This window comes from Polaromonas sp. P1_F2, from assembly GCF_056405735.1.
On the sequence record NZ_JBFUBN010000011.1, the window covers coordinates 111,065 to 164,359 of the forward strand.

General features: G+C 65.1%; 63 protein-coding genes (2 of these 63 only partly in view). 21 read left to right on the top strand and 42 right to left on the bottom strand.

From position 1 onward, the window contains the following. The 16 genes from AC1D0O_RS19970 to AC1D0O_RS20045 form a co-directional block, all read right to left on the bottom strand. Positions 1–108, bottom strand: partial view of a sensor histidine kinase gene (locus AC1D0O_RS19970; RefSeq protein ID WP_477655231.1) — the 5' end (the start) only. It extends 1,656 nt beyond the left edge of the window; the window shows 108 of its 1,764 coding nt (coding positions 1–108); its start codon is at positions 106–108; the stop codon falls past the left edge of the window. Positions 109–155: 47 nt separating this feature from the next. Beyond that, entirely contained in the window at positions 156–1,253 is a 1,098-nt protein-coding gene (locus AC1D0O_RS19975) for a M14 family metallopeptidase (protein WP_477655232.1), read from the bottom strand. Between the two features lie 23 nt (positions 1,254–1,276). Further along, positions 1,277–2,485 carry a M20 aminoacylase family protein gene (locus tag AC1D0O_RS19980; protein WP_477655233.1) on the bottom strand — a complete coding sequence of 403 codons (1,209 nt, stop codon included), beginning with the start codon at positions 2,483–2,485 and terminating at the stop codon, positions 1,277–1,279. Between the two features lie 79 nt (positions 2,486–2,564). Further along, positions 2,565–3,605, bottom strand: a complete 1,041-nt coding sequence (locus AC1D0O_RS19985) for an ABC transporter ATP-binding protein (RefSeq protein WP_477655234.1) — start codon at positions 3,603–3,605, stop codon at positions 2,565–2,567. Then, positions 3,602–4,579 (bottom strand): ABC transporter ATP-binding protein, encoded by a 978-nt coding sequence (locus AC1D0O_RS19990; RefSeq protein WP_477655235.1) that lies wholly within the window; start codon positions 4,577–4,579, stop codon positions 3,602–3,604. Before AC1D0O_RS19990 ends, AC1D0O_RS19985 begins: the two co-directional genes overlap by 4 nt. Before the next feature lie 14 nt (positions 4,580–4,593). Further along, complete coding sequence (locus tag AC1D0O_RS19995; protein ID WP_477655236.1) at positions 4,594–5,511, bottom strand: ABC transporter permease; 918 nt, start codon at positions 5,509–5,511, stop codon at positions 4,594–4,596. 154 nt (positions 5,512–5,665) lie between these two features. After that, positions 5,666–7,249 (bottom strand): ABC transporter substrate-binding protein, encoded by a 1,584-nt coding sequence (locus AC1D0O_RS20000; protein ID WP_477655237.1) that lies wholly within the window; start codon positions 7,247–7,249, stop codon positions 5,666–5,668. Positions 7,250–7,329: 80 nt separating this feature from the next. Next, on the bottom strand, positions 7,330–8,310 hold the full coding sequence (locus AC1D0O_RS20005) for an ABC transporter permease (RefSeq protein WP_477655238.1): 981 nt from the start codon (positions 8,308–8,310) through the stop codon (positions 7,330–7,332). 164 nt (positions 8,311–8,474) lie between these two features. Continuing rightward, positions 8,475–9,875 (bottom strand): TAXI family TRAP transporter solute-binding subunit, encoded by a 1,401-nt coding sequence (locus AC1D0O_RS20010; protein WP_477655239.1) that lies wholly within the window; start codon positions 9,873–9,875, stop codon positions 8,475–8,477. 44 nt (positions 9,876–9,919) lie between these two features. Continuing rightward, a complete protein-coding gene (locus AC1D0O_RS20015) occupies positions 9,920–10,222 on the bottom strand; it encodes a copper-binding protein (RefSeq protein WP_477655240.1) in 303 nt (100 codons plus the stop codon). Positions 10,223–10,234: 12 nt separating this feature from the next. Further along, positions 10,235–10,717 carry a DUF411 domain-containing protein gene (locus tag AC1D0O_RS20020; protein ID WP_477655241.1) on the bottom strand — a complete coding sequence of 161 codons (483 nt, stop codon included), beginning with the start codon at positions 10,715–10,717 and terminating at the stop codon, positions 10,235–10,237. Between the two features lie 41 nt (positions 10,718–10,758). Further along, positions 10,759–11,259 (bottom strand): cupredoxin domain-containing protein, encoded by a 501-nt coding sequence (locus AC1D0O_RS20025; RefSeq protein ID WP_477655242.1) that lies wholly within the window; start codon positions 11,257–11,259, stop codon positions 10,759–10,761. A gap of 50 nt (positions 11,260–11,309) precedes the next feature. Beyond that, positions 11,310–12,701: a multicopper oxidase family protein gene (locus AC1D0O_RS20030; RefSeq protein ID WP_477655243.1), complete on the bottom strand. Its 1,392-nt coding sequence runs from the start codon at positions 12,699–12,701 to the stop codon at positions 11,310–11,312. Between the two features lie 35 nt (positions 12,702–12,736). Beyond that, a complete protein-coding gene (locus tag AC1D0O_RS20035; RefSeq protein ID WP_477655244.1) occupies positions 12,737–13,903 on the bottom strand; it encodes a TolC family protein in 1,167 nt (388 codons plus the stop codon). A gap of 8 nt (positions 13,904–13,911) precedes the next feature. Further along, positions 13,912–14,241 carry a hypothetical protein gene (locus tag AC1D0O_RS20040; RefSeq protein WP_477655245.1) on the bottom strand — a complete coding sequence of 110 codons (330 nt, stop codon included), beginning with the start codon at positions 14,239–14,241 and terminating at the stop codon, positions 13,912–13,914. Positions 14,242–14,354: 113 nt separating this feature from the next. Then, the gene (locus AC1D0O_RS20045; RefSeq protein ID WP_477655246.1) at positions 14,355–14,765 is read right to left on the bottom strand and encodes a hypothetical protein; all 411 of its coding nucleotides are present in this window, start codon (positions 14,763–14,765) and stop codon (positions 14,355–14,357) included. 152 nt (positions 14,766–14,917) lie between these two features. Between AC1D0O_RS20045 and AC1D0O_RS20050 the strand changes: the two genes are divergently transcribed. Further along, the gene (locus tag AC1D0O_RS20050) at positions 14,918–15,439 is read left to right on the top strand and encodes a hypothetical protein (protein WP_477655247.1); all 522 of its coding nucleotides are present in this window, start codon (positions 14,918–14,920) and stop codon (positions 15,437–15,439) included. A gap of 200 nt (positions 15,440–15,639) precedes the next feature. Then, a complete protein-coding gene (locus AC1D0O_RS20055; RefSeq protein WP_477655248.1) occupies positions 15,640–16,698 on the top strand; it encodes a DMT family transporter in 1,059 nt (352 codons plus the stop codon). A gap of 27 nt (positions 16,699–16,725) precedes the next feature. Here AC1D0O_RS20055 and AC1D0O_RS20060 read toward each other — a convergent pair whose 3' ends face one another. From AC1D0O_RS20060 to AC1D0O_RS20095, 8 genes are all read right to left on the bottom strand, one after another. Then, positions 16,726–17,004 (bottom strand): hypothetical protein, encoded by a 279-nt coding sequence (locus AC1D0O_RS20060; RefSeq protein WP_477655249.1) that lies wholly within the window; start codon positions 17,002–17,004, stop codon positions 16,726–16,728. A gap of 17 nt (positions 17,005–17,021) precedes the next feature. After that, positions 17,022–18,188 carry an MFS transporter gene (locus tag AC1D0O_RS20065; protein WP_477655250.1) on the bottom strand — a complete coding sequence of 389 codons (1,167 nt, stop codon included), beginning with the start codon at positions 18,186–18,188 and terminating at the stop codon, positions 17,022–17,024. A gap of 247 nt (positions 18,189–18,435) precedes the next feature. Next, complete coding sequence (locus AC1D0O_RS20070) at positions 18,436–19,218, bottom strand: amino acid ABC transporter ATP-binding protein (RefSeq protein WP_477655251.1); 783 nt, start codon at positions 19,216–19,218, stop codon at positions 18,436–18,438. After that, positions 19,208–19,888, bottom strand: coding sequence for an amino acid ABC transporter permease (locus AC1D0O_RS20075; RefSeq protein WP_477655252.1), 681 nt, complete (start codon positions 19,886–19,888; stop codon positions 19,208–19,210). The genes AC1D0O_RS20070 and AC1D0O_RS20075 overlap by 11 nt, the downstream gene beginning before the upstream one ends. 21 nt (positions 19,889–19,909) lie before the next feature. Next, positions 19,910–20,572: an amino acid ABC transporter permease gene (locus AC1D0O_RS20080; RefSeq protein ID WP_477655253.1), complete on the bottom strand. Its 663-nt coding sequence runs from the start codon at positions 20,570–20,572 to the stop codon at positions 19,910–19,912. A 135-nt stretch (positions 20,573–20,707) separates the two neighbouring features. Continuing rightward, positions 20,708–21,499, bottom strand: a complete 792-nt coding sequence (locus AC1D0O_RS20085) for a transporter substrate-binding domain-containing protein (protein WP_477655254.1) — start codon at positions 21,497–21,499, stop codon at positions 20,708–20,710. After that, entirely contained in the window at positions 21,496–22,281 is a 786-nt protein-coding gene (locus AC1D0O_RS20090; protein WP_477655255.1) for a GntR family transcriptional regulator, read from the bottom strand. Before AC1D0O_RS20090 ends, AC1D0O_RS20085 begins: the two co-directional genes overlap by 4 nt. A gap of 152 nt (positions 22,282–22,433) precedes the next feature. Continuing rightward, entirely contained in the window at positions 22,434–23,414 is a 981-nt protein-coding gene (locus AC1D0O_RS20095) for a Bug family tripartite tricarboxylate transporter substrate binding protein (protein WP_477655256.1), read from the bottom strand. A gap of 229 nt (positions 23,415–23,643) precedes the next feature. Here AC1D0O_RS20095 and AC1D0O_RS20100 point away from each other — a divergent pair, with 229 nt between their 5' ends. Together AC1D0O_RS20100 and AC1D0O_RS20105 are read left to right on the top strand one after the other, a co-directional pair. Continuing rightward, the gene (locus AC1D0O_RS20100; RefSeq protein WP_477655257.1) at positions 23,644–25,386 is read left to right on the top strand and encodes a long-chain fatty acid--CoA ligase; all 1,743 of its coding nucleotides are present in this window, start codon (positions 23,644–23,646) and stop codon (positions 25,384–25,386) included. 66 nt (positions 25,387–25,452) lie between these two features. Next, positions 25,453–26,379 carry an ion transporter gene (locus tag AC1D0O_RS20105; RefSeq protein WP_477655258.1) on the top strand — a complete coding sequence of 309 codons (927 nt, stop codon included), beginning with the start codon at positions 25,453–25,455 and terminating at the stop codon, positions 26,377–26,379. Positions 26,380–26,384: 5 nt separating this feature from the next. On the opposite strand, the gene AC1D0O_RS20110 is transcribed toward AC1D0O_RS20105, so the two are convergent. Beyond that, positions 26,385–26,942 carry a YaeQ family protein gene (locus AC1D0O_RS20110; RefSeq protein ID WP_411884314.1) on the bottom strand — a complete coding sequence of 186 codons (558 nt, stop codon included), beginning with the start codon at positions 26,940–26,942 and terminating at the stop codon, positions 26,385–26,387. Positions 26,943–27,070: 128 nt separating this feature from the next. On the opposite strand from AC1D0O_RS20110, the gene AC1D0O_RS20115 reads away from it, so the two are divergent. Together AC1D0O_RS20115 and AC1D0O_RS20120 are read left to right on the top strand one after the other, a co-directional pair. Next, a complete protein-coding gene (locus tag AC1D0O_RS20115; protein ID WP_477655289.1) occupies positions 27,071–28,069 on the top strand; it encodes an LLM class flavin-dependent oxidoreductase in 999 nt (332 codons plus the stop codon). A 46-nt stretch (positions 28,070–28,115) separates the two neighbouring features. Next, on the top strand, positions 28,116–29,159 hold the full coding sequence (locus tag AC1D0O_RS20120) for a methionine synthase (RefSeq protein ID WP_477655259.1): 1,044 nt from the start codon (positions 28,116–28,118) through the stop codon (positions 29,157–29,159). Positions 29,160–29,162: 3 nt separating this feature from the next. Here AC1D0O_RS20120 and AC1D0O_RS20125 read toward each other — a convergent pair whose 3' ends face one another. Then, on the bottom strand, positions 29,163–29,810 hold the full coding sequence (locus tag AC1D0O_RS20125; protein ID WP_477655260.1) for a TetR/AcrR family transcriptional regulator: 648 nt from the start codon (positions 29,808–29,810) through the stop codon (positions 29,163–29,165). Between the two features lie 47 nt (positions 29,811–29,857). On the opposite strand from AC1D0O_RS20125, the gene AC1D0O_RS20130 reads away from it, so the two are divergent. From AC1D0O_RS20130 to ppk2, 10 genes are all read left to right on the top strand, one after another. Next, on the top strand, positions 29,858–30,961 hold the full coding sequence (locus AC1D0O_RS20130; RefSeq protein ID WP_477655261.1) for a DUF2855 family protein: 1,104 nt from the start codon (positions 29,858–29,860) through the stop codon (positions 30,959–30,961). A 28-nt stretch (positions 30,962–30,989) separates the two neighbouring features. Then, positions 30,990–31,544 carry a cupin domain-containing protein gene (locus tag AC1D0O_RS20135; protein ID WP_477655262.1) on the top strand — a complete coding sequence of 185 codons (555 nt, stop codon included), beginning with the start codon at positions 30,990–30,992 and terminating at the stop codon, positions 31,542–31,544. Positions 31,545–31,710: 166 nt separating this feature from the next. Further along, positions 31,711–32,367, top strand: a complete 657-nt coding sequence (locus AC1D0O_RS20140; RefSeq protein ID WP_477655263.1) for a glycine zipper 2TM domain-containing protein — start codon at positions 31,711–31,713, stop codon at positions 32,365–32,367. A gap of 219 nt (positions 32,368–32,586) precedes the next feature. Beyond that, positions 32,587–33,012, top strand: coding sequence for a hypothetical protein (locus tag AC1D0O_RS20145; protein ID WP_477655264.1), 426 nt, complete (start codon positions 32,587–32,589; stop codon positions 33,010–33,012). Between the two features lie 187 nt (positions 33,013–33,199). Next, positions 33,200–33,481 (top strand): DUF427 domain-containing protein, encoded by a 282-nt coding sequence (locus tag AC1D0O_RS20150; RefSeq protein WP_477655265.1) that lies wholly within the window; start codon positions 33,200–33,202, stop codon positions 33,479–33,481. 156 nt (positions 33,482–33,637) lie between these two features. Then, entirely contained in the window at positions 33,638–34,354 is a 717-nt protein-coding gene (locus AC1D0O_RS20155) for a class II aldolase/adducin family protein (protein ID WP_477655266.1), read from the top strand. Positions 34,355–34,399: 45 nt separating this feature from the next. Beyond that, positions 34,400–35,374 (top strand): Bug family tripartite tricarboxylate transporter substrate binding protein, encoded by a 975-nt coding sequence (locus AC1D0O_RS20160; RefSeq protein WP_477655267.1) that lies wholly within the window; start codon positions 34,400–34,402, stop codon positions 35,372–35,374. A 176-nt stretch (positions 35,375–35,550) separates the two neighbouring features. Then, a complete protein-coding gene (locus tag AC1D0O_RS20165; protein WP_477655268.1) occupies positions 35,551–35,988 on the top strand; it encodes a universal stress protein in 438 nt (145 codons plus the stop codon). 58 nt (positions 35,989–36,046) lie between these two features. Continuing rightward, entirely contained in the window at positions 36,047–36,286 is a 240-nt protein-coding gene (locus tag AC1D0O_RS20170) for an HP1242/YdcH family protein (RefSeq protein ID WP_436153754.1), read from the top strand. Positions 36,287–36,396: 110 nt separating this feature from the next. Further along, positions 36,397–37,299 (top strand): polyphosphate kinase 2, encoded by a 903-nt coding sequence (ppk2, locus tag AC1D0O_RS20175; RefSeq protein ID WP_477655290.1) that lies wholly within the window; start codon positions 36,397–36,399, stop codon positions 37,297–37,299. On the opposite strand, the gene AC1D0O_RS20180 is transcribed toward ppk2, so the two are convergent. Together AC1D0O_RS20180 and AC1D0O_RS20185 are read right to left on the bottom strand one after the other, a co-directional pair. Next, on the bottom strand, positions 37,296–38,057 hold the full coding sequence (locus AC1D0O_RS20180; protein WP_477655269.1) for an SDR family NAD(P)-dependent oxidoreductase: 762 nt from the start codon (positions 38,055–38,057) through the stop codon (positions 37,296–37,298). The two genes, ppk2 and AC1D0O_RS20180, sit on opposite strands and share 4 nt — an antisense overlap. Positions 38,058–38,108: 51 nt before the next feature. Beyond that, positions 38,109–38,807 carry a pseudouridine synthase gene (locus tag AC1D0O_RS20185; protein WP_477655270.1) on the bottom strand — a complete coding sequence of 233 codons (699 nt, stop codon included), beginning with the start codon at positions 38,805–38,807 and terminating at the stop codon, positions 38,109–38,111. 41 nt (positions 38,808–38,848) lie between these two features. Between AC1D0O_RS20185 and atpE the strand changes: the two genes are divergently transcribed. After that, a complete protein-coding gene (gene atpE / locus AC1D0O_RS20190; RefSeq protein ID WP_436153757.1) occupies positions 38,849–39,085 on the top strand; it encodes a F0F1 ATP synthase subunit C in 237 nt (78 codons plus the stop codon). Between the two features lie 19 nt (positions 39,086–39,104). Here the strand turns inward: atpE and AC1D0O_RS20195 are convergent, their stop codons facing one another. Genes AC1D0O_RS20195 through AC1D0O_RS20205 form a run of 3 tightly spaced genes read right to left on the bottom strand, consistent with a single transcriptional unit; the run spans position 39,105 to position 40,943 of the window. Next, positions 39,105–39,431: a VF530 family protein gene (locus AC1D0O_RS20195; RefSeq protein ID WP_477655291.1), complete on the bottom strand. Its 327-nt coding sequence runs from the start codon at positions 39,429–39,431 to the stop codon at positions 39,105–39,107. 6 nt (positions 39,432–39,437) lie between these two features. After that, the gene (locus AC1D0O_RS20200; RefSeq protein ID WP_164483755.1) at positions 39,438–39,581 is read right to left on the bottom strand and encodes a hypothetical protein; all 144 of its coding nucleotides are present in this window, start codon (positions 39,579–39,581) and stop codon (positions 39,438–39,440) included. A gap of 39 nt (positions 39,582–39,620) precedes the next feature. Beyond that, complete coding sequence (locus tag AC1D0O_RS20205; protein ID WP_477655271.1) at positions 39,621–40,943, bottom strand: NAD(P)/FAD-dependent oxidoreductase; 1,323 nt, start codon at positions 40,941–40,943, stop codon at positions 39,621–39,623. A gap of 128 nt (positions 40,944–41,071) precedes the next feature. Between AC1D0O_RS20205 and AC1D0O_RS20210 the strand changes: the two genes are divergently transcribed. Continuing rightward, complete coding sequence (locus tag AC1D0O_RS20210; RefSeq protein WP_477655272.1) at positions 41,072–42,304, top strand: MFS transporter; 1,233 nt, start codon at positions 41,072–41,074, stop codon at positions 42,302–42,304. Between the two features lie 159 nt (positions 42,305–42,463). On the opposite strand, the gene AC1D0O_RS20215 is transcribed toward AC1D0O_RS20210, so the two are convergent. The 5 genes from AC1D0O_RS20215 to AC1D0O_RS20235 form a co-directional block, all read right to left on the bottom strand. Beyond that, positions 42,464–42,898 carry a hypothetical protein gene (locus AC1D0O_RS20215; protein WP_477655273.1) on the bottom strand — a complete coding sequence of 145 codons (435 nt, stop codon included), beginning with the start codon at positions 42,896–42,898 and terminating at the stop codon, positions 42,464–42,466. Further along, positions 42,895–43,479, bottom strand: coding sequence for a DUF4166 domain-containing protein (locus tag AC1D0O_RS20220; protein ID WP_477655274.1), 585 nt, complete (start codon positions 43,477–43,479; stop codon positions 42,895–42,897). The genes AC1D0O_RS20215 and AC1D0O_RS20220 overlap by 4 nt, the downstream gene beginning before the upstream one ends. A gap of 87 nt (positions 43,480–43,566) precedes the next feature. Continuing rightward, positions 43,567–44,259 (bottom strand): hypothetical protein, encoded by a 693-nt coding sequence (locus tag AC1D0O_RS20225; protein ID WP_477655275.1) that lies wholly within the window; start codon positions 44,257–44,259, stop codon positions 43,567–43,569. A gap of 145 nt (positions 44,260–44,404) precedes the next feature. Beyond that, a complete protein-coding gene (locus AC1D0O_RS20230) occupies positions 44,405–45,691 on the bottom strand; it encodes a c-type cytochrome (protein ID WP_477655276.1) in 1,287 nt (428 codons plus the stop codon). Further along, positions 45,688–46,479, bottom strand: a complete 792-nt coding sequence (locus tag AC1D0O_RS20235) for a c-type cytochrome (protein ID WP_477655277.1) — start codon at positions 46,477–46,479, stop codon at positions 45,688–45,690. The genes AC1D0O_RS20230 and AC1D0O_RS20235 overlap by 4 nt, the downstream gene beginning before the upstream one ends. A gap of 107 nt (positions 46,480–46,586) precedes the next feature. Here AC1D0O_RS20235 and AC1D0O_RS20240 point away from each other — a divergent pair, with 107 nt between their 5' ends. Beyond that, positions 46,587–48,035: an aminotransferase-like domain-containing protein gene (locus tag AC1D0O_RS20240; protein WP_477655278.1), complete on the top strand. Its 1,449-nt coding sequence runs from the start codon at positions 46,587–46,589 to the stop codon at positions 48,033–48,035. 28 nt (positions 48,036–48,063) lie between these two features. Here AC1D0O_RS20240 and AC1D0O_RS20245 read toward each other — a convergent pair whose 3' ends face one another. The 4 genes from AC1D0O_RS20245 to AC1D0O_RS20260 all read right to left on the bottom strand — a co-directional run bounded on the left by AC1D0O_RS20245 (position 48,064) and on the right by AC1D0O_RS20260 (position 51,441). Next, a complete protein-coding gene (locus tag AC1D0O_RS20245; RefSeq protein WP_477655279.1) occupies positions 48,064–48,474 on the bottom strand; it encodes a hypothetical protein in 411 nt (136 codons plus the stop codon). Between the two features lie 136 nt (positions 48,475–48,610). Further along, complete coding sequence (locus AC1D0O_RS20250) at positions 48,611–49,372, bottom strand: alpha/beta fold hydrolase (RefSeq protein WP_477655280.1); 762 nt, start codon at positions 49,370–49,372, stop codon at positions 48,611–48,613. A 1-nt stretch (position 49,373) separates the two neighbouring features. Then, a complete protein-coding gene (locus AC1D0O_RS20255; RefSeq protein ID WP_477655281.1) occupies positions 49,374–50,471 on the bottom strand; it encodes a M14 family zinc carboxypeptidase in 1,098 nt (365 codons plus the stop codon). A gap of 85 nt (positions 50,472–50,556) precedes the next feature. Beyond that, positions 50,557–51,441 (bottom strand): LysR family transcriptional regulator, encoded by an 885-nt coding sequence (locus AC1D0O_RS20260; RefSeq protein WP_477655282.1) that lies wholly within the window; start codon positions 51,439–51,441, stop codon positions 50,557–50,559. A gap of 73 nt (positions 51,442–51,514) precedes the next feature. Between AC1D0O_RS20260 and AC1D0O_RS20265 the strand changes: the two genes are divergently transcribed. Next, the gene (locus AC1D0O_RS20265) at positions 51,515–52,168 is read left to right on the top strand and encodes an N-acetyltransferase family protein (RefSeq protein ID WP_477655283.1); all 654 of its coding nucleotides are present in this window, start codon (positions 51,515–51,517) and stop codon (positions 52,166–52,168) included. Here AC1D0O_RS20265 and AC1D0O_RS20270 read toward each other — a convergent pair. Both AC1D0O_RS20270 and AC1D0O_RS20275 read right to left on the bottom strand, forming a co-directional pair. Next, the gene (locus AC1D0O_RS20270; protein WP_477655284.1) at positions 52,108–52,419 is read right to left on the bottom strand and encodes a 2Fe-2S iron-sulfur cluster-binding protein; all 312 of its coding nucleotides are present in this window, start codon (positions 52,417–52,419) and stop codon (positions 52,108–52,110) included. The genes AC1D0O_RS20265 and AC1D0O_RS20270 overlap by 61 nt on opposite strands. A 25-nt stretch (positions 52,420–52,444) precedes the next feature. After that, positions 52,445–53,041 carry an LURP-one-related family protein gene (locus tag AC1D0O_RS20275; protein ID WP_477655285.1) on the bottom strand — a complete coding sequence of 199 codons (597 nt, stop codon included), beginning with the start codon at positions 53,039–53,041 and terminating at the stop codon, positions 52,445–52,447. A 185-nt stretch (positions 53,042–53,226) separates the two neighbouring features. On the opposite strand from AC1D0O_RS20275, the gene AC1D0O_RS20280 reads away from it, so the two are divergent. Further along, positions 53,227–53,295, top strand: partial view of an N-acetyltransferase family protein gene (locus AC1D0O_RS20280; RefSeq protein ID WP_477655286.1) — the 5' end (the start) only. 453 nt of this gene lie beyond the right edge of the window; the window shows 69 of its 522 coding nt (coding positions 1–69); its start codon is at positions 53,227–53,229; its stop codon lies off the right edge, out of view.

The following is a 53,295-nucleotide window of genomic DNA, read 5'->3' on the forward strand; positions in this document are numbered from 1 at the left end:
CTCCTGCTTCTGCTTTTCAAGCTGCAGTTCGCGGTAGTCGGCCTGCAGCGTCTGGTGTTGCTGCCGTAACTGCTTGAGCTGGAGTTGCAGGTCGGCGTCAGGGGGCATGGTGCGGCTATCGTACTCGGGTGGAGGAGATGTCCGCCGTGTTGCCATCAGGGTGCGGCCAGTCCGTCCACCGTCTGGAACATGGTCTCGCGCGCCTGCGCCACGATCTGCGTGCGCCATTCGTCGGTGTCGACGTAGAACGCGTCCATCATCTGGCGCTTGATCGCCGCGTGCACCTCGGGCGGCGCTTCGGGGTGCTTGTGCAGCCAGTGGTCGGCGCGCAGCGCGCCTATCATTTCGAGGATGGGCAGCGTGCCGTATTCCATGGCCATGGCGGTGTATTCGGCCCGCGGGCACTCGTCGTGCACGGCGTACGACATCAGGCCCGTGAGTTTGGCCGAGGTCGAGGAGCCGTCGTAGAAAGAGGTCACGGGCGTGGCGCCGCCGCCGTCCCACCAGGCGCGTGCGCGCGCCAGGGATTTAGCGTCGTCGTTGCCGGCAAAGATGCGCTCGCCCATGCCGCTGGGCCCCAGGCCCGTGTGCAGGTCCATCCAGGCGATGCGTGTGGCTTGTTGCGCGAAGGTTTGCAGCACTTCGCGCAGGGTGCGGTTGTTCCAGGTCGGCACGGTGCCGCCGAAGAACATGCCGTCGGCGTATTCATGCTGCCCCTGCGACACCGCCGCCTGGTAGCGCGTCACGCCGTGGGTGTCTATATAGGCCGCGATGGCGGCCTCATTCGCGGCCGTGGGCGGCCATTGCTCGGGCAGCAGCAGGTCGTGGACTTCGCGGTAGGCTTCGTTCACGGGCAGGGGCTCGCTGAAGTCATGGAAGTTGCGGTTCAGGTCCACGTTTTCATGCGTGGTGCGCCGCGCGTACGAAAAGCCGTGCGGGTTGAGCGCATGGATGTATAGCACCGCCACGCCGCCCGCGCGGGCCCTGGCGCGCCATTCGGCGTCGTGCGCGGCGTACACCTGCACGCCCGAGCCGCAGTAGCCTTCCACGCCGTGGCAGGCGCTGCTGACGATGAAGAGCTTCGCCGCGTCGGGCGAGCCGTCCAGGGCGACGTCCATGGCCAGGGTTTCGCCCTCGCGGCCCTTGAGCGGGTGTTCGTAGGCGCGAAGCGCCATGCCGGCGGAGGTCGCCGCCTCAAGGAATTTCGCGCGCGCAGCCGCATAGCTGGCCGAAAAAGCCGCATGTGTGTTCATGGTGTGTTGTTGGAGGTCAGGATTCAGGCCTTGGCAGCCGTGCCCAGCCAGCGTGTGGCCAGTTGGACCCAGTAGGTGCCGCCCAGGGGGATCAGGTCGTCGTTGAAGTCGTAGCTCGGGTTGTGCAGCGTGCAGGGCCCTTCGCCGTGGCCCATCTCGCGGTGCGCGCCGTCGCCGTTGGAAATGAAACAGTAGGCGCCGGGTTTGGCCTGCAGCATGTAGGCGAAGTCTTCAGCGCCCATGGTGGGCTCCTGTGCCAGCACGTTGGCCGGCCCCACGATGTCGCTCATCACCCGGCGCGCGAAATCGGCTTCGGCGGCGCTGTTGACGGTGGGCGGGTAGTTGCGCGTGAAGCTGAACTCGCAGCGCGCCTCGAAGGCGGCGCAGGTGTGCTCGGCGACTTCCTTCATGCGTCTTTCGATCAGGTCCAGCACCTCGATGCTGAAGGTGCGCACCGTGCCCTGCAATTCGCAGAAGTCGGGGATCACATTGGTGGCCTCGCCGGCGTGGATCATGGTCACCGAGATGACGCCCGCATCCACGGGTTTCTTGTTGCGGCTGATGATGTTCTGGAAGCCCTGCACCATCTGGCAGGCTATCGGCACCGGGTCAGTGCCGGTGTGCGGCAAGGCAGCGTGGCCGCCCTTGCCGCGTATCGTGATCTTGAATTCGTTGCTCGACGCCATCACCGGCCCAGCGCTGACCGCGAAAGTGCCGACAGGCGCGCCCGGCCAGTTGTGCATGCCGAAGACCGCTTCGACGGGGAATTTTTCAAAGAGGCCGTCCTTGATCATCTCGCGCGCGCCGCCGCCGCCTTCTTCGGCCGGCTGGAAGATCAAGTAAACCGTGCCGTCAAAGTCGCGGTTCTGCGAGAAGTGGCGTGCCGCAGCCAGCAGCATGGCAGTGTGGCCGTCATGGCCGCAGGCGTGCATCTTGCCCGGCTGCGTGCTGGCATGGGGGAATTTGTTGAACTCCTGCATGGGCAGGGCGTCCATGTCGGCGCGCAGGCCCACGGCCCGGCCGCAGGCGCCGCCGTCGCGGCCGTGCACGATGCCGACCACGCCGGTGGTGCCCATGCCGCGGTGAACCGGGATGCCCCAGGATTCGAGCTTTTGCGCCACAACGTCGGCGGTGCGCACTTCCTTAAAGCAGAGTTCGGGATGGGCGTGGATGTCGCGGCGCACAGCGGCTATGTCGGCCGCCCCGGCCAGGATGGATTCAATGATTTTCATGACGATGTCCCCTAAGAGTACATATTACCCAAGCCGGTTCCGCTTTGCATGACCGTGCCTGGGTTCCTGGCATTAATGCCTAAATCCGGCCCTCTTCAACCGCATGGCAGGCCACACGAACGCCTTCGAGTGGCAGGAATTCCGGCCTTTCGCTGCGGCAGCGCTCGTTGGCGTGCGGGCAGCGCGGGTGGAAGGTGCAGCCGCCGGGCGGGTCCAGCGGATTGGGCACTTCGCCCGACACCGGGGTGCGGGCGCGGCCGGTGTCGTGCATCTTTGGGATGGCGTCCAGCAACATGCGTGTGTAGGGATGGCGCGGCCTGTCGAACAGGCTGTGCTTGTCGGCCAGTTCCACGAGGCGGCCCAGGTACATCACGCCGACCTGGTCGCTGACATGGCGCACCACTGCGAGATTGTGCGAGATGAAGAGGTAGGTCAGGCCGCGCGTGCGCTGCAGGTCCTTCATGATGTTGAGCACCTGCGCCTGCACGCTCACGTCGAGCGCCGAAGTCGGCTCATCGCAGACCAGGAATTCGGGCTCGGTGGCCAGCGCGCGCGCGATGGAGATTCGCTGGCGCTGCCCGCCCGAGAACTGGTGCGGGTACTTGGGCATGTCCAGCGGCGACAGGCCGACCGACTTGAGCAGCTCGCCCACGCGCTCCTTGAGCGCGGCGCCGGCCTCCAGGATGCCGTGCTCGCGCAGTGGCTCGGCGATGATGTCCTCGATCGTCCAGCGCGGGTTCAGGCTGGCGTACGGGTCCTGGAAGATCATCTGGATACGGCTGCGCAGTTGTTGCCCGGCCGGTGTCTTGAAGACCGCATGGGCGTCCTGGCCGTCGAAGGTCAGGCCGCCGCGCGTGGGTTCATACAGGCCCACCAGCAGGCGTGCCACGGTGCTCTTGCCGCAGCCCGATTCACCGACCAGCGCCAGCGTCTTGCCTTTTTCAATCTCGAAGCTCACCCCATCGACGGCCTTGAGCAGCAGGCGGGGCTTGCGTTCCAGTACGCGGTTCAGCCAGGGCGGTGATACATCGAAGGTCTTGGCCAGGTCATGCGCCTGGACCAGCGGGGGCCCCGCGCTCGTTGCGCTTTGCAATGTTTCGATATTCAGGATTTCACTCATGCCGCTACCCCCGCATGCGCATCGTGCAGCCAGCAGGCCGCCCGCGTGGCGCCGGCCGGCATCAAGTCCGGCCTGTCCTGTCGGCAGCGGTCAAAAGCCTTGGGGCAGCGCGGATTGAAGGCACAGCCCTGCGGGATGGCGTTCAGGCGCGGCATGGCGCCGTCGATCTGGTAGAGGCGCTCGCGCTCCACCGCGATGTCGGGAATCGCGGCCATCAGGCCTGCGGTATAGGGATGCGACGGGTGGTTGATCACCTGGTGCACCGGGCCGATCTCGGCGATGCGCCCGGCATACATCACGGCCACGCGGTCGCAGGTCTCGGCGATCACGCCCATGTCATGGGTGATCAGCATCACGGCGGCGCCGCGCTGCCTGCAGATGTCTTTGAGCAAGGTGATGATCTGCGCCTGGATGGACACGTCGAGCGCGGTGGTCGGCTCGTCGGCCACGATCAGCTTGGGTTCGGCCGCCAGGGCGAGGGCGATCACCACGCGCTGGCGCATGCCGCCCGAGAACTGGTGCGGATAGTGGTCTATGCGCTGCGCGGCCGCCGGGATGCCGGTGTCGTTGAGCAGCTCGATGGCACGCGCCCTGGCTTCCCGCGCCGTCACCGGCAGGTGGGCCTGGATGGTTTCCACCAGCTGCCGGCCTATGGTGTAGAGCGGGTTCAGCGAGGTCAGCGGGTCCTGGAAGATCGCGCCTATCTTGCGCCCGCGGATGTGGCGCATGCGCTCATGGGGCAAGTTGTCGATGCGCTCGCCTTCGAGCAACACCTGGCCGCCGGCCACGCGCCCGGGCGGCTCCAGCAGGCCGATGATGGCGGCGCCGGTCAGCGATTTGCCCGCGCCCGATTCACCCACCACGCCGAGGATTTCACCGGGCGCGATGTCGAACGAGATGTCGTCCAGCGCGCGCAGTGTGCCGCGCCGGCCGGGGAACTCGACCACCAGGTTCTTGATTTGCAGAAGACTCATAGTGGAATTCGGTTTCACTGGAGGCGTGGATTCAGGGCATCGCGCAGCCAGTCGCCCAGCAGGTTCACGCTCAGCGCGATCAGCACCAGCATCAGGCCCGGGAACACGGTGATCCACCACTCGCCCGAGAACAGGTAATCATTGCCCACGCGGATCAGCGTTCCCAGCGAGGGCGAGGTGGGCGGCGCGCCCACGCCCAGGAAGGAGAGGGTGGCCTCGGTGATGATGGCGGTCGCCACCTGGATGGTCGCCAGCACCAGCACCGGCCCCATCACATTGGGCAGCACATGGCGGCGCATGATGCGCAGCGGCGCCACACCGGTGACGCGGGCGGCCTGCACGTATTCCTTGCCGCGCTCCACCATGGTCGAGCCGCGCACCGTGCGCGCGTACTGGACCCAGCCCGACTGGCCCATGGAGATCGACAAAATCAGCACGCCCATGGCCAGCAGCTGGCTGGCGTCGGGAAACACCGCGCGGCCCACGCCGGCGATCAGCAGCGCGACCAGAATGGGCGGAAACGAGGACATCACGTCGCAGACCCGCATCAGGGCCGAGTCAATCCAGCCGCCGCGAAAACCCGCAAGCAGGCCCAGAGAGACACCGGCCAGCATGGACAGGATGACGGAGGCGAAGCCCACCACCAGCGAGATGCGCGCGCCATACATCAGCGCAGACAAAATGTCGCGCCCCTGGTCGTCGGTGCCCAGCAGGTATTTGGAACTGCCCAGCGCGCTCCAGGCCGGCGGCAGGCGGGCATCGCTGAGCTCCAGCGTGCTCAGGTTGAAAGGGTCGTGCGGCGCCACCCAGCCGGCGAACACCGAGCAAAAAATGCAGACCAGCGCAATGACCGCCGCCACCATCGCAACCGGCGAAGTGCGAAAGCTGTGGCCCACATCACTGTCAAGCCAGCGCGCAAGGGTTTTTTTCATCGGAGAGAGTGCTGCAGTCAGTGTTATCAAAAGTGAGCGAAGCGAAACCCGTGCCAGCCAGCAACAGCGCGGAACCGGTTTGGCCGGGCCGCAGCTGTTGTCTCCTTGAGGGGAGAGAGGCTGCTACGCGAAGCGAAAAGGCAAAAGGGGGTGCTTATTTTTTTATCGTCACCCACTTGAAGAACATGAAGTTGTCGGCAAGCTGAACCACGTCGACTTTTTTGCTCGTGCCCCACGCCAGCGACTGCTGATGCAGCGGAAGGGTGCCGATGTCGGCGCCGTGGATGTCGAAGGCTTCCTTGATCAGGGCGTTGCGCTTGGTCTTGTCGGTTTCGGACTGGATCTTCTTCGTCAGCTCGTCAACCTTGGGGTTGCAATACGCGCCCAGGTTGAACTGGCCGGCGCCCTTGTCGTCCACGCAGGCGATCAGCGCATTGAGTGCGTTGTGGGCGTCATAGGTGGCCGGTGTCCAGCCCAGCATGTAAAAGCTGGTGTCGCGGCGCAAGATCTTGGGGAAGTAAGTGCCCTTGGTCTCGGCCTGCAGGTTGATCTTCACGTTGATGCGCGACAGGTTGGCCGCCACGGCCTGACAGATGCGGCTGTCGTTCACATACCGGTCGTTCGGGCAGTTCATGGCCACTTCGAAACCGTTGGGGTAGCCGGCTTCAACCATCAGTTTCTTCGCAGCTTCCGGGTCATAAGGCAGGCGCTTGTTCTGTTCCTGCTGGAAGCCGTTGATGCCGGGGCCTATCAGCAGGGCCGTTGGTCCCGAGGCGCCGCGCATCACGGTTTTCTTGATGCCGTCGATGTCGATGGCCTGGTAGAAGGCCTGGCGTACGCGCTTGTCCTTGAAGGGGTTCTTGCCCTTGATGTTCGAGTACAACAACTCGTCGCGTTTCTGGTCCATGCCCAGGAAGATGGTGCGCAGCTCGGGGCCGACCAGCACCTTGGTGCCGGCATTGCTGTTGACGCGGTCGATGTCCTGCACCGGCACCGGTTCCATCACGTCGACCTCGCCCGACAGCAGGGCGGCCACGCGGGTCGCATCGTTGCCGATGGGGGTGTAGATTACTTCCTGGACGTTGCCCTCGATCTTGCCCCAGTAAGTGCCGTTGCGGACAAAGGTGGTGCGCACATTGGGCTGGCGCTCGCGCACGCGGTAAGGGCCGGTGCCATTGGCGCGGAAGGATGCCGCGTTTTCAATGCCTTTGCGGCGGTCCACCGGCCGGGTCGCCTGGTTGGTCTCGCACCACTTCTTGCTCATCATGTAGACCAGCGAAATCACGTCCGGCAGGATGGGGAAGGGCGTCTTGGTTTCGATCTCGACCACATGGTCGTTGATCTTGCGCACTTCCTTGAAATCGTTGGTGTAGCTTTTCATGTCCGAGCCCTCGGCCTGGGTGCGGTTGAAGCTGAACACCACGTCGTCGGCCGTGAACGGCGTGCCGTCATGGAATTGCACGCCCTTGCGCAGTTCGAAGCGCCAGACGGTCGGCGAGGTCTGCTTCCACGAGGTGGCCAGGCCCGGGGCCAGGCTCAGGTCCTTGTTGCGGATGACCAAGCCCTCATAGGCATTGCCGGTCACGCTGAGCTGCAGCGACTCGTTGAGCGAGTGCGGGTCCATGGACAGCGAATCGCCCTGGTTGGCGACCCTCAGGGTCTGCGCGGATGCGACAAAGCTGGTGGCCGCGAAGGCGCACAGCAGGCTGGCCGAGAGCAGTTTGGACTTGAATTTCATCGGGAACTCCTGGTGGAAGGGATGAGGGCTTGCGGGGTAAAAACGGAAAAAAGCGGAGGAAAAGGGTGCGGACTGTGGTGTCAGTGGCCCGCCGCGTTGCCGACGCGCAGCCTGGGGTCCACCGCGAAGTACAGCAGGTCGACGACCAGGTTGATGATGACAAAAATCAGTGCGATCAGGCACAGGTAGGCCGCCATCACCGGGATGTCGGCGAAGGTCACCGCCTGGATGAACAGCAGGCCCATGCCGGGCCACTGGAACACGGTCTCGGTGATGATGGCGAAGGCGATCAGGCCGCCAAGCTGCAGCCCGGTGATGGTCATCACCGGTACCAGTGTGTTGCGGAGCGCGTGGCCGAAGTGGATCACGCGGTCGGGCAGGCCGCGGGCGCGCGCGAACTTGATGTAGTCGGTGCGCAGCACTTCCAGCATTTCCGCGCGCACCAGCCGCATGATCAGCGTCAGCTGGAACACCGCCAGCGTCACAGCCGGCAGCACGATGTGGTGCCAGCCGTCGGCCTTGAAGAGGCCGGTGCTCCACCAGCCGATCTGCACGGTCTCGCCGCGGCCGAAACTCGGGAACCAGCCCAGGCCCACGGCGAACACCAGGATCAGCAGAATGCCGATCAGGAAGGTCGGCAGCGACACACCCAGCAGCGAAATCGTCATGAATACCTGGCTCAGGAAGCTGCCGCGGCGCAGCGCCGAATACACGCCCATGGGGATCCCGATCAGCAGCGCCATGAGGGCCGCCACCAGGGCCAGCTCCAGCGTTGCGGGAAAGCGCTCGGCGATCAGGCGCGAGACCTTGGCGCCCTGGCGCAGGCTCAGGCCGAATTCGCCCTGCGCGGCATTCACGAGGAAATGCCAGAACTGCACGACGAAGGGCCGGTCCAGGCCGAGGTCGGCGCGCAGTTGGGTGATCTGGGCGGGGGAGGCATCCTGCCCCAGCAGGAACACCACCGGATCGCCGACATACTGGAACAGCATGAAGGCGATCAGGGCGACCACGACCATCACGATCACGGCCTGGATCAGGCGGCGCAGAATAAAAGCAAGCATCGGCCAAAGAAAAAGTATCGGGCGATACTAGCAGAGCAATTGCTATGCCGACACAGGGGTTTACTTTAGGGTTAAAGAAACCGCGTAGGCCCGGCACTTGCCCCGAATCGGGCTTTTCACTGCCCTTTTAAGGTGCCGCGCGCCTCTTTGCGGCGCGATTGGCTCTAAAGCCGTTGCAGCTTTTTTCGCACCAAGTGGATATTGGCGCGCAGCGCATAGAGCTCGTCGGCATAGGACAGCGGCACCGTGATCTTTTCGGCCCGGCGGTCCAGGTCGTTGAGTTCTTCCAGCAGGGCCTGGTTTTTGGCGCTGTTGCGGTCGCTGTCGCCGCTGCCGTCCACCCGGTTTTCGATGTCGCGCAGCCGGCCGTACCAGCGGAAGATGCGCGAACGCACACGAAAGGCGTAAAGCGGCGGAATGATGCGCGACAGCGGCAGCATGATGGCGATGATGATGCCCATCACCAGCCACATGCGCTCGACCAGGTTGGCCACCCAGAAGGGGAGGTAGCGCTGCAGCACCGGCGTGCCGTTCTTGATGGCGCGCTCGGCCTCCTTGGAAATGGGCAGCTCGCTGTTGTCGCGGTTGGGGTATTCGCGGGCGTTCTTGAACCAGCCGGCCCCGCCGTGGATCTCGTTGCCCGCCTGGGCCAGCAGTTGCTGCAGGGCGGGGTGGGTGCTGGTGCGCGTGATCAGCGAGGTGGTGGACGCCACCAGCCGCACGTCGTCGGGCGGGATGTTGCCGGCCAGGTCCACCACGCCGCGCGGCAGGCGTGTGGGCGTCAGGAAGGCGAAACGCCGGGAATAGGCCTCGCTCTGGGCGAAGTTCATCAGCTTCACGCCGGGCGTCTGCAGCAGCATCTGCACCATCAGCGACTCGGGCGCGGACGCGAACACGATGGCGTCCAGCTCGCCGCCCAGGAAGGCCACGGTGGCGGGCGTCTGTTCGAGCCGGGACAGTTTCAGCGTCGCGGCGTCAATGCGGTTGCTGTCCAGCAGTTTGGCCATCAGGCTGGGAACGCCGCTGCCGGGCGTCCCCACGTTGACGCGCAGGCCTTGCAACTGCGTGAGCGACGCCAGGCTGGCGTCCTCCATCGGGTCGGCCTTGGCAGCCGCGCGGCCGCCCGGGTTTTTGGCGGCCCGCGCCGCGGCGGCGACTTTGCGCGCGGCGTCCTCGCGGTAGAACAGCCAGAGCGGCTCCACAAACAGGCTGCCGAGCGAAGCCAGGTCTTCCTCGTCCTGCTCGGTGTAGTCGCTGGTGCCGCCCTGGACAAAACCCACGTCGACCTTGCCTTCGCGCAGCAGCTGCAGGTTGGCGGCCGAGCCCTCCGAGGGCTGCAGGACCACCTGGATGCCTTCGGCCGCCAGGGCCCTGGCGTAGCGTTTGCCGAATTCCTCATACGCGCTTTGCGCCGGGCCGGTGGCCAGCGTCACGCGCTTGGGCGGGTTCGGGTCCAGCCACCAGTAGGCCAGCGCCAGCAAGGCGACGGCCAGCAGGATGAAAGGCCCGGCGGAGACCCACAGATCGCGCAGTGACAGCAGGGTGTAGCGTATGGTTTTGGGCATCCGTCAACCTTAGCACGCTGCCGGCGCCGCTATTTCAGCTTTCCCTATTTCGCCTTCTTTTCAATCGCGGTCACCGTGAACTGGCCGTCCACCTTCTCGGCGTGGAAGCCAACCTGGTCGCCCGCGTTGAGCGATTCCAGCAGCTTGGGGTCACTGGCGCGGAACACCATGGTCATGGGCGGCATCTCCAGGTTCTTGATCTCACCGTGCTTGATGGTGAGCTTGCCGTTCTCCTTGTCAACTTTGCGGATTTCGCCTTCGGTCAGCGGCGCGGCGGCTTGGGCCAGGGCTGCCGAAGCGGCCAGCGCGGCGAGCAGTGTGAACAGGGTTTGTTTCAGATGTTTCATTGGGAATCCTTGTCAAACGCGGTGATAGCTTTGGTAAACACGGTTGCTGCCGTCCTGGAGGACCAGCAGCACGTCATAAGGGTCCTTGCGCCCGCCGTACAGCGGCGCATCCATGCCCGGCGAACCCACCGGCATGCCGGGTACCGCCAGGCCGATGGCTTTGGGCGCTTCCTTGAGCAGGCGGTGCACTTCACGGGCCGGCACATGGCCTTCCAAGGCGTAGCGCTTGTCCTTCATGCTGACTTCCGCCGTATGGCAAGAGCCGAGCTTGTCGGGCATGCCCAGGCGTTTGCGCGCGGCCGTGTTGCCGCTGTCGTGTATGCGGACCTGAAAACCGTTTGTTTCCAGGTGCGCTACCCAGTCCTTGCAGCAGCCGCAATCGGGGTCTTTCCAGACCTCGACCTCGACCTGGGGCAGGGTCTGCGCCAGCAGTGCCGGCGCGATAGCGGGGCCGGCGATCACAGCCATGGCCTGAATCAGTTGTCGTCTTTGCATCGTGTGCTCCTTGTGTCGGATTAAAAAGCGGTGAACCCGACTCAGCGCGTCACGCTGATCTTGCCGACCATGCCGGCCTGGTAGTGGCCGGCGATCAGGCAGGCGAAGTCGAATTCGCCGGTGCGGTTGAAGGTCCAGACCAGCTCGCCCGACTTGCTGGCGGGCACATGCGCCATATAGGGTTCGTCATGTTCCATGCCGGGGAATTTCACCATCATCGCGGCATGCGCATCGAGCTCCGGTTTGGTGCCGATCACCAGTTCGTGCAGGAGTTTCCCCTGGTTGCTGATCACAAAGCGCACGGTCTCGCCTTGCTTGAAGGCCAGCTTGTCGGGTGTGAAGCGCATGCTGTCGCTCATGGACAGCGTCACGGTGCGGGTGACCGATCTGGCGTCACCGGCAATGCCCCAGTCCTTTTGTTCTTTTCTGGCGGCGGCAGGCGGCTTGCCCGCATGGTCTTCGTTGCCGTGGGCGAATGCGGCCGAAGCCCCTACGACGATGGCGCAAACGGCGATGGATTGAAGCATGGATTGAAATTTCATGATGTTCCTTGAATTGTGTTGAATGGAGGAGGCGCGTCAATGGCGGAGCGTCAATGGCTGCCATGGCCCGCGGGCTTGCGGATCTGGACTTCGGTGGAAGGTACGGCGGCTGCGCTGCCGGCCCTGTCGCGTGTCGCTTCGGGGAGCGCGCCCTTCCACTCAAAAGCCTGCGTGCCGGGCGGCTGGCGGTACCAGCCCGGGTCCTTGTAGTCGCCGGGTTTCTGGCCGGCGCGCACCTTGAGCATGCTGAACATGCCGCCCATCTCCACGCCGCCATAAGGCCCCTTGCCGGTCATCATGGGCGCGGTGTTGTCGGGGATCGGCATTTCCATGCTGCCCATGTCGGCCATGCCGCGCTCGCCCATCACCATGTAGTCGGGCGCGGCTTTCTGGATTTTCCGGACCAGGCCGCGGTGGTCCACGCCCAGCATGGTGGGCACGTTGTGGCCCATGGCGTTCATGGTGTGGTGGCTCTTGTGGCAGTGAAAAGCCCAGTCGCCTTCCTCGTCGGCGAGAAACTCCAGCTGCCGCATCTGGCCCACGGCCACGTCGGTGGTCACTTCGGGCCAGCGGGCCGGTTTCGGCGTGGGCCCGCCGTCGGTGCCGGTCACCGTGAATTCATGGCCGTGCAGGTGGATCGGGTGGTTGGTCATGGTGAGGTTGCCCACGCGGATACGCACCTTGTCGTTCCTGCGCACCACCAGCGGGTCTATGCCGGGGAAGATGCGGCTGTTCCAGCTCCACAGGTTGAAGTCCAGCATGGTCATGATTTTGGGCGTCATGCTGCCGGGCTCGATGTCGTAGGCGTTGAGCAGGAACACGAAGTCGCGGTCCACGGTCTCGATGAGTGGATGCTTTTCTTTGGGGTGGGTCACCCAGAAGCCCATCATGCCCATGGCCATCTGCGTCATCTCGTCGGCATGCGGGTGGTACATGAACGTGCCCGGGCGCCGTGCGATGAACTCGTAGACAAAGGTCTTGCCTACGGGAATCGCCGGCTGGTTCAGGCCGGCCACACCGTCCATGCCATTCGGCAGGCGCTGTCCGTGCCAATGGACGCTGGTGTGCTCAGGCAGCTTGTTGGTGATGAAGATACGCACACGGTCGCCTTCCACCACCTCGATGGTCGGGCCGGGGCTCTGCCCGTTGTAGCCCCACATATGGGCCCTGAAGCCGGGCGCCATCTCGCGCACCACGGGTTCGGCCACCAGGTGGAACTCCTTGACGCCGTTGTTCATGCGCCAGGGCAGGGTCCAGCCATTGAGCGTGACCACGGGGTTGTAGGGCCGGCCGTTGGGCGGGGTGAGCGGCGCGGCCGTGTTGGCATGCGTCATGGCGGCCGGCTCGGGCAGGGCGGCCATGGCCACCTTGCTGACGGAGGCGGCGGCCACGGCGCTCATGCCTGCCGTGGCGGCGCGGTTGAAGAAATGTCGTCGATTCATGAAATGTCCTGTTTATTTGTGATGCGGGCCTGGCCTCAGGGAGCGGCTGCGCCCGCGGCGTTGGAGGGGCGTTCCGCGGATGCGCCGGAAAGCGCGTCGTAAGGCGCACCGGCCAACACGGTGCGCAGCGCGATGTCGGCCAGCCAGAAGTCGCGCTGGGCCTGGACCGCTTCGCCCGCGGCCTGTGCTTGCGCGCGCGCTTCGGCCAGCAGCTCAAAGACGCTGGCCAGCATGCCGTTGTAGCGCAGCAGGGTTTCCTCGTTGACGAAGCGCGACAAGGGAAGGACTTCCTTCTCGTAGTGGCTGGCCAGGTCCCAGGCCGTGCGGTAGCCGTGGTAGGCCTCGCGCGCTTCACTGCGGGCTTTGACCGCCAGCTCGCGCACGCGGGCCGCATTGCCCATTCCGTCCCACAGCGCGTCGGCGCCGGGCTCGCGCCGGCTTGCGCGTTGCCGCGCCCACTGCGCCGCCGCCACCTGCAGGTCCAGCCGCTGCCGCAGAACGCGGTTTTCCACGTCGGGCAATTCCTGCGGCCGTGCCGGCAGTTGGGGCAGGCGGTCCGGCAGTTCAAAGCCGGTTTGCGCACCCCACAGGCCCAGCACCACGATCAGCTTTTCGCGTTCGCTGAAAGCCGCTTGCCGGGCGCGCGCGAGTTGCGCCGCCGCATCGGCCAGCAGCAGCTGTTCGCGCGCCTGCTGCAGCTTGCTCCAGTTACCGGCGCGCGCCATGCGGCGGGCCAGCTCGCCGCCGGCTTCGGCGCTGTCTTTGGCGTCGGCCATCAGGCGCGCGATCTGCGCGGCCGCGACGGCGCGTGTCCAGGCTTGTCGCACCTGGGCCGACAGCAGGGCGATGTCCTGGCCAGCCTGGCGCCTGGCCGGGCTGGCGGCCAGGGCGGCATCCGAGACATTCACGCCTTGCGCGGCCAGCGAGACCTGCAGGCCAGGATTGTTGAGCAGGGCAATGCGCACCGCCGTGTCGGCGCTAAGCGGGCCTGCCGCCAGCAAGGGCGCGATGGCCGCGCCGGAATCCGTGCCCGGCCGCGCGATGGCGACAGGGGTGGACGCCTGGCCCCGGGCCAGCGCCTCCAGGCCGCTGACGCCGCCGTCGAATGGCACGGCCGCGCGAGCCGTGAGTGTGAGAAGCAGCAAGGCCAGCGTGCCCAGTGGCCGCAAGCGGGTTCGGTGATGAAGAAAGAAACTGTTCATGGCCGGCCTCATGGTTGTTTGGCCGCGGGCGCCGCGGGCTTGGCTTCCCGGGCCTGTTCCCACTTCAGCAGGTCGGCATGGCCTCGCGGGAACTGGCCCACGGCGGCATTGGCTTTTTTCCAGTCATCGGCGGCGAGTTCCACGCCGGTGGGCAGGCTCGCAAAGGCCGATGCGTAGAAGACAGCCGGGACAGGTGAGGCCGGGTCGGCCGCCTGTTCGGTGGGCCGGGGATCCAGCCGCGGGTAGGGGGTTGGGGCCTGCGCGTTGGCGGCGGATGCTGCGGACAGCAGCAAAGCCAGCACCCAGGCGTGCGGGTTTGAAATGACACGGGTGTTCACAAAAATCTCCTGAAATACAAGCGGGTGCGATGGCGGGCATCGCAAGGCCCAGCACGTTCAGCCGCAAAGGACTGTGCTGGATGGCAAGTGCAGACCCACTACGGGCCTGGAGATCAGGAAATGGGCGGTTTTTGGCGCAGCGAGGCGTCGGCGCTGGCGAAGGAGTCTGCCGCCGGACGGGGCAGGGTGGGAGCGCTGAAATGAGGCATGGCGCCAGGCGCCGCGGGCGACAGCGCCACCGTGTGGCAGGCCTGGCAGGCGGCGCAGGTTTCGCAATGGCCGTCGGCTGGATGGCTGTTGCCGCCATCCGTGGGTTGTTCCGCGCAGTCGTGCAGGGCCGGCGTCTCTGTCGCGTGGCCGGTATGGGCCATCTCCACGTCTCCATGAAGGTGGCCGGCCTCGGCGGCTACTTGCGTCGCTTGATGCTGAAGCTGGCCGGCCGCCATCTGCGTGGCCATCGCGTCGCCCACCCAGCCGCGCAAGAGCAGCAGGGCGATCAGGACGGCGAAGAGCAAATGGCGCATGGGTGAATGATAGATGAGGACCGGATAAGTTCCGCGCAGATTTCTGCAATTGCCTCGCTTGCTTATGGATCAGAGGCCAATTGTCGAGGGCTGTGGATCACGGTGGCCTGGAGTTCCGCAGAGATAAGATGTGCTTGTCGGTGCCTGCGTTGATGGCTTTTAACCAGAAGAAATTCCAGATGATGATTCAAATGCCTAGCCAATTTACGATCACCTTACGCATTCGTACGCTACTGGCCTTTGCGCTATCGCTTTTCATTTCTTCCGCCGCCTTTGCTGGTGAGCCGAGCCTGGAAGGCCTTTGGTTCGAAACAGATAACTTTCCAGCGTCCAGTGTGATGCGCTTCGAAAAGTTTGGTTCAGGATGGATCGGTCGATACGTTCAGGTAAGTCCCGAGCAAAAAAACTATGGATTCTCAATCGGCGAGGCCGTGATACGCGGAAAGCTGGAGGGGGATAAATTTAGAGGAGAGGTCCTGCTAAAAACGACAGTTGTGGCGCGATATGCCTGTCCAGGGCTGAATGTGGGGTGGGTACCTATTGAGATGGTTTTTGCCGAATCGAACAAGTTGAACGGCCGTTGGCTGCAGACGCAAGCCGATTACGAGAGGGGATGCGTCGTTGTTCAACAGGGGTGGCAACCATACCGGCTTGAAAAACTGCCTGCCAAGTAGCTCTCGATGCGGCCGTATCTGACTCCGGTTAGTCTTATGGACGAAGCAATCCTTGGTGACAGTCAATTGATTGGATTCCCAGCGGCGCACTCCTGGAAACTTCCATATGGCCCTATCCTGGAAGAATGGAGGTCGTCCGAGAATAAATTCTCCTTTGATGACTCGCAAGAGGTGGATACTTGAAACTCAGGATCACACTTTTGAAACCCGGTGTCACGGCCGCGCTGGCATCGGCCTTGCTGTTCGGCGCGGGGACGCCGCTGGCCAAATGGCTGCTCGGCGAGATGAGCCCCTGGATGCTGGCCGGGCTTTTGTACCTGGGATCCGGCCTGGGCCTGTTCGTGTATCGCCGGATGCGGCGCGCCGCCCGCCCGCGCCTGGCCCCTGGCGAGATGCGCTGGCTGGCCGCCGCGGTGCTGTGCGGCGGCGGCATCGCGCCGGTGCTGTTGATGTACGGGCTGTCGGCCATGCCTTCCAGTCACGCCGCCTTGCTGCTCAATGCCGAAGCGGTGTTGACGGCGGTGCTGGCATGGATGGTGTTCAAGGAGAACGTCGACAGGCGGATCGCGCTGGGCATGGCCGCCATCGTGGCGGGCGCGCTGCTGCTCAGCTGGCCCCAGTCGGATCCATCTGATCCATCAACGTCCACATTTACCTTGCTGTGGCCGGCATCCGCGGTGCTGCTGGCGTGTTTTTTCTGGGCCCTGGACAACAACTTCACGCGAAAGGTGTCGTTGACGGATGCGTCATGGATTGCCTGTGTGAAAGGGCTGGCCGCAGGCGTCACGAATCTCTTGCTCGCTGTTCTGGTGGGGGCGGCGCTGCCGGGCCCGGGAAAAACAGCCATCGCCATGGGGGTCGGACTGCTGGCCTACGGTGTGAGCCTGGCGCTTTTTGTCGTCGGCTTGCGGCATCTGGGGACTGCGCGGGCCGGGGCTTACTTTTCGACGGCGCCGTTTGTCGGGGCGCTGTTTTCAGTGGTGTTTCTTGCGGAGCCCGTCACCTGGAAATTGCTGGCGGCCGCCGCGCTGATGGCGTACGGTATCTGGCTGCACCTGACCGAGCACCACGCGCATGTGCATACGCATGAAGTCCTGGAGCATGAACACGCGCACACGCACGACAAGCACCATACGCACGAACATGCGCCCGCGGTTTCGGGAACGCATTCGCATCCCCACAGGCATGAGCCCGTGACCCACAGCCATGCCCACTACCCGGACGTCCATCATCGCCACGGCCATGATGGCGGCCGTTGACCAACGGAGCTGGATCGCCCGGCGGCCTCAGGTTTTTTGAAGCTGCAGCCGGGCCTTGTCGAGCCACAGCTGCAGGCTGTCCAGCAAGTCCTTCTGGCTGAAGGAGCAGCTCTCTTCGGTGAACAGCGCGCTGGACTCAAGCCGGTTCAGCAACTGCGACAGCACCTCACCGAAACGCTCGGGCAAGGCCGCCGCCAGGATTGCCTGCTGCATCGCGCGTTGTGAAAAATCGGCCACGCCCAGGGTGTCGTCGCGCAATTGCTGCAAGGCGGTTTGCAAGGCGTCGAGCTGGTCTTGAGCTGTCATGGCGCCAGTGTCAATCGTCAAGCGGCAGCCGAAGCCGTCACGCGCGACGGCATGCGGTCAAACACCAGGGTCAGCATGGCCAGCAGGCCGAAGGGCACGCCCACCCAGCCCAGCTGCGCAAAGCCCACTTGATCCAGCAGCGCGCCGCTGATCACCGCGCCCAGCGCCGTGCCCACGTAGAGCATGGAGCCGTTGAGGCTCAGCAGCAGCGGCGCCTGCGCCGGCGAGAGGCTGGCCAGCCGGCTTTGCTGCGGCGCCATCAGGCCGAAGCCCGCGATGCCCCAGGCCACCAGCACGGCCATGGTGGCCGGCGCATTGCCGCGCGTGAGCGGCAGCAGGCACATCATCGCGACCAGCACGGCCAGTTGCACGCGCAGGGTGCGCAGCGCGCCGAAGCGATCCGTCGCCCAGCCGCCCATCAGCGTGCCGCCGACACCGGCCAGGCCGAAGACCGCCAGCGTGGCCGAGAGTTGCGCCGAGTTCATGGGGTTGAGCGCCTGCAGCACCGGCCCGACATAGGCAAACACGCTGAAGATGGCGATGAAGTACAGCAGGGTGCGGCCCCACACGCGCAGCACCGCGCCCTGGCGCGCGGCGGCCTGGAAGCCCGCGAAGCTGGTGCCGGCGCTGGCCATGTTGGCGGGAATCAGCCAGCTGGCCGCGACCAGCGCCGTGAGGCTTGCCGCCGCCGACAGCCACACCGGCACGCGCCAGCCGAACTCAAAACCCAGCCAGGCGCCTATGGGCAGGCCCACGGCGTAGCTGATGCTCATGCCCAGGAAGGTGATGGACAGCGCCCGGCCGCGCAGCGCGGGCACCACCATGCTGACGGCCAGCGCCGAAGCGGCGGCGGTGAACATGGCGCCCGCACCCATCAGCACGCGGCCCAGCAGCAGCAATGGCAGGTTGGGCGCCAGGGCGCACACCAGGCAGCCCGCGGTGAACAGCGCCAGCGCCAGTTGCACGGCGCGTTTGCGCGGCCAGCGGGCGGTGAGGATGATGAGCAGCGGCGCCAGCACGGCGGTGGCCACGGCATAGGCCGTCATGGCCTGGCCGGCAGCCGCCACGCTGATGCCCAGCGAGAGGCTCATGGGCTGCAGGATGCCGCCCAGCACAAAGGCGCCGCTGCCTATGACCAGGTTGCACAGGGCGAAAAAATACAGGATGGGGGGCATGGTGTTCATGAAAGGCGGCGTCGGGTCGGCGGGACAGCGCAAGTCGCCCAGGGGTGGCGGGCGCTAGCAGCGGTCAAATCAGGAGCGGGGTCAGTCTGTCCCCGCCATTGTGCGGGAAGCGGCCCGACCCTGCAGGGCCGGGGGCCAGTTGACGCCAAAAAAAGCCAGGCATGGGCAAGCCATGGCCTCTTGACGCGCAGCTTTGGTGCGTTTTTAAGAATCCCGAAGCCGGCCGGGGCGAGCTGGTCGCCCGTGCTTACTGGATCATGCCGAGGAACTGCTTGAGCTCGGCGGTCTGCGGGTTGGAGAAGACCTCGTCGGGCGGGCCGATCTCGTGCACGCGCCCCTGGTGCATAAAGACCACGCGGTCGCAGACCTTGCGGGCGAAATTCATCTCGTGCGTCACCATCAACAGCGTCATGCCCTCGGCGGCCAGGCTTTCCACCACCTGCAGCACCTCGCCCACGAGTTCCGGGTCCAGCGCCGAGGTGATCTCGTCGCACAGCAGCACCGAAGGCTGCATCGCCAGCGCGCGCGCGATCGCCACGCGCTGCTGCTGCCCGCCCGAAAGCTGGTCGGGCCAGGAATCGAATTTTTCGGCCAGGCCCACGCGCTGCAGCAGCGCGCGCGCGTGCTCGGCCGCGGGCGCGCCGGCCGTCTTCTTGACCAGCGTGGGCGCCAGCATGATGTTTTTGCCGACGGTCAGGTGCGGGAACAGGTTGAAGCTCTGGAAGATCATGCCCACGCGCTGGCGCAGCTCGCGCATGACCTGCGGGTTGTCGTGCAGCAGGTGTTTGCCGTCCACGCGCAGCGTGCCGCTCTGGAAGACTTCCAGCCCGTTGATGCATCGCAGCAGCGTGCTTTTGCCCGAACCGCTTTTGCCGATGATGGCGATCACTTCGCCGGCCTTGACTTCCAGGTCTATGCCTTTCAAGACCTCATTGGTCCCGAAGCTTTTGCGCAGCTGGTTGATTTCAACCAAAGTCCTGTCGGCCGTGGCGGGGGATGGGATGGCTGTGGCGTTAGGGTTAGCGTCCATTTCTGGCTTTCCTCTCAAGCGTGCGGGCATACAGGGATATGGGGAAACACAGCGCGAAGTACATCAGCGCGACGCAGCTGTACACCACAAAAGGTTTGAAGGTGGCGTTGGTGATCATGGTGCCGGCCTTGGTCAGCTCGATGAAACCGATCACCGAGGCCAGCGCCGTGCCTTTGACCACTTGCACCAGGAAGCCGACAGTGGGAGGCACGGCGATGCGCACGGCCTGCGGCAGCACGATGTAGCGCAGCTGCTCGCCGAAGTTGAGCGCCAGGCTTTGCGCGGCCTCCCACTGGCCCTTGGGAATCGCGTCGACGCAGCCGCGCCAGATCTCGGCCAGGTAGGCGCTGGTGTACAGCGTGAGCGCCACCGCGGCCGCCACCCAGGCCGGCACGTTGATGCCGAAGAGCGCCAAGCCGAAGTAGGCCAGGAAGAGCTGCATCAGCAGCGGCGTGCCCTGGAACAGCAGCACATAGCCGTCAAGTGCGCGGCGTGCGATGCGCGCTGCCTTCTGCGCGCCCGGCACAGCGCGCGTGGCCGACAGCCGGCCCACCAGTAACAGCGCGCCGACGATACCGCCGCCGATGAAGGCGACCAGCGAGAGAACGATGGTCCAGCGCGCCGCCAGCAGCAGGTTGCGGAAGATGTCCCAGACGGTGAATTCGATCATGGTGTTGCCCGGCCTTTCCAGTTAGCGACCAAAAAGGAACTTCGGGCCCATCCAGTTGAGCAGCTTGCGCACGGCTACCGACAGAACCAAATAAATCAAGGTGGCAATGATGAAAGCCTCAAAGGCCCGGAAGTTGCGGCCCTGGATCAGGTTGGCGGCGTAAGACAGTTCCTGCGTGGAAATCTGCCCGCAGACGGCCGAACCCAGCATCACGATGATGATCTGGCTCACCATGGCCGGCCAGACTTTCTTGAGCGCCGGCGGCAGCACCACGCGGGTGTAGATCTGCACCCGGTTGAGCGCCAGGCTTTCGGCCGCCTCGACCTGCCCGCGCGGCGTGGCTTCGACACCGGCGCGGATGATCTCGGTGGCGTAGGCCGACAGGTTGATCACCATGGCCAGCACCGAGGCGGTTTCAGGCGAGAGCTTGAAGCCCGCGGCCGGCAGGCCGAAGAAGATAAAAAACAGCTGAACGATAAAAGGCGTGTTGCGTATCAGCTCGACGTAAGCGCCCACCACCCAGCGCAGCCAGGTCGGCCCGCTGGCACGCGCCCAGGCAAAGCCCATGCCCATGAATACGCCCAGCACCGACGAGATCGCCGTCAGGCCCAGCGTCCACGCGACGCCGATGGCCAGCAGCGGCCATTGGCTTAATACGGCCATGAAATCAAGCTCGACACGCATCTGATTCACTTCCTGTTGAGAGGGGCTGCCTGCAGGCCAGCGGCCGCAGTGGAACCGGCTTAGCCGGGCCACCAGCGGCGCCCCCTGCAAGGGGGGGGCGGTTACGCGAAGCGAACCGCAACGGGGGTGTACAACTTACTGCGGCAAATCGCCGGCAGGACGGCCGAGCCACTTCATGGCCAGCTTGTCGAGGTCGCCCGATTTCTTGCCCTCGGCGATGATTTCGTTGACTTTCAGGCGCAGCTTGTCTTCACCCTTGCCGACCCCGATGAAGTTGGGCGAGTCTTTCAGCAACAGCTTGTATTCGGTGTTGAGGTGCGGGTTCTTGGCCATCATGTTGCCTGCGACCGACGCGCCGGTAGCGATCAGCTGCACCTGGCCGGCGGTGTAGGCCGACACGGTGGTGTTGTTGTCTTCAAAGCGCTTGATGTCCGTGCCGGCGGGCGCGACCTTGCTCAATTCCTGGTCTTCCAGGGCGGCGCGGGTCACGCTGATGGTCTTGCCGTTGAGGTCGGCAAACGATTTGATGCTGATGTTCTTGGGGCCGAACACAGCCTGGAAGAAAGGGGTGTAGGCGGCGGTGAAGTCGATGACTTTTTCGCGCTCCGGGGTTTTGCCCAGCGTGGAGATCACCAGGTCGGCCTTCTTGGTTTGCAGGTAGGCGATGCGGTTGGCGCTGGTCACGGGCACGAGTTCAATCTTGACGCCGAGTTTTTGCGCGATGTAGCCGGCCATCTCCACGTCCAGGCCCTGGGGCTTGAGGTCGGTGCCGACCATGCCGTAAGGCGGGAAGTCGGTCGGGATGGCGATCTTGATTTCCTTGGCCTTCATGATGTCGTCCAGCGCGGTTTGCGCATGGGCGCCGGAGGCGGCCAGCACGGCGGCTGCGGCGAGGGCGAAAGAGAAAACGCGTTTGCTGGACTTCATAGCAGGGCTCCAAGGTAGGTTGAGGAATCGTCTGTGGTTTTGGCCGAGGCACGGCCGGGCTTGCGAACACGGGAAGGCGAGGAAGACGCCGATTTGTCGGCCGGGGCTTGCGCGGCCAGAGGGCTCAGTGCGCTGCGCAGTTGTGCCAGCGGATCGCCGCCGCCCGCCTGCAGCTTGAGCGCGGCCTGCACGCTGCCGATGTGCGCCTGCATGAGTTTTTCGGCTTTCGCCAGGTCGCCTTTTTCCAGCGCCTGCACGATGAGCACATGCTCTTCGCAGGACTGCGCCGCGTCGTGCGAGGACTGGTAAAGCATGGCGATCAGGGTGGTGCGCGCGGTGAAGTCGCGCAGGGTGTCGGCCAGCAAGCTGTTGCCCAGGCATTCGGCCAGGCAGACATGAAAGTCGCCCAGCAAAAAGCTGCGCAGGCCCACGTCATCGCCCTTGATGGCGGCTTTTTCGCGGGTCAGGTGGCTTTTGAGCTGCTTGATGGCGGCCTTGCTGACGTCGGTGGTGCAGCGGATCAGGCCCATCTCGATCACGCGGCGCGCCTCAAAGGCCTCGCGCGCTTCTTCCTGGGAGGGCTCGATCACATACCAGCCGCGGCGGCTGCTGACGGTGACGATGCCACGCACCGCCAGCCGGGTCAGGGCTTCACGGACGATGGTGCGGCTGCAGTCAAACAGCAACGCCAGCTGCTGCTCGCCCAGTCGCGAGCCGGGCGCAAGCTTTTGCGCCATCACGGCTTCGATGATGCGATTGCTGATGTCGGGGGCGGTGGCCATGCACAGGGCAGTGCATATCCCGTGCCAGCTCGTTTGGCTGGTTTAACTAACTGGTATACAAGTTTTGCGCACCTGACTGGCGTGCCGGCGCACCGGCTTGTGGCTTTTGGGCGGGCGGGTGCACCAGAACGGGGATTGGCCGGCGCGGGCCCTCAGTCCATCTTGGCGCCGGAAGCCTTGACGGCTTGCGCCCAGCGCGGCATTTCCGTGGCCAGGAACTGCGCAAACTCCTCGCTGCCCATAAAGGCCGGGTCGGCGCCCTGGGTCACCATGCGGTTGCGGATCTCGGGGTTGCTCATCACCTGCTTGAAAGCATCGCTGAGTCTGGCGGTCACGTCCTTGGGCAGGCCTGCGGGTGCGAGGAAACCGTAGAAGCCCACCACCTCAAAGCCTTTGATGCCCGATTCAATGACGGTCGGGATATCCGGCAGGGCCGGGTTGCGCTCTTTGCTGGTCACGGCCAGCGCGCGCACCTTGCCTTGCTTGTGGTAATTGGCGGCCTGCGGGATCGATTCAGCCATGAACTGCACCTGGCCGGCCATCAGGTCGGTAAAGGCCGGCGCGCTGCCCCGGTAGGGAATGTGCACCATGAACAGCCCGGTGGCGTTCTTGAACATCTCGGGGACAAGATGGCTGATGCCACCGTTGCCGGCCGAGCCGTAGTTGACCTGGCCCGGCCTGGCCTTGGCATAGGCGACGAACTCCTGCAGGTTGTTCACCGGCAGTTTGGGGTTGACCAGCAGAGCCAGCGGCTGCATGGCGGTGCGCGCGATCGGCGTGAAGTCCTTCAGCGTGGCATAGGGCAGCTTGCTGTACAGCGCCGGGTTGATCACCATCACGCCGGTATTGGCCAGCATCAGGGTGTAGCCGTCGGGAGCGGCCTTCATCACGTCCTGCGCGCCCACGGTGCCGCCGGCGCCCGACTTGTAGTCGATCACGATGGGCTGGCCCAGCACCGCCTGCAGGCGTTCGGTCAGCAAACGCGCATGCTGGTCCAGCGGGCCGCCGGCCGGGAAGCCGATGACGACGCGGATGGGCTTGTCGGGAAAGGCCGCCATGGACGCGGAGGAAGCCAGGGCGGCCGCGGCCAGTGCCGTGAGGACTTTGCGGGGCAGGGCGAAGAAGCGATTCATGAAGTCTCCAGTTGTCTTGTTTCCGCGTGTAAGCGGCACGGGTCCGTGGTGAAGGCGAGAAAACGGCGGAAGGCCCGCGGCCTCCAGCGAAAGCCCACGCGGTGCAGCTTCATCATAGTGAGCGCCGGTCACTCAAGTGACAGTGATTTATACGGAGCTTCCCGGATGTGGGCGGCGCGGACTCGCGGTAGGCTGGGGCCCCACGTCAGCACTTGCCTGGAGCCCTTTCTTGACCCTTGATTCCGATACCGGCCAGGCCGTTCTCGCCGCGAACCCGCACACGCTGCACCACCAGGTCTGGCCCAAACGCCTGCCGCACAGCATCACGCCGCCGGCCACTTCGCTGTGGCACAACCTCGCGGTCAGCGCGCTGCGTTTCCCTGACAAGCCCGCGCTGGTGTTCTTTAACCGCGTACTCAGCTATGCCGAAGTGATGCGGCAAGCCGAACGCCTGGCCGCCACGCTGCACAGCCTGGGTGTGCGCAGCGGCGATCGCGTGGTGCTCAATATGCAGAACTGCCCGCAGTGGGTGATCGCGCACTTTGCGATCCTGCGCGCCAACGCCGTGGTGGTGCCGGTCAACCCGATGAACCGGGCAGAGGAACTCAAGCACTACATCACCGACCCCGACGCGAAAGTCGCCATCACGTCGGCCGACCTGGCGGCCGAGCTGGCGAAAGCCAACGCGCAGCTGGAACCCGGCGAGCGGCTGGCGCACATGGTGGTCACGCACTACAGCGACGCCTTCGACATCGCCGGGGGAGGCGAGGGCGACGCGGCCATGCCGCCGGCCTGGCGTGACTGGCTGCGCACGCGCCATGCACTGCCGGCGCTGGAGGGCGGCAGCGTGATGGACTGGGCCGAGGCGATTGCGGGTACAGGAGACCTGCCCCCACACACCGCCACGCCGCAAGACCTGGCCGTGCTGCCCTACACCAGCGGCACCACCGGCCTGCCCAAGGGCTGCATGCACACCCATGCCAGCATCATGCACAACGCGGTGGCCAGTTGCCTGTGGGGCGGCAGCACGTTTGAGAACGTGACGCTGTCCGTGGTGCCCATGTTCCATATCACCGGCATGGTGTCGGTGATGCATGCGTCCATTTACGGCAGCGCGACGCTGGTCATCATGCCGCGCTGGGACCGCGAACTGGCCGGGCGCCTGATCTCGCGATGGCGCGTGACGCACTGGACCAACATCCCGACCATGGTGATAGACCTGCTGGCCAGTCCCAACTTTGCCGACTTCGACCTCAGCAGCCTGGTCTACATAGGCGGCGGCGGCGCGGCCATGCCGCAAGCGGTGGCGCAGCGCCTCTGGGAGCAATACGGCCTGCGTTTTGCCGAAGGCTACGGCCTCACGGAAACCGCCGCGCCCTCGCACAGCAACCCCTATGACGCCACCAAGCAGCAATGCCTGGGCGTGCCCTTCGTGAGCTGCGACGCACGCGTGATCGACCCGCTCACGCTCAAGGAAGTGCCGCAGGGCGAGCAGGGTGAAATCGTCATGAGCGGGCCGCAGGTGTTCCAGGGCTACTGGAAGCGCCCCGACGCGACGGAGCAGGCTTTTGTCGAACTCGACGGCAAGCGCTTCTTCCGCTCCGGCGACCTGGGCCGCGTGGACGAGCAGGGCTATTTCTTTATCACCGACCGGCTCAAGCGCATGATCAACGCTTCGGGCTTCAAGGTCTGGCCGGCCGAGGTCGAGGCCTTGATGTTCAAGCACCCGGCTATCCAGGAAGCCTGCGTGATCTCGACTCGCGATGCCTACCGCGGCGAAACCGTCAAGGCCGTGGTGGTGCTGCGCCCCGCTGCGAAGGGGAAAACGAGCGAGGAAGACATCATCAGCTGGTGCCGGGATAACATGGCGGCTTATAAATATCCGCGCGTGGTGCAGTTTGTCGATGCGCTGCCCAAAAGCGGCTCGGGCAAGGTCATGTGGCGCGCGCTGCAGGAAGCCGAGAAGCCCTGAACCTCCCGGCCGCCGTGCCCTGTTTCCGGAGAGCCCGTTTGAAAATCACGATTGGCGCGTAGCACCATGGCCAAAACCTCACCCGCTCCGGCCCCCGCGCAAGACCCGGAAGACAAGCCGCTGTCCGGTTGGCGGCTGCGCCTGTACACCATCATCTTTGAGGCCGACACCCGCGCGGGGCGCTGGTTCGACAAGGCGCTGATCGCCCTGATCCTGGTCAGCATCGCCGTGGTCATGGCCGACAGCGTGCAGGCCATCCATGCCTCGCACGGACGCGCTTTCGCGGTGGTCGAATGGATCTTCACGCTGCTGTTCACCGCCGAGTACATCGCCCGCCTGGTCTGCGTGCGCAAGCCGCTGCAATACGCGACCAGCTTTTTCGGCATCATCGACCTGGTCGCGGTGCTGCCGACCTACCTGGCGCTGTTCTTTCCCGAACTGCACGCCCTCATCGATGTGCGTGTGCTGCGGCTGCTGCGCGTGTTCCGCATCTTCAAGCTCGCGGCCTATGTTGCCGAGTACCAGTCCCTGGGCCGGGCTTTAGCCGCCAGCGGCCGCAAGATCCTGGTCTTCTTGTCAGCCGTGGTGATGATGGTGCTGGTCATGGGGACGGTGATGTATGTGGTTGAAGGGCCGTCCAACGGCTTCACCAGCATCCCGACCTCGGTCTACTGGGCCATCAGCACCGTCACCACCGTGGGCTTTGGCGACATCACGCCCAAGACCGACCTGGGCCGGCTGATCTCGTCTTTCATGATGCTGCTGGGCTGGGGCATCCTGGCCGTGCCCACCGGCATCGTGACGGCCGAAATGGCGGCCGAGCGGCGCCTGCAGCACCTGGCCCTGCCCACCACGCGCACCTGCCATGAATGCCTGACCGAAGGCCACCTGCCCGAGGCGGACTTCTGCTTTCATTGCGGCGCGAAGCTGCCGCCTTACCAGCATCAAGGCCAGCACCAGGATGCGAAAGCCCGGCCGCCCCAGGCTTCCTAGGTTTTCTATTCGCCGGCCGTCAGCCGCCGCGGCGTGATCTCCACCGATCCGAGCGCGGTGCTCATCCACACCGTGCCGTCCTGCACCGTCACCTGCAGCTGCATGCTGCGCTCTGCGAGCTTGGCCAGCGCCTGGCTTTCGGCCGCATCGATTTGCCAGACGACCAGGTTGGAAGCGCGTGTGAGTTTGGTCTCGATGTTTTTCCACCAGACCGGCGTGCTGCTGGCGAAGCTGTAGACGCTGACGCGCTCTGCGCGGCCGGCGGCTTTCATGAGGCGCTTGTCGTCGGGCTGGCCGACGTCGATCCAGTGCAGGATCTGCTCGGTGTAGTCCTTGTGCCAGAGCGCGGCTTCGTCCACGTCCCACAAATCCTTGGCGAATTCGAGGTTGCCTTTCTTGTCATCGGCCGGCACATTGAGCGCGAAGGCCAGCAGGCGGATCATCATGCGCTCGTCGGCTTCCGAGGGGTGGCGCGCAATCGTCACGCTGTGGTCGGCGTAGATGTTGCGATCCATGTCGGACAGGGCTAACTGAGCTTTATAGATAGTGGCTTTGAGTGCCATAAGGATGTACTTCTTTATCTCGGGTCTGGACGGGAACTAACCCTCTATTGGAACAGAGCCCGCAGTGCCGCCGGCGAAACCCCCGCCAAGCGCGGTTTATCGCTGCTGGCTATAGTGGCCCGACCATGATTAGCCTCTCCGTCCTAGACCAGTCCGTCGCCGTCACCGGCCGCACGGAAGACGCCTCCATCCGTGAAACCCTGCAGCTGGCGCGCCACTGCGAAGCGCTGGGCTACCGCCGCTTCTGGGTCAGCGAACACCACAGCCACCCGAGCATCGTGGGCTCGGCGCCCGAGGTGCTGATGGCCGCGATTGCCGCCACGACCAGTCGCATCCGCGTGGGCAGCGCCGGCGTCATGCTGCCGCACTACGCGGCGCTCAAGGTGGCCGAGCAGTTCCGCGTGCTGGAAGCGATTGCGCCGGGCCGCATCGACTTGGGCGTGGGCCGCGCGCCGGGATCGGACATGCGCACGGCGCGGCTGCTCAGCAGCGACCCGCGCCAGTCGGCCGAGAACTTTCCCATCCAGGTGCGCGAGCTGCAGGCCTGGCTGGCTGGTATTGATTTGCCTGAAGGCCACCCGGGCCGCGGCGTGACGGCCAACCCCATGGGGCCGAGCACACCCGAGATGTGGATGCTCGGCAGCTCCGATTACGGCGCACAGCTGGCCGCCCACTACGGCCTGCCTTATGCGTTCGCTTACTTCATCACCGACGGGCAGGGTGCCGAACAGGCGCTGGAGCTCTACCGCGCCAATTACCGCCCCAGCCCGCGCCACCCCACGCAGCAAGCCGTGCTCTGCGTCTGGGCGCTGGCGGCCGACACCGAGGCGGAGGCCTGGCACCATTTTTCAGGCCGCGAGCGCTGGAAGATAGACCGCAACCGCGGCGCGCTGGCGGCCCTGCCTTCGCCCGAAGAGGTGGCGTTGCGGCCCTACACACCGGCCGAGCAGCCAGAGGTCGACAGACTCAGGGCGAATGCGCTGGTCGGCAGCGGCCCGCAGGTCGCCGCCAAATTGCGGGCCTTGGCTAATACACTGGAGGTTGAAGAGCTGGTGGTGATCACCTGGGCGCACGACCCCGCCGCCCGCCGCCGCTCTTACGAACTGCTGGCCCGCGAGTTTTTCTGAGACCCCGGGCGGCGACCCACAATGATTGAGACAAGGAAAGAATCCCATGACAACGCCTTCCGCACGGCCGCTTTTCAGCGCCACCATCGCCGGCAGCCTGCCCAAACCCGCCTGGCTCTCCGAAACCAACAAGCTCTGGCCGCAATGGAAGGCCGAAGGCGATGAACTCAAGCAGGCCAAGGCCGACGCCACCTTGTTGTGGATCAAGGCGCAAGAAGACGCGGGCCTGGACGTGATCGGCGACGGCGAGCAGTCGCGCCAGCATTTTGTGCACGGCTTTCTCGAGCAGATCGAAGGCATCGACTTCGAGCACAAGGTCAAGATGGGCATACGCAACAACCGCTACGACGCCATGGTGCCGCAGGTGGTGGCCGCGCTCAAGCTCAAGGGGCGCGTGCATGCGGCCGAAGCGCGCTTGCTGCGCGCGCACACCGATAAAAAAATCAAGTTCACCCTGCCCGGGCCCATGACCATCGTCGACACCGTGGCTGACCAGTTCTACGGCGACAAGGTCAAGATGGCCATGGCTTTTGCCGAGCTGCTGAACCAGGAAGCGCTGGCCCTGCAGGCCGATGGCGTGGACATCATCCAGTTCGACGAGCCGGCCTTCAACGTCTACATGAAGGAAGCCGCCGACTGGGGCGTGAAGGCACTGGAGCGCGCGGCGCAAGACCTCACCTGCACGACGGCCGTGCACATCTGCTACGGCTACGGCATCAAGGCCAACACCGACTGGAAGGCCTCGCTGGGCGAGGAATGGCGCCAATACGAAACCGTGTTTCCGGCGCTGGCCAAAAGCACCATCCGGCAGGTGAGCCTGGAGTGCTACCACTCGCACGTGCCGCCGCACCTGATGGCGCTGCTCGACGGCAAGGACGTGATGGTCGGCGTGATCGACGTGGCCAGCGACGAGATTGAAACTCCAGAACAGGTGGCCGACACCATAGGCAAGGCGCTGCAGTACGTGCCCAAGAACCGTTTGCTGCCTTGCACCAACTGCGGCCTGGCGCCCATGGACCGGGAAGTGGCGCTCAAGAAACTGCAGGCGCTGGCGCAGGGCGCGGCGCTGGCACGCGAGCGCTACAAGTAAGCCTTATTCGGCATTGAGCAGGGCCAGGCACAACCGTTCCATCTGGCGTGCCCATTCAAGGCTTTCGGCCTCGCTGAGACCGATCAGCAAGCCGTAACGGCGCCCGCCCCACACCGCCAGGTGCATAGCCTGGATGGTTTCGGGCGAAGGCCGCCGCGGCAGGTCGGTGCAGGCATCGAACACCCTCGTCCACGCGGCCAGCAATTCCTCGTGCACGCGCCTGTGGTGCTTGCCCTCGGCAATGCCGGTTTCGAGCGCCAGCATGCCGGCGTCAAACCAGGGCAGCTCGGGTGTGTCGGCGCCGCAGGCCAGGCGCACCAGCGTGCGCAGCCGCTGCTCGGCCGTGAGCCCGGGCGGCGTGACCGCCTGCTGTTCAATCGCCAGCAGCAACTGCTCCATGCAATGCCGCACATAACCCGACAGCAGCGCGGCCTTGTTGGGGAAATAGTCATACAGGGTGCCGATAGCCACGCCGGTTTCCAGCGCCACCGCGCGCGTGCTTACGCCGTCCCATCCGTCCCGCCGCCAAATCCGAACAAAGGCGTCGTAAATCGCCTGCACGGTGAACACCGCCCTGGCTTGCGTGGGGCGTTTGAGGGGCTTGGCGGCCGGTGGTTTTCCGAACCCGGGAGGCGGTTGGCGGCTATACATTGGTTGTCACTGACCGATCAATTTGCCAAAGAAGGAAAGAAGACACCATGAACAATCCGGCCCTGCTGACGCGGCTGCTCACGCGCAAAAATGCATTGAATCACACGCGGGTGGACCAGCAGCATCCCGCAGGCGACACGCCGGGCGAGGCCGTCCTGAAAATCCGGCGCGTGGCCGTCACCACCAACAACATCACTTACGCGGCCTTTGGCGACGCAATGCAGTACTGGGATTTTTTCCCGACCGGCGAGGCGGACTGGGGCCATATGCCGGTGTGGGGCTTTGCTGACGTGGAAAGCTCCAGCGTGCCGGGTGTAGAGGTGGGTGAGCGCTTTTACGGCTACTTCCCCATCGCCAGCCACTTGCGTGTGCGACCCGAGCGTGTGACGGAGCGCGGCTTTTACGATGGCGCCGCGCACCGCAAAACCCTGACTTCGGCCTACAACCAGTACATGCGCTGCAGCGCCGACGCGGCTTACCGTCCGGAAGACGAGAACTACCAGATGCTGGTGCGCCCGCTGTTCATCACGTCGTTCATGCTGGCGGATTTTTTGCAGGACAACGCATTTTTTGGCGCGGAACAGCTCGTGTTCTCCAGCGCTTCGAGCAAGACCGGCTATGGCACGGCTTTTTGCCTGAGGGCCTTTCCGCAGATCAAGCGGATCGCGCTGACCTCGGCGCGCAACAAGGGCTTTGTCGAAGCCTTGGGCTGTTACGGCGAAGTGGCGAGTTATGAAGAGTTGCCGAAGCTGGACCGCGGCACGCCCACGCTGTATGTGGATTTTTCGGGCGACGAGAGCCTGCGCATCGCGGTGCACACGCATTTCGGCGAATCGCTGGTCTATGACTGCTATGCGGGTTCGGCGCAGAACACGCAGTTCCTGCGACCGCTGGACATGCCGGGGCCGGAACCGAAGTTTTATTTCGCGCCGGTGCAGATCCGAAAGCGCAACGCCGACTGGGGCCATGCCGTGGTCAACCAGCGTTTTAACGAGGCGCAGCTGGCGTTTATCCGCCGCGTCAGCGATGCGGACCGGCCCTGGATGCAACTGCGTGAGCATCATGGTTTTGAAGCGGCGCAAGCCTTGATTGAGGACATGCACGGCGGGCGCATGGACCCGCAGCAAGGGCATGTGGTGGTCCTGGACTGAATGCGCGCGGCTGGTGTACGCTGGCGGCATGAGCAACGACCCCACGCTTCCGCATCACCCGCACGACCACGACCACTCCCACGGCCCCGGGCACACCCATCCCCATGCCCAGGGCCAGGCCGACCCGCCGTGGAAACATGACGGCGTGCGTGTGATTGCGGGCAACCAGCTCGACGGCAACACCGCGCAGACACCGGGCATGGACAGGCGCGCCGCGATCAACTTTGCCCGGGTAGGCGCGCAAAAACTGTGGGCCGGCACCGTCACCATCCATGCTGACGCCAAGACCGGCGCCCACCACCACGGTCACCTGGAAAGCGTGATCTATGTGATTCGCGGAAAAGCCCGCATGCGCTGGGGCGAGCGCCTGGAGTTCACCGCCGAGGCGGGGCCGGGCGATTTCATTTATGTGCCGCCCTATGTGCCGCACCAGGAAATCAACGCCAGCCCGACCGAGGTGCTGGAGTGCGTGCTGTGCCGCAGCGACGGCGAAGCGGTGGCCGTCAACCTCGACATCGAACCGGTCGAAAAACCCGATACCGTGCTCTGGGTGGACCCGACACACCCCCATGGCGGCGTGTAAAGCGCCGGTCAAGCGCTGGTGAGGCAGCCATAAAGCCGCGTTGATATGCGGAAAATTGCACGGTTTTGGCAAGACGCGGAAAGCTTTCCTTACGAATGTCACCTCGTCCTACAGGATGTATCAAACGGCTTGGTTACAACTGGGGCTCACACAGAAGGAGTCCATCATGGATACCAACAACCAAGTCGTTAATGCCCCCGCTTCCCAACCGGGCCAGCCGGGTTTTGCCCAGCGCCTGCAGCACAGCAAGGCTCTTGTCGCCATCATCGCGGTGCTCGGCGTGACCGTCATGGCGCTGGCCGCCGCGCTGGTCGTCAACCGCTCCGACGCGCAGCCGGGTGTATCGGATTACGCCCCCGCCAATGAACCCGCCAAGGTCGCCAAACTGGCGGACACGCCCAAACCGCAAGCCGCCAAGCCGCACACCACCCCGACCGTGGTGGCGCAAGCCCAACCGCGCGCCAATGTCTGCGCAGCCTGCGGCACGGTCGAAGCCGTGACGCCGGTGCAGCGCCAGGGCAAGGTCAATGGCGTGGATGTCGGCAACACCACCATTGGCCTGGGCACCGTCGCTGGCGGCGTTGTCGGTGGCCTGCTGGGCAACCAGGTAGGCGGCGGCAACGGCAAGACCGCCATGACCGTCCTGGGTGTCGCCGGCGGCGCCTTTGCCGGCAACCAGATCGAAAAGAACATGAAGAAGGTCACCGTCTATGAAGTGCGCGTGCGCATGGACGACGGCACGGTGCGCAACATGGAACTGTCCAGCGCCGTGGCCGTGGGTGCCAAGGTGATCGTCGAGGGCAAGAATCTCCGCCTGGCCTAAATAGAGCCCCCACGTTCGCTCACTTCGTGTAGCTCTCTGCCCCCCGGGGGGGCGCTGCGCCTGCGGTCTGGCAAAGCCAGTCCCGCGGCCCCTGCTGGTGAAGAGGGGGTTCCCTCGGAGCGCTGCGCCTGTGGCTCGGCAAGCCGGTTCCGCGGCCCCTGCTTGATGAAAGAGCATCGTCGCGCACGAACTGCTCCTAGAAAAGAAAGAAGACACCCCATGAAAGCACCCAAACCATTTCTGCTGGCCGGTTTTTTCGCGGCCCTGACTCTGTCGGGCGGCGCGGCCATGGCCGCTGGCCCTTATGCCACTGCCACCGTCGAAGGCGCGCTGTCGCCCGGTGTTTACGGCCGCATTGAAATCGGCAACGCGCCGCCCCCGCCGCTGGTCTATGCGCAGCCTGTCATCATCCAACGCCCGGCGGTGGTGGTGCAGCAGCCGCCGATGTACCTGCACGTGCCTCCCGGCCATGCCAAAAAATGGTCCAAGCATTGCGCAAAGTACAACGCCTGTGGCCAGCCGGTGTACTTCGTGAAAGTCCAGGGCGATGAGGACTACGAGCGCGGCAAGCACAAGAAGCACAAGCACAAGGGACACGGCGATGACCACGGCCGTGGTGAGAAGCACGGCAAGGGCCACGACTGACGGCCGGGCCCTTCACGCCTGCTCCCCCGCGTAAATGCCGGTGCCCGTCACCGGCATTTTTTTGGCCGCCTTCCAGCCGGATTGCGCGCGGGCGGCGAGAATAAACCCCTGGTCCGCAGGGCCTCCTGCCGGGGGCGTAGCATTGGCCCCTGTTCACCGCTATCAGCATCCGCAGAAAGAAATCCCCATGAAAGCCATCTGGAACGGCGCAGTGATTGCGCAAAGCGACGAGACCGTGGTGGTGGAAGGCAACCACTACTTCCCCGAGAGTTCGCTCAACCGCGACTACGTCACCTTCAGCAACCATCACACCATGTGCTCCTGGAAAGGGCAGGCCAGTTATTACTCGCTGCTGGTCAACGGCGAAATGAACACCGACGCCGCCTGGTACTACCCCGATCCCAAGCCCGAGGCCGACAACATCAAGGGCCACATTGCCTTCTGGAAGGGCGTCAAGATCGAGCCTTGATACGGGAGCGCTGGCGCGGCCACAAGCCGCGGGTCGGCGATTCATTGAAGAGGACGGGTTTACCCTTTGTTTTCCGCCATTTGCCTGGAAAACTCCGAATGTAATATGTATACTTATTAAAAACGTCCTCCCGATCGTTGTTAATAAGGAGACTCCATGACGCTTCCCGCACCCGATCCCGCACTCGTCGAAAAACTCGTGATGGCCAACCGCATCCTCTATGCCCAGGGTGTGGTGGACGGCTTCGGCCATGTGAGCGTGCGCCATGACAAGTCACCCGACCATTTCCTGCTGTCCTGCAACCGGGCGCCCGGCCTGGTCAAAAAAGCCGACATCCTGACCTACGACCTGAACGGCGACCTGGTGGGCGAGTCGACGCTGCGTTCCTACCTCGAGCGTTTCATCCACGGCGAGATCTACCGCGCGCGGCCCGATGTCATGGCCGTGGTGCACAGCCATTCGCCCAGCGTGATTCCCTTCGGCGTGACCGGCCAGCGCCTGCGCCCCATCTTCCACATGAGCGGTTTCCTGGGCAGCGGCTCGTCGCTGTATGAAATCCGCGAATCCAACGGCAACACCGACCTGCTGATCCGCGACATGGGCCTCGGCAAGGACCTGGCCAAGGCGCTGGGCCAGCACACCTGCGTGCTGATGCGCGGCCACGGCTCCACCGTGGTGGCACCCTCGCTGGAACGCGCGGTCTACCGCGCCGTGTACGCCGAGGAAAACGCCAAGCTGCAACTCACCGCCAGCGCGCTGGGCCCCATCGAATTCCTGACGCCCGAAGAAGCCGACAAAGCCATGAACACCAACGAGGGCCAGGTCATGCGGCCCTGGGAGTTGTGGAGCCGGGCGATCGGGGCCGTTGAGTAATTTCTTCACCACTCGCAACACCACACGAAAGCGAAAAGGCAAACCATGAAATTCCCCAGACTGCTGGCGCTGGCCGCCGTGATGTCCCTGAGCTGCCTGGGCGCGACCTCCGCGCTGGCGCAGGACTACCCCTCGCGCGCCGTGCGCGTCATCGTGCCGTATGGCACGGGCGGCGGCTCCGACATCCTGGCGCGCCAGATAGGCGCGCGCCTGCAGGCCATCTGGGGCCAGGGCGTCGCGGTGGACAACCGCGCCGGCGCCTCGGGCAACATCGGCACCGAGGCCGTGGTGCATGCACCGCCGGACGGTTACACGCTGCTGCTGCAGAACAGCACCATGGTGGTCAACCCGGCCGTCAACGGCAAGCTCAACTACGACCCGGAAAAAGACCTGACGCCCATCATGCTGCTGGGCCTCACGCCGATCGCGCTGGTGTCGCACCAGAGCACCAATATCAAGAGCCTCCAGGAACTGATCGCCTATTCCAAGGCCAACCCGACGGCGCTGAACTACGGCTCCTGCGGTGTCGGCACGCCCCAGCATTTCGTGATGGAGCTGGTCAAGCAGAAGTCCGGCGTCGCCGCCACCAACGTGGGCTACAAGGGCTGTGCCCCGGCGCTCACCGACGTGGTGGGGGGCCAGGTGCAACTGGCCATCCTGAGCGCCAACCTCGCCGCGCCCCACCTCAAGACCGGCAAGCTCAACGCCATCGGCGTGTCGACCGCCGTGCGCTACCAGCTGATGCCGCAGGTGCCGACGTTTGAAGAGCAGGGCCTTAAGCCGCTGGATTTCTCCATCTGGTACGCGCTCATGGGCCCGGCCAAGATGAAGCCTGAAGTGGTGGCCAAAATCTATGCCGACGTGCAAAAAGTGCTGGCCGAACCCGCCGTGAAAGAAAACCTTTCGGGCGCCGGTGTCGAGCCGCTGTCCGGCAATGGCGCCGCACTGTCCAAGCTCATCAAGGCCGACCTCGCGCGCTACGCGCAGTTGGCGAAATCAGCCAACATCAAGGCTGAGTAAGCAAAAGCCGAAACAGGCAAGGCCGCCGTTTTCGGCGTCTTGTCTGACGGCGCCCCCGGGGCGCCCTGATCTATAAATGATGCAAGGCCGCTCCTTCCGCGGGCCGGCCGGGGCCGGCATTGACCCGGGAGGGGCTGGTGCCTGAGAATCTGTCCAGGGTTTTCAAGGAGCGCATCATGTACAAGCACATTCTGGTTCCCGTGGATGGCTCGGCAACCTCGCAAAAGGCCATAGGCAATGCGCTGGCCGTCGCGCAGGCGTTCAAGACCGAGGTGACGGTCATCTACGTCATAGACCCTTATGCCTTCACCGGAGTCGGCACCGACTTCGCCTACGGCCAGGCCGAGTACCTGAGCGCGGCCACCGCCGAGGCCAACGAGGCCATCAAGGCCGCCAAGCAGGCTTTTGACGGCGTGGGCATCGCCGTGACCGGTTCCATCGTTGAAGGCCATGCGGTTTACCGCGGCATCCTGGACACCGCCGAAACGGTCGGCGCCGACCTCATCGTGATGGGCTCGCACGGCCGGCGCGGGCTTGAAAAGCTGGTGCTGGGCAGCGTCACCGCCCAGGTGCTCTCACATGCCCACTTGCCGGTGCTGGTGGTCAGGGACTAAGCTGACCCTTCCCCGAGAGATTCCCCCGGCGATCACCGGCCATACAAGGAGCTTCCCAATGGACTTGCTGAATCACGACCTGGCACACGAGTTTCCGGAATACCTGCAGAAAATGCGCAGCCTCAAGGTGTCCGACCCGCACTTTGCCAGCCTCTTCACCCAGTACGACAGCGACAACCACGCCATCACGCGCTACGAGCAGGGCGTGGGCGCCATCACCGACGAGGGGCTGGAAGACCTCAAGAAAAGGCGGCTCAAGGTCAAGGACGAGATCTACGAAATACTCAAAAAATCCTGACCCGATCCGCCGGGCTTTTTCATCAAACTGCCATGGAGGTCCGGTACGCTGGGGTGCGACCGGCTTTCGGTTTTTGGGAGAAACCCTTGAATTCAAGTGACGAAGACCTGATGCGGCGTATCCGCAATGACCTGATCGACAGCTTCGACGAAGAGCTGGAGATGGAAATCGAAGACCGCACGGTGGCCGAACTGATAGGCGAGGACAAAAGCCGCAGCCCGCAGGAACTGGCCAAGGACAAGGAATACCGCCGCCAGTATTTCCGCGAGCTGTTCCGCCTGCAGGCCGAGCTGGTGAAGCTTCAGGACTGGGTGGTCGCCACCGGCCACAAGGTCGTCATCCTGTTTGAAGGCCGCGACGCCGCCGGCAAGGGCGGCGTCATCAAACGCATCACCCAGCGGCTCAACCCGCGCGTCTGCCGTGTGGCGGCGTTGCCGGCCCCCAATGACCGCGAACGCACGCAGTGGTACTTCCAGCGCTACGTGTCGCACCTGCCGGCGGCCGGCGAGATCGTGCTGTTCGACCGCAGCTGGTACAACCGCGCCGGCGTGGAGCGCGTCATGGGCTTTTGCACCGACGAGCAGTACGAGGAATTTTTCCGTACCGTGCCTGAATTTGAAAAAATGCTGGGCCGCTCAGGCATACAGCTGATCAAGTACTGGTTCTCCATCTCCGACGAAGAGCAGCACCTGCGTTTCCTGGGCCGTATCCACGACCCGCTCAAGCAATGGAAGCTCAGCCCCATGGACCTCGAATCGCGCCGGCGCTGGGAGGAATACACCAAGGCCAAGGAAATCATGCTGGAGCGCACCCATATTCCCGAAGCCCCGTGGTGGGTGGTGCAGGCCGTCGACAAGAAGAAGGCGCGCCTCAATTGCATACACCACCTGCTGCAGCAGATGCCCTACCAGGAAACCGAACACCCGGCCATCGTGCTGCCGGATCGCGTGCGCCACGAGGACTACGTGCGCAATCCGGTTCCACAGGACATCGTGGTGCCTGAGATTTACTAAGCCGGGTCCCTGACGTCGGCCACCGGGTTGGTGCCGAAGTCGGGGCGGTCGAGGAAGGCAATGATGCGCGCCGCCGCATCGTCTGGCGAGGTCAACGAGCCGCCCGTCTTCAGGCCCACAAACGAGGCCCGGTCGGGAAATGCCTCGGCCGGCGCCGCGCGCAGTTGCTCCTGCATGCCGGTGTCTATCACGCCCGGCGCGAGTGAGCAGACCTTGGCGCCATGCGGCTTCAGGGCCTCCTCCAATGCCAGGCTGCGCGTGAAATGGTCCATGCCGGCCTTGGCGGCACAGTAGGCGGCCTGAGAGGCCATGGCCCTGCGTCCGAGGCCCGATGAAATATTGAGGACTTTGCGCGGCGCTTTCCAGTCGCCGGTGGCGCGCAGGAAGGCGGCGGTGACCTGCATGGGCGCCTCCAGCCCGACGCGCAGCGCGCGGGCCAGGTCGCCGGCGTCGATATCACTCAAGGGGGCGATCTGCGGGATCACTCCCGCGTTGTTGATCAGGGTGGCACTGGCCCAGGGGCCTTCAGCCTGCGAATCCTTGAGCCAGCTTTCCAGCTTGCCGTTGAGGGAGCCGCTGTCGGCCAGGTCATGCTCCCACTGCAGCACCGTGGCGCCTACATGCCTGGCATGCGCGTCGAGATCGGGCACCGAAGTGCGGGAGATGCAAAGCACCGTGTGGCCGGCGCTGAGCAGCTGGCGCGCCATGGAAAGGCCCATGCCGCGCGAGGCGCCTGTGAGGAGGGTGAGGTGTTTCATGGCTCGATGTTAGCGCCGGGACGCCCGGGCCGCTTGCGCCGCCGCTGAGCCCTAAAAGCCGGGACTGCTTTCAAACGACAAGGCCAGGCTGCTGGCCGGATGCGTGAACTGCAGCGCCGCGGCATGCAGCAGCAGGCGCGGCGCCTTGGACTGCACTTCGGCAGGGGCATACAGGGTATCGCCCAGGATGGGGTGGCCCAGCGCCTGCAGGTGTACACGCAGCTGGTGCGATCGGCCGGTGACCGGTTCGAGCTCCACGCGCGTGGTGTTGGTGGCCGCGTCGAAGGCCAGCACGCGCCAGCGGGTCTGGCTCGGTTTGCCGCGTTCGGCGTCGATGATGCGCAGCGGGCGGCGTGGCCAGTCCACGATGATGGGCAGGTCGATGAGGCCCCAGACCTGCGCATCGGTCGGCGAGGGCAGGCGACCCTCCACCATAGCCACATAGCGCTTGCCGACTTCGCGGTTTTCAAAAGCCCGGCTCAGCGCGCGCTGCATGGCCGCTCCGCGCGCCATCAGCATCAGGCCCGAGGTGGCCTGGTCCAACCGGTGCACGACCAGCGCATCGGGGTAAATCGCCTGCACACGCGCGCTCAGGCAGTCCTGCTTGCCTTCGCCGCGCCCGGGCACCGCAAGCAGGCCTGCGGGCTTGTCCAGCACCAGCAAGCTGTCATCGGCATGAAGCAGCCCGAAACCGGTGGCCGCGGCGCCATTACCTGCCAGGTCATTGTTCTGCAACGGGCCGGCCTTCATGATTCAGTCATCGACAAAGTTTTTAACCAAGGAGAAAAATCATGACTGACGCAGGTGCCATTGCCATTGCATGTGGATTGATCATAGGCCTGGGTGCCATAGGCGCCTGCCTGGGCATAGGCGCGATGGGCGGGCGCTTCCTGGAGGGGGCAGTGCGCCAGCCCGAACTGATGGAGCCGCTGCAGGTCAAGATGTTTTTGCTGGCCGGGCTGATTGACGCCAACTTCCTGATCGGTGTTGGTATCGCCATGATGCTCTTGTTCGCCAACCCGCTTTGAGCAGCTCTTTGGAGCGGGGTCAGGCCTTTGGCTTGGGCGGCGGAAAATTGTGAACCGGCGGGCTGCTGCGTTTGACCTCCCGCAGCATGAAGAGGTAAAGGCTTTCGACCTTCTCGCGCGCCCAGGGTGTCTTGCGCAAAAACTTCAGGCTGGACGCCACGCTGGGTTCGCTGGTGAAGCAGCGGATATTGATGCGCTGCCCCAGCTCCTCCCAGCCGTAGTGGTCTGACAGCGCGGTCACGATCGCCTCCAGCTTGACGCCGTGCAAGGGGTTGCCCGGCTGTGCTGGAGCAGCAGCCGGGATGTCCACGGGCAGGTTTGCAGGCGAGTCGCCAGTGCCGGCCATCAAGGCTTATTTGTTCTTCAGCTTGCCGCGCAGCGGCACCTGGGTCACGATGGTCGGGCGCACCGCGTCGGGCGACACCGTCTTGGGCGGCGAGGTGTCCTTCTTGGGTTTCTTGACCATCTTGTTGTTGTTCTGCTGTCCTTTTGCCATGGTTTTCTCCGGTGGATTGATAAAGGGGATGCCTGATTATCAGTGCAACTTGATGCGCGGGCGATAGGTCCGGTCCAGCATTTCAGACAAGGTGATCAGCGCGGTTTTCTTGAAGCCGCCCAGCGCCAGCTGGTGCTGCTTGTGCAGGGCCCAGTACATGATCTTGGCCAACTGGCCCTCGATGAAGAAGCTGCCCTTGGTGAGGCTGCCCATCAGGCTGCCGACCGAGGAATATTCGGACAGCGAGACCAGCGAACCCTGGTCCTTGAACACAAAAGGCGCGACCGGCTTGCCGGCGATCAGGTCGGACAACGAACGCGCCAGGTACATGGCCTGCTGGTAGGCGGCCTGCGCGCGCGGCGGCACCCAGGTGCCGTCGGGCTGCTGGCAGGCGGCGCAGTCGCCAAAGGCGTAGATGCTCGCGTCGCGCGTGGTCTGCAGGTTGCCGTTGACCACCAGCTGGTTGAGCTTGCTGGTCTCCAGCGCCTCGCCGCCTTCGGGCGTGCCGCCCAGGGTGCGCAGGAAGTCCGCCGCCTTCACGCCGGCGGCCCACACCGTGATGCTGGAGGAGACCACCTTGCCGCTGGCCATCTTCAGGCCGTCGGCGGTGACTTCGACCACTTTTTCATTGGTGTGCACCTCGATGGCCAGTTTGCGCAGCTCGCGCATGGCCGATTCGCTGAGACGCTCGGGCAACTGGGCCAACAGGCGTGGCGCGGCCTCCACCAATACGATCTGCAGGTCTTTTTCGGGGTGGATGTGGTCGAAGCCGTAGTTGGCCAACACGCGCGCCGCGGCGTGCAGCTCTGCGGCCAGCTCCACACCGGTGGCGCCGCCGCCCACGATGGCCACTGTCAGGCGCCCGCTGCCGGCCATGCGCGGCACCGTCTGCGCGCGTATGCAGGCGTTGATCAGCCTGTCGTTAAAGCGCTTGGCCGCCTGCGGGCTGTCCAGCTTGATGGTGTGCTCGGCCGCGCCCGGCGTGCCGAAATCGTTGGTCTGGCTGCCCACGGCGACCACCAGAGTGTCGTAGCCCAACTGCTGGGCCGGCGTGATCTCTCGTCCGGCCTCGTCGTGGCTGGCGGCCAACTGAACAGTCTTGTTCTGGCGGTCCACGCCGGTCAGGCTGCCCAGGCGGAACTTGAAGTGGTTCCAGCGGGCCTGCGCCAGGTATTCGATTTCTTCGGCATGCGTGTCATAGCTGCCGGCGGCCAGCTGGTGCAGCAGCGGTTTCCAGACATGGGTGCGGGCGGCGTCCACCAGGGTGATCTCGGCCAGGCCTTTTTTGCCCAGGCGCTTGCCCAGCTGCGTAGCCAGCGCCAGCCCTCCGGCGCCTCCTCCAACGATGACGATGCGGTGCATAAAACTCCTGGGGTTTGCTGTAGTTTTGCCTCCATGTTAACTGTCGGGCGATGCGCCCTCATGAGTCGTCCGCGCCAATACCCCCAGAGGCGCCGCGTTGACATGGCGCTGTTAAGCTTCACGCCCGCATGCCGACACACACTTTCAAGGAACTGACCCGCCAGCGCGCCTATATGCGCATGTGGTTCGCGCGGATTTTCGGCACCACGGGCAACCAGATGCTGATGGTGGCGGTGGGCTGGCAGATGTACGAGCTGACCGGCAGCGCCTGGGACCTGGGCCTGGTGGGCCTCTACCAGTTCATGCCGGCGCTGCTGCTGACGCTGGTGGCCGGGCATGTGGCCGACCGCGTTCACCGCGGCCGCATCATCGCGGGCTGCCTGGTCACGCAGGCCACGGTGGCGATGATCCTGGTGTCCGCCACGCAGGGCTGGGGCGCCCATCACAGCTGGGTTTCGCGCGAACTGCTGCTCGCGGTGTCGGTGTTGCTGGGCGTGGCCCGCGCCTTCCAGATGCCGGCGCAGCAGGCGCTCACCCCGGTGCTGGTGCCGCCCGCCATGCTGCCGCGTGCCATGGCCTTCAGCTCGGCCGGCATGCAGGCGGCGGTCATTGGCGGGCCGGCCTTGGGCGGCGTGATTTTTGTGGCCGGCGCCACGGCGGTTTACGCCACCTGCGCTTTTCTTTTTGCCACCGGTTGTGTGCTGATCGCGGTGCTGCGCTACGACCATGCACCGCCGCCGCGCGAACCGGTGACCTTGCGCACGCTGCTGGCCGGCGTGGAATTCGTCTGGCAGCGCAAGGCCTTGCTGGGCGCCGTGTCGCTGGACCTGTTTGCCGTGCTGCTGGGCGGCGCCACGGCGCTGCTACCCATGTTCGCCAAAGACATCCTGCACGTCGGGCCCTGGGGCCTGGGCCTGCTGCGCGGCGCGCCGGCCGCGGGTGCCTTGCTGATGTCCGCTTTGCTCACGCGCTGGCCGCTGGAGCGCCGCGTCGGGCCGACCATGCTGTCGGCGGTGGCGCTCTATGGCGTCTGCATGGTGGTGTTCGGCCTGTCGACCAGCTTTGTGTTGTCGCTGCTGGTGCTCGCCGTTTCAGGCGGAGCCGACATGGTCAGCGTGGTGGTGCGCCAGACCCTGGTGCAGATCGAGACGCCCAACGAGATGCGCGGCCGCGTCAGCGCCGTCAACTCGGTGTTCATAGGTGCTTCCAACCAGCTCGGCGAGTTCGAGTCGGGTGCCACTGCTGCGCTGCTGGGACCTGTGGGCTCCGTGGTGGCTGGCGGTGTGGGTACCTTGCTGGTGGCCGCGGCGTGGTTCAGGATGTTCCCGTCGCTGTCGCGGCGCGACAAGATGGTCAGTTAGTAACCCCAGGGTCGCGAGGCTCAGCTGGATTTGAGAGTTCAGTGCCGTACCAGTGGGTGTGCATTTCACCAGCGGGTGCCGCGGAACCGGCTTTGCCGGGCCGCAGGCACCACCCCCTGGAGGGGGAACGGGCTACACGAAGTGAGCCTGGACGGGGGGTTATTTAGCTTTGCGCAGAACCTCGGCAAAGCAGGACTTCATGTCTTCTGCCTGGCAAAGAAGGAATTTCTGTCCGTTGGGCTGAAGCCGGACATAGTTCACCGCCACATGGCCTCGCTTGGCGATGGCTCCCGAGCAATCGGGTTTGCCGTTGGTTTTGGTGATCTTGTCCGTCCACTTGTAGAGGCCTGTCGCGCCTGGCGCCGGCGAGATCGCGAACTCGGATTCGTTGCGCTCTGCGCTCGACACAGACGACTTGGTCCCGTCAGGGCGAATTTCGTATTCCTCAAAGCACTTGAGCTGTGGCAGTTCTATTCGCCAGGTGCCAACAAGCGGATGTTGCTCCGGCAGCTTTGTGCGGGTGAACTCTTGTGACGATGCACCGGACGACAGGGCGATGCCCATCACAAATGCGGCGAGTGAATTGATTTTCATGACGGTTTTTCTGTGACAACTAGAGTTTGGTTTGAGAGGGGCTGGGGCGCTAGCTTTCCGCTGTAGGAGAGCACGGTGCCGAGCAAGGGCAGGTCGACCTCGACCTTGAACTGATACCGCCCATTGTCGATGCCCTTCGACGCGACCGTACGGGGCAGCAGCCAAACGGGGAATGCAATACCCCACAGCCGGCCTCCAATGGGCCGCCAGACCCAGCCTCTGTCGACGATGGAAACCGCCAGCTTGAGGCGAAACAGGCCTGATGATTCCCACCAGTAACCCGACGGATAGCGGCCTGTCGGCGTGAAGGTTGAGGCGAACACGGAGGTCTCATTGAAAGTGCGATCCCAGTGAAGCCCGGCTTCGGTGCTGTAAATGGAGACGCTCATTGAAGCGCTCCCATCGTGAGGCGGAACGCCCAGTTGCCGTGCGAACCGCCGCCCTGCCCAACCCGCCAGCCCCGTGCCCAGGCGAACGTCGACTGTGCCCGAGAGCGTGCCTCCAGACCGATGAAGTTCCTGTAGCAACGGGTGCAGTTGCGTGAATGCATCACCAAACCAGGCTTCGACCACTGCCGGCATGTGTTCTTTCTATTCCTGATGATTGATGTGGGTGGGTCAGGCCTGCGGCCGAGTCGGTTCACTCTGGGCGAGTTCCCGGCCTATGAATCACTGAATGTGCATCTCGTCAAAAAATTGGGGTTTACGCTCGGCCGTGGGTAGCAGCGACTTCTTCTGAAGCACAACCCGCCTTTTGACTGTCTTGCTCTCGATGACATTGCCCGTCAGGTAGTTCGTGCTGGTCGAATGTTCGGGATTGGCCGGGTCGTCCGACGTTGCCGCCCACCACGACTCCGAACCGATCAACCTTATTCGGCCATCGCGCACGGCAAACTGGTAGGTCCAGTTCGAAGACATTGACCGGTCCACGCTGTGGAAGCAATGCACATACAGCGATTTCTTTTGTATCCAGATCTCGCGGCCATGGTGGCAGTGAGAGATAGGCTTGGACACGGAAACAGGCTCAATACCGCCATTGGGTTTTGTGCCGACGATGAGCAGCCGTTGCATGTTTTCATCGGCATTCAAGAGAAGCACATGTTCGTCAACGCCATCACCGTTGAGGTCTCCGGCCTCCGCTCCAACAATTTCAGAAAAAGGGTAAAAGTCGGCAACAAATTGGCGAACGTCCTGTGGGACGGACTTCGCGTTCTCTGCGGGGTTCGAAGCAACCCCGGTGCACGCCAGGGCCGTGACCAGCAGCAGGCAAACGGATGCGGTGTGCATTTGAACTAGGCGCAATGGATATTGCCAGACCTGCGACATCGCCCGGCGGCTGTTGTTAAAAGACTTGCTGTCCATGTCCGGCCTTTGTCAACTTTGTCGGTTCAATAAAACGTTCGCAAGTGATTCTAGGTGTGCAGCCTGCAGACTGCCTCCTCAAAATGGACGGGCGCTGGTATGTCAGCGGCCTCTGTTGCGTTCACATGACGGCCGGCACGCCCGCCTAGCGCCCCGTACTCGCCCGTATCCGGTTCACTTCCAGCGGCGTGATCTCGCTGGCCCGGTTGCCCCAGGACTGCCGGATGTGCGTGAGCACCAGCGCCATGTCGGCGTCATTGAGCACCAGTACAAAAGGCGGCATGCCGAAGGGCCGCGGGTTGCCCGCGGTGGCGGGCGCGTAGCCGCCGTTGAGAACGATCTGCACGAGGTTGACGGCCTGGCTCATGGTCACGGCGCGGTTGCCGGCCAGTGCCGGGTAGGCGTTGGCGATGCCTTCGCCTTTGGCGCCGTGGCATTGCGAGCAGTGTTGCTCATAGAGTTTGGCGGCGCGTTCCACCGACTCACCTCCGGTCCTGATGGCGGCCGGCTCCGGTGGCGCGGTGTGCGAGGCGGGCAGCTCTTTCAGGAACTGCGCCATCGCGCCCAGGTCGGCGTCGCTCAAATACTGGGTGCTGCGCTGCACGACTTCGGCCATGGGACCGGTGACCGAAGCGCGCGGCGAGACGCCGTTCCTCAGCAGGCTCACGATGTGCTGTTTGTCCCAGTCGCCGACGCCCGCCTCATAGGGCGAGGCCAGCGAGGGCGCATACCAGTTCTGCATCGGGATCAGGCCGCCTGCCAGGTCCAGGCCCTGGTCGCTGGCGCCCAGCGCGTTGCGCGCGGTGTGGCAGGCCGCGCAGTGGCCCAGGCCCTTGACCAGGTAGGCGCCGCGGTTCCACTCGGCGCCGCGCGCGGCGTCGGCCTCGTAGACGCCGGGGCTGAAGAAGAGCGCGCGCCACACCGCCAGCGCCGCCTGCGACTGGTAGGGAAAGCGCAGCGCGTGCGGCAGGTTGGGCGCCACCGCGGGGGGCAGGCTGCCCAGGTAGGCGAACAGCGCGTCCGAGTCCTCGCGTGTGACCTGGGTGTAGCTGGTGTAGGGAAAGGCGGGGTACAGCAGCCGGCCGTTCTTGGAGCGGCCGTTGTGCATGGCGCGCCAGAAATGGGCCGACGACCAGGTGCCCAGGCCGGTCTTGTCATCAGGCGTGAGGTTGGAGGTGAAGACCGTGCCGAAGGGCGTGGCGATGCCGCGCCCGCCCGCATAGGCCTGTCCGCCCGGCGCGGTGTGGCAGGTCTGGCAGTTGCCGGCCCGCGCCAGGTAGGCGCCGCGCGCGATCAGGTCGTCGCTGGGCGCGGCGTTGGCCACCGGCGCCTTCACGTCGATCTCGTCGCGCACATTGAGGGCCCAGACCAGCGCGCCGGCGCCGACGGCCAGGACCACCAGGGCCAGCACGGTTTTGAAGAGTTTTTTCATTTTTGCGCCTTTGCGGGAGGCGCAGATGCAGCAGGCGGGGATGCACTGCCGCAGGTAATGACGGTCGCGCCGGGCGGCAATGCCGGCAGGCTGGTAGCCGGCTTGGTGCTGGCGGGCAGGGGTTGCGCGGCCGCCCAGCTGGCCACGGCGTTGATGTCTTCCAGGGTGAGGCGAGCCACCACCTCCTTCATGCAGTCGGGCGCGTGCGCGCGGCGCGTGCCGGCCTTCCAGGCGCCCAGTTGCGCGTTGAGGTAGTCGCGCGGCAGGCCCAGCAGGCCGGGAATGCCGGGCGCCACGCCGGTCATGGCCTGGCCGTGGCATTGCACGCAGGCCGGCAGCCGGCGCGCGGCGTCGCCTTCGAGCACAAGCTGCCGGCCGTGGCGCAGCACCTCGGGCGCGGCGGCGGCGGGCAGGGGGGCCGGGTAGGGCAGCTCCAGCTGCGAGAAATAGGTGGCGATTTCCATCAGGTAGGCGTCGCTGAGCGGTTCAATCAGTTGCGTCATGAGGCCGTAGTGGCGGCGCCCGTCGCGAAAGTTGAGCAACTGGTTGTAGAGATAACCCGCCGGCTTTCCGGCCAGGCGCGGGTAATAGCCGTCGGGCGCGGCGCGGCCCTGCGACCCGTGGCAGGCGGTGCAGGCCATGGCGCGCTGGGCGATGCTGTCTTCAAAGGGAGGTGGCGCCGCCGCCGCGGGGCCGGCCGCCGCCCAGGCCAGGGCGGCGGGCAGCGCCAGCAGGCGTAGGCGGCGTAGGGGGCGCAGCAAAAAGCGTCCAAAACAGGTCTGTTCCATGCGGCCATCATGCCGCACATGAGCGGTCCGCGTAAGCATCAGTTGCCGTCGAAAAAAGCATATCAGATGAAAAACAGCGGAAAATTGCAATATCAGATGGCCCCTTCATGAAACGCTACGAACAACTGGTCGAACTGCTGGCCGCCGACATCCGCGGCGGGCGCCTGGCGCCCGGCACACGCCTGCCGTCGATACGCACGATCACGGCGCAGCACGGCCTGAGCGCCTCCACCGCCTTCAAGGCCTATTACCGGCTGGAAGAAAAAGGCCTGGTACGTGCGCAGCCGCGCTCGGGTTATTACGTCACGGCCTCGGCCATGCAGCAACTGGCGGCGCCGGCGCGCGGCGCGGCCGATGGCAGGGCCGGCAAGGCGGCCCGGGTGGCGCCGCGGCCGGACGTCAGCGAACTGGTGTTCGCCGTGCTGGGTGCGGCGCAGGACCCGGCCATCGTCCCCCTGGGCTCGGCTTTCCCGGCGCCGGCGCTGTTCCCGTTGCAGCGGCTGGGCAAGTCGCTGGCCCGCAGCTCGCGTTCTATCCAGGGGCCGGATACCGTGGCCAGCCTGCCGCGCGGCGACGAGGGCCTGCGCCGGCAGATCGCGCTGCGCTACCTTGGCTTGGGGTTGGCGCAGCCGGCCGACGAACTCATCGTCACGCACGGCGCGCTGGAGGCGCTCAACCTGTGCCTGACGGCCGTGGCCCAGCCCGGCGACCTGGTTGCGGTCGAGTCGCCCGGTTTTTATGCCAGCCTGCAGGCGCTGGAGCGGCTCAAGATGAAGGCACTGGAAATCCCGGTGCACCCGCAGGACGGCCTGGACCTTGCGGCGCTGGCCGACGCGCTGCAGCGCCACCCGGTCAAGGCCTGCTGGTTCATGACGTCTTTCCAGAATCCCACGGGCGCCAGCCTGTCGCTGGAAAAAAAGAAAGCGCTGGTTGCGCTGCTCGCCGCCCGCGACATCCCGCTGATCGAAGACGATGTGTATGCCGAGCTCTACTTCGGCCACCGCGGCTACCTGCCCGCCAAGGCCTTTGACCGCAAGGGCCTGGTGATGCACTGCAGCTCTTTCAGCAAGACGCTGGCGCCCGGCTACCGCGTGGGCTGGGTGTCGCCCGGGCGCTTCGGCCAGCAGATAGAGCGGCTCAGGCTCATGACCACGCTGTCGGCCAGCCTGCCCGCGCAGCTGGCGATCGCCGACTACCTGCAGCACGGCGGCTACGATAAGCATTTGCGCAAGCTGCGGCATGCGATGGAGTCGCAGCTCTCCAGCCTGCTGGCCGCCATTGCCCGCCATTTCCCGCCGGACGTGCGCGTATCGCGTCCCGCGGGCGGTTATTTTGTGTGGGTGGAGTTCGCCGAGGGCTTTGACGCGCTGGCCCTGCACCAGGCGGCGCTGGAGCAGGGCATAGGCGTTGCGCCGGGGCCGGTGTTTTCAGCGCGCCGCAATTTCCGGCACTGCCTGCGGCTCAATTACGGGCATCCGTGGAGCGAGCGTTTTGAGGCAGCGATGCAGACTTTGGGCGCGCTCGCGCACCGGCAAATTCCCTACGCCGCGCGCTGAGCGGCGGCGGGAACAGCCTACCTGTGTCCTACCTGTGCTTGTCCGGCAAGGCGCGCACGCAGGCGACAAAGTGCTCCCAGCTGGCCTCGACTTCCTTGACGCGCACGCCCTTGTCGAGCACCGCGCCGCAGGCGGCTTCGGCGCGCCGCACAACCTTGGTCAGGGCGCTGGCCGGCAGGGGTGGGATCTTTGCGCGCAGGCTGTCGGCCTTGTTGCGCATCTGGGCGATGGCGTCCTTGGCCAGTGTCTTATTGCCGGCGCAGGCGATCATGCCGATCATCTCGGCCATCTCACCGAAGGCCGGGTCCAGGTTCCAGAGCGCCGCCGTGCCCAGCGCCAGTGCCCACATGCGCTTGTTGCGCACCGGTGTAGCGGCCTGGCCGCCATCACTGGCCGGCAGGCCGGCGGGCTGGGATTCGGGGGGGATTGGGTTCTTCATGGACGGCATGTCTTGGCGTCTTGTATAGACAAGGGATGATTTTGCCTGAGTCGGGTTGCGGCCCCGGGCCGCCCGGCCAAAACCCGGTTTCGCGCCAAGGAAACCCTTGACAGCCCACGATGCGAAAAAAAGTGGATCAGCTGCCCTCGGCCCAGTCCGCAATGCGCCGGCAGACCCAGTCGGCGTCGTCGTGCGGCAGGTCGTGACCGGCCCAGGGATGCTCGTGGTGGGTGGCCTGCCAGGCCTGCGCCAGCCGGGCCGAGCAGCGCGGATGCACGAGGTGGTCGGCCGCCGACGAAAGCACAAGAGCCGGGCAGGCGGGCGGCGCGGCCATGGTAAAGGCCGCGGCGGCCTTGAGCTGGCGCCAGGCATTGGCGGCGCTGACGGGCGCGTCCTGGCGGATGCGGGTCCACGCGGCGAGGTCCTGCTCCAGCGAGGTGCTGCGGTTGCAGGTAATGCGGTGGATGACGCGCTCGGCATGGGCCGCATCGCGCCAGCGCGCGGCCACCAGCGCCAGCGGCAGCCAGGTGGTGGGGCGCAGGCGTTCGCTGGCGCGGCCCAGCGGCCGCATGCTGGTGTTGATCAGCACCAGTCCGTCCACCTCCTCCGGATGGCGCAGCGCCCAGTCGGCGGCCACCATGCCGCCCAAGGACATCGCCACCAGGCGATAGGGCGGCGCAAGGTCGCGGGCCCGCAATTGTTCACGCGCGAAGTCCACCATGGCGCGCACCGTGGCCGGCGAGTCTTTACGGCAGAACACGCCGTTGCCCGGCAGGTCCAGCGCCACTACCCGTGTGGCCGCGCTGGCCGAGCCCGGCAAGGCGCGCGCCAGCCGCTCCGCGAAGTCACCCCAATGTCGCGCCTCGCGGGTCAGGCCCCTGAGCAGTACCCAGGTCATATCAGCGCACCCGCCTGGGCCGCCAGTGCGCCGTGGCCAGCTGTGTGAGCAGCGCGCGCCGCTCACCCGAGGGCAGCCAGTTCGGCGCGGCGAAGGCGGCGCGCGTGAGGAAGTCCAGCAGATCCGCATGGCGGCGCAGCACGCGTTTGGTGCGGTGCGCCTTCATGGGGTTGAAGATGCCGTGCCGCGAAAACAGCTGGCGCGGGTTCTTGCGTATCCACAGCCAGGAGCCCAGCTCCAGCGTCATCGGCAGGAACACGTGGCGCGGCGGCGCGTGGTCGTAGGCGTGGTCCCAGAGGTCGCCGTGCAGCAGGTACTGGTTGCTCTGCGGCTCAAAGCTGTAGGCGTGGTGCGGGTGCGACTGTTCCAGCATGGTCCGCAGCGCGAACATCTCGGGCAGGTGCGGCATCAGCCGGCGCGTCTTGGCATAGGGAAACCACAGGCTGTCGTCAAAACCGTAGCCCGAGTGGCAGTCCAGCGCCAGGCTGAAAGGGCGGCTGGCGAGCTGCTCGTGCACCACGCGCAGCAGCGCGGCGCTTTCGGCCTCCATGGGCATGCCCGGCCGGCCGCAGTACCAGGGCAGCGAGGGGCTGATGCTCTGTCCGCCGGCCAGGAAGGGCACATGGCCCTCGGCGCGCTGCGGCGCGTTGCGCATCAGGTCCACGCCCTGCGGGTTGGCGCGCTTGTGCGCCCACATTCCGCCGGGATTGACGATGGGCATGAAGACCAGCCGGATTTTTTCGAGCTGGCGGTGCAGCAGGTCGTCCCACTCGAGGCGAAACAGCAGTGCGCGCAGGTAGTGCAGGATCAGCTGCGTGCCGATGCGCTCCAGCCCGTGGATGCCGCCGAAGAAACCGACGGCGGGCGCCTGCGGGTCGCGCGAGCCTATGCTGGCGGTGTAGAGCGGGAACGAGGGACCGGCGGTGTGCGCCTCGGCCACGACGTCGACTTCAAAGTGGGCGCTGCCCGCCAGCAAAATTGCCTTGAGCTCCTCGAGTTCCGCGAAACTCGCGGCCGCGTCGCGCGCCGGCGTGAGGCTATAGGGGCTGTGAAGGCTGCGGGGACTTTCCACGGCGGCGGTCGGCGGCAGGATTTCCATCCTGACATGCTGGCACAGTTGTTTGACAGCGCGCTACATGGCCGGCGGGTTTTTTGTGTCGAATGTTGGCCGGGGCCTGAAATGCTCAGTTCCCTGTTCGCTGCTCGATCGCGGAGATCACCTGGCGCATGGCCTTGTTGACCGGCTTGTCGCCGCGCATCACGAGCGCCAATGTTCTTTGCAGCCGCGGGTACAGCGGGTGAACGGCGAGTTCGGGATGCTGCCCGGGGCCGGTCACGGCCATGGCCGGCAGGATGCTGCAGCCCAGGCCGGCGGCCACCATTTCCTTGATGGCCTCCACGCTGCCCAGTTCCATCACGGGCCTGGGGGTGTGGCCCGCGTCCCGGAACCACTGGTCGATGATCACGCGGGTATTGGCCGCCGGCTCGAACAGCACAAGTTCGCGCCTCGCCAGGAAAGCCGGCGTGATGCGGGCGGGCAGCCCCGCCTCCCGCCTGGGAATCACCGCCACAAATTCGTCGTTCAGCATCGGTGTGGTGACTAGGGCGCGGCGCTTGACGGGCAGGGTCACCAGCGCCATGTCCATGGTGTTGCCCTCAACCGCCTTGACGAAGTCGGCGGTATTGCCGGTACTGACCAGCACGCTGAGATTGGGAAAGCGCACCCTCAGTGAACGCAGGATGTGCGGCAGCAGGTAAAGGCAGGCCGTGGCGCCGGTTCCCAGCGTCACGCGGCCGGTGACGTCGGCCGAATGCGAGGCCATGGCCGTCAGCACGCCTTCCACCGCCGCGTCCACGTGGCGGATCTGCGCCAGGAGGTCCAGCCCCGCCGGCGTGGGCGAGGCCCGGCGCGCCACGCGCTCGACCAGGCGCACGCCCAGGCGCTGCTCCAGCTGCCGGATCTGCAGGCTGACGGCCGGCTGCGACAGGCCCAGCCTTTCGGCCGCGCCCGAGAAGCTGCCGGTTTCGACGATGAGCGCATAGGTGCGCAGGTGGTCCAGGTTGAGCATGCAAAGAAATTCTAATCAAAACCATAAGTTTCAACATATTTACTTATGAGTGGCCTTGCGCAACCATGGCGGCATGCAACATCTTTCCCAGGCTTTCCCTGCGCCGGTGCCCGCACCCGATGCTGGCGCGCTCTCCATCCACCCTTGCGCCGAGAGCGACATCGAGGCGATACAGGCCATCTATGCCCACTACGTGGCGACCAACCTGGCTACCTTCGAACTGGAGCCGCCCAGCGCGGCCCAGATGCTCTCGCGTCGCGTCGAGATCCTGCGCGGCGGTTATCCCTACCTGGTGGCTCGCCGCGACGGGGTGCTGGCGGGTTATGCCTATGGCAGCGCTTACCGCTCACGGCCGGCCTATCGCCATACGGTGGAAGACTCGATTTATGTCGCGCCCGGCATGCGCCAGGCCGGCGTCGGCAGCGCCTTGCTGCGTGCCTTGATCCACGAGTGCGAGCAGCGCGGCTTCCGTCAGATGGTGGCCGTGGTCGGCAACAGCGCCAACACCGGCTCGCTGCGGGTGCATGAGGTACAGGGCTTTACGCACGTCGGCACGCTGGGCTGCGTCGGCTACAAATTCGGCCAGTGGGTGGACACGGTGCTGATGCAGCGCGTGCTGGGCGAGGGCGCTTCGTCGCCCGGGGACCTGCCGGTGGCGCCGGCCGTTCAGTCGGCCGCCGCGATCACCAGGTCCGACAGCGGGTACGCCACGCAGGGCAGGATGTAGCCCGCCTGCTTTTCCTCGGCGCTCAGGCCAGGCCATTCGATGCGGTAGGCCACCTGGCCGCTGGCCAGCTTGCGGATGCAGGTGCGGCAAGTGCCGTTGCGGCAGGAGCTGTCCATCACCACGCCGGCCAATGACGCCGACTGCAGGATGGGCAGGGACGGCGAGGCGCTGAAATGTGCGCCCTCCGCGTCCAGCCTGACCCTGAACACGGGTGCGGCGGCGGAGCCGCTGGGCTGGGTGTCGTCGTCCATGTCCGTCTTCGCGAGGGTGCCCGCCTTAGCCGCGCGCGCGCTCCAGCAGCAGCACGGTCATCAGGGACAGCAGCAACTGCTGCTCTTCGCGCTCGCTGAAGGGGGCCATCTGTTCGGCGGTGAAGAGTCCCTCAAACAGGGCCGGCCGCTTGGTGAGTTCGGCCACCAGCGTGCCGTCAGGCCGCGTCACCTGGTAGGCGGGATGGAACACATAGCCTGAAAACAGTCCGATCAGGGGAATCTGGCTGAACAGGCCGTCGAGAAAACGCGTCATCACGCTTTTTTCGTTGATGCTGAAATGCGTGACGCCGTTGTCCAGCACGTCAAAACCGGCCCTCCAGATGGACCGCATGCCGCGCCGCTTGATGCCTCCCAGCGCCACGCCCTGCGGATCGGTGAAGTTGTACAGCGCCGAAAAATCGATGATCCGGTCGGCCTTGATCTGGTGCAGCAGCTGGTCCTGCTTCTCGTTGGTGAAAACCGTGATGGCTTCCTTGAGCTTGAAGAGTTTTTGCTTGACATATGCCACCGGCTGGTCATGCGCGTCCTTGACCAGGAACTGCGGCGCAAAGGCCATGAGCTTGAAGGACATTTGCAGGGGAAACTGGAGGCGTTGGGCCATGGTGTGAGCGCGCTTGTAAGGGTTATGGTGCGCCGAATGTACCCGACGCCCGTGTCGCTTCCGGGCGCCGGCCCGCCGTTCGGCGGCTTTGGTGCGAATGTATTGGCGGCAGGGAGGCAATCTGGGCGACAATTCCGCTCCGCCGGATTATTTTCCGACTCCAAGAACAACCCTCCCGATTTTCCATGTCCAGCTATTCCGTCCGACCCGCCACGCCCCGCGATGCCAAAACCATCGCCGAGATCCATGTTGCC

Bases quoted from the DNA above. Each gene is read 5' to 3' on its own strand.
- AC1D0O_RS19975 (WP_477655232.1), bottom strand. From the start codon at position 1,253: ATGAACACACATGCGGCTTTTTCGGCCAGCTATGCGGCTGCGCGCGCG.
- AC1D0O_RS19980 (WP_477655233.1), bottom strand. From the start codon at position 2,485: ATGAAAATCATTGAATCCATCCTGGCCGGGGCGGCCGACATAGCCGCT.
- AC1D0O_RS19985 (WP_477655234.1), bottom strand. From the start codon at position 3,605: ATGAGTGAAATCCTGAATATCGAAACATTGCAAAGCGCAACGAGCGCG.
- AC1D0O_RS19990 (WP_477655235.1), bottom strand. From the start codon at position 4,579: ATGAGTCTTCTGCAAATCAAGAACCTGGTGGTCGAGTTCCCCGGCCGG.
- AC1D0O_RS19995 (WP_477655236.1), bottom strand. From the start codon at position 5,511: ATGAAAAAAACCCTTGCGCGCTGGCTTGACAGTGATGTGGGCCACAGC.
- AC1D0O_RS20000 (WP_477655237.1), bottom strand. From the start codon at position 7,249: ATGAAATTCAAGTCCAAACTGCTCTCGGCCAGCCTGCTGTGCGCCTTC.
- AC1D0O_RS20005 (WP_477655238.1), bottom strand. From the start codon at position 8,310: ATGCTTGCTTTTATTCTGCGCCGCCTGATCCAGGCCGTGATCGTGATG.
- AC1D0O_RS20010 (WP_477655239.1), bottom strand. From the start codon at position 9,875: ATGCCCAAAACCATACGCTACACCCTGCTGTCACTGCGCGATCTGTGG.
- AC1D0O_RS20015 (WP_477655240.1), bottom strand. From the start codon at position 10,222: ATGAAACATCTGAAACAAACCCTGTTCACACTGCTCGCCGCGCTGGCC.
- AC1D0O_RS20020 (WP_477655241.1), bottom strand. From the start codon at position 10,717: ATGCAAAGACGACAACTGATTCAGGCCATGGCTGTGATCGCCGGCCCC.
- AC1D0O_RS20025 (WP_477655242.1), bottom strand. From the start codon at position 11,259: ATGAAATTTCAATCCATGCTTCAATCCATCGCCGTTTGCGCCATCGTC.
- AC1D0O_RS20030 (WP_477655243.1), bottom strand. From the start codon at position 12,701: ATGAATCGACGACATTTCTTCAACCGCGCCGCCACGGCAGGCATGAGC.
- AC1D0O_RS20035 (WP_477655244.1), bottom strand. From the start codon at position 13,903: ATGAACAGTTTCTTTCTTCATCACCGAACCCGCTTGCGGCCACTGGGC.
- AC1D0O_RS20045 (WP_477655246.1), bottom strand. From the start codon at position 14,765: ATGCGCCATTTGCTCTTCGCCGTCCTGATCGCCCTGCTGCTCTTGCGC.
- AC1D0O_RS20050 (WP_477655247.1), top strand. From the start codon at position 14,918: ATGGCTTTTAACCAGAAGAAATTCCAGATGATGATTCAAATGCCTAGC.
- AC1D0O_RS20060 (WP_477655249.1), bottom strand. From the start codon at position 17,004: ATGACAGCTCAAGACCAGCTCGACGCCTTGCAAACCGCCTTGCAGCAA.
- AC1D0O_RS20065 (WP_477655250.1), bottom strand. From the start codon at position 18,188: ATGAACACCATGCCCCCCATCCTGTATTTTTTCGCCCTGTGCAACCTG.
- AC1D0O_RS20070 (WP_477655251.1), bottom strand. From the start codon at position 19,218: ATGGACGCTAACCCTAACGCCACAGCCATCCCATCCCCCGCCACGGCC.
- AC1D0O_RS20075 (WP_477655252.1), bottom strand. From the start codon at position 19,888: ATGATCGAATTCACCGTCTGGGACATCTTCCGCAACCTGCTGCTGGCG.
- AC1D0O_RS20080 (WP_477655253.1), bottom strand. From the start codon at position 20,572: ATGCGTGTCGAGCTTGATTTCATGGCCGTATTAAGCCAATGGCCGCTG.
- AC1D0O_RS20085 (WP_477655254.1), bottom strand. From the start codon at position 21,499: ATGAAGTCCAGCAAACGCGTTTTCTCTTTCGCCCTCGCCGCAGCCGCC.
- AC1D0O_RS20090 (WP_477655255.1), bottom strand. From the start codon at position 22,281: ATGGCCACCGCCCCCGACATCAGCAATCGCATCATCGAAGCCGTGATG.
- AC1D0O_RS20095 (WP_477655256.1), bottom strand. From the start codon at position 23,414: ATGAATCGCTTCTTCGCCCTGCCCCGCAAAGTCCTCACGGCACTGGCC.
- AC1D0O_RS20105 (WP_477655258.1), top strand. From the start codon at position 25,453: ATGGCCAAAACCTCACCCGCTCCGGCCCCCGCGCAAGACCCGGAAGAC.
- AC1D0O_RS20110 (WP_411884314.1), bottom strand. From the start codon at position 26,942: ATGGCACTCAAAGCCACTATCTATAAAGCTCAGTTAGCCCTGTCCGAC.
- AC1D0O_RS20120 (WP_477655259.1), top strand. From the start codon at position 28,116: ATGACAACGCCTTCCGCACGGCCGCTTTTCAGCGCCACCATCGCCGGC.
- AC1D0O_RS20125 (WP_477655260.1), bottom strand. From the start codon at position 29,810: ATGTATAGCCGCCAACCGCCTCCCGGGTTCGGAAAACCACCGGCCGCC.
- AC1D0O_RS20130 (WP_477655261.1), top strand. From the start codon at position 29,858: ATGAACAATCCGGCCCTGCTGACGCGGCTGCTCACGCGCAAAAATGCA.
- AC1D0O_RS20135 (WP_477655262.1), top strand. From the start codon at position 30,990: ATGAGCAACGACCCCACGCTTCCGCATCACCCGCACGACCACGACCAC.
- AC1D0O_RS20140 (WP_477655263.1), top strand. From the start codon at position 31,711: ATGGATACCAACAACCAAGTCGTTAATGCCCCCGCTTCCCAACCGGGC.
- AC1D0O_RS20145 (WP_477655264.1), top strand. From the start codon at position 32,587: ATGAAAGCACCCAAACCATTTCTGCTGGCCGGTTTTTTCGCGGCCCTG.
- AC1D0O_RS20150 (WP_477655265.1), top strand. From the start codon at position 33,200: ATGAAAGCCATCTGGAACGGCGCAGTGATTGCGCAAAGCGACGAGACC.
- AC1D0O_RS20155 (WP_477655266.1), top strand. From the start codon at position 33,638: ATGACGCTTCCCGCACCCGATCCCGCACTCGTCGAAAAACTCGTGATG.
- AC1D0O_RS20160 (WP_477655267.1), top strand. From the start codon at position 34,400: ATGAAATTCCCCAGACTGCTGGCGCTGGCCGCCGTGATGTCCCTGAGC.
- AC1D0O_RS20165 (WP_477655268.1), top strand. From the start codon at position 35,551: ATGTACAAGCACATTCTGGTTCCCGTGGATGGCTCGGCAACCTCGCAA.
- AC1D0O_RS20170 (WP_436153754.1), top strand. From the start codon at position 36,047: ATGGACTTGCTGAATCACGACCTGGCACACGAGTTTCCGGAATACCTG.
- ppk2 (WP_477655290.1), top strand. From the start codon at position 36,397: ATGCGGCGTATCCGCAATGACCTGATCGACAGCTTCGACGAAGAGCTG.
- AC1D0O_RS20180 (WP_477655269.1), bottom strand. From the start codon at position 38,057: ATGAAACACCTCACCCTCCTCACAGGCGCCTCGCGCGGCATGGGCCTT.
- AC1D0O_RS20185 (WP_477655270.1), bottom strand. From the start codon at position 38,807: ATGAAGGCCGGCCCGTTGCAGAACAATGACCTGGCAGGTAATGGCGCC.
- atpE (WP_436153757.1), top strand. From the start codon at position 38,849: ATGACTGACGCAGGTGCCATTGCCATTGCATGTGGATTGATCATAGGC.
- AC1D0O_RS20195 (WP_477655291.1), bottom strand. From the start codon at position 39,431: ATGGCCGGCACTGGCGACTCGCCTGCAAACCTGCCCGTGGACATCCCG.
- AC1D0O_RS20200 (WP_164483755.1), bottom strand. From the start codon at position 39,581: ATGGCAAAAGGACAGCAGAACAACAACAAGATGGTCAAGAAACCCAAG.
- AC1D0O_RS20205 (WP_477655271.1), bottom strand. From the start codon at position 40,943: ATGCACCGCATCGTCATCGTTGGAGGAGGCGCCGGAGGGCTGGCGCTG.
- AC1D0O_RS20210 (WP_477655272.1), top strand. From the start codon at position 41,072: ATGCCGACACACACTTTCAAGGAACTGACCCGCCAGCGCGCCTATATG.
- AC1D0O_RS20215 (WP_477655273.1), bottom strand. From the start codon at position 42,898: ATGAAAATCAATTCACTCGCCGCATTTGTGATGGGCATCGCCCTGTCG.
- AC1D0O_RS20220 (WP_477655274.1), bottom strand. From the start codon at position 43,479: ATGCCGGCAGTGGTCGAAGCCTGGTTTGGTGATGCATTCACGCAACTG.
- AC1D0O_RS20225 (WP_477655275.1), bottom strand. From the start codon at position 44,259: ATGGACAGCAAGTCTTTTAACAACAGCCGCCGGGCGATGTCGCAGGTC.
- AC1D0O_RS20230 (WP_477655276.1), bottom strand. From the start codon at position 45,691: ATGAAAAAACTCTTCAAAACCGTGCTGGCCCTGGTGGTCCTGGCCGTC.
- AC1D0O_RS20235 (WP_477655277.1), bottom strand. From the start codon at position 46,479: ATGGAACAGACCTGTTTTGGACGCTTTTTGCTGCGCCCCCTACGCCGC.
- AC1D0O_RS20240 (WP_477655278.1), top strand. From the start codon at position 46,587: ATGAAACGCTACGAACAACTGGTCGAACTGCTGGCCGCCGACATCCGC.
- AC1D0O_RS20245 (WP_477655279.1), bottom strand. From the start codon at position 48,474: ATGAAGAACCCAATCCCCCCCGAATCCCAGCCCGCCGGCCTGCCGGCC.
- AC1D0O_RS20250 (WP_477655280.1), bottom strand. From the start codon at position 49,372: ATGACCTGGGTACTGCTCAGGGGCCTGACCCGCGAGGCGCGACATTGG.
- AC1D0O_RS20255 (WP_477655281.1), bottom strand. From the start codon at position 50,471: ATGGAAATCCTGCCGCCGACCGCCGCCGTGGAAAGTCCCCGCAGCCTT.
- AC1D0O_RS20260 (WP_477655282.1), bottom strand. From the start codon at position 51,441: ATGCTCAACCTGGACCACCTGCGCACCTATGCGCTCATCGTCGAAACC.
- AC1D0O_RS20265 (WP_477655283.1), top strand. From the start codon at position 51,515: ATGCAACATCTTTCCCAGGCTTTCCCTGCGCCGGTGCCCGCACCCGAT.
- AC1D0O_RS20270 (WP_477655284.1), bottom strand. From the start codon at position 52,419: ATGGACGACGACACCCAGCCCAGCGGCTCCGCCGCCGCACCCGTGTTC.
- AC1D0O_RS20275 (WP_477655285.1), bottom strand. From the start codon at position 53,041: ATGGCCCAACGCCTCCAGTTTCCCCTGCAAATGTCCTTCAAGCTCATG.